45 protein-coding genes and 1 tRNA gene (1 of these 46 running past the window's edge) are annotated in these 57,671 nt (G+C 45.2%); 28 read left to right on the top strand and 18 right to left on the bottom strand.

All coding sequences use genetic code 11. The features are described from left to right. The 10 genes from ggt to JHD69_RS04560 form a co-directional block, all read left to right on the top strand. Positions 1-951, top strand: partial view of a gamma-glutamyltransferase gene (ggt, locus tag JHD69_RS04605; RefSeq protein WP_199137821.1) — the 3' portion only. 762 nt of this gene lie to the left of the window's left edge; 951 of the gene's 1,713 nt are visible here — the last part of the coding sequence; its start codon lies beyond the left edge, outside the window; the stop codon is at positions 949-951. Between the two features lie 112 nt (positions 952-1,063). Continuing rightward, positions 1,064-2,776 carry a DUF885 family protein gene (locus JHD69_RS04600; protein ID WP_199137819.1) on the top strand — a complete coding sequence of 571 codons (1,713 nt, stop codon included), beginning with the start codon at positions 1,064-1,066 and terminating at the stop codon, positions 2,774-2,776. Positions 2,777-3,003: 227 nt separating this feature from the next. Beyond that, on the top strand, positions 3,004-4,320 hold the full coding sequence (locus tag JHD69_RS04595) for a DUF6089 family protein (protein ID WP_199137817.1): 1,317 nt from the start codon (positions 3,004-3,006) through the stop codon (positions 4,318-4,320). A 200-nt stretch (positions 4,321-4,520) separates the two neighbouring features. Continuing rightward, on the top strand, positions 4,521-4,979 hold the full coding sequence (locus JHD69_RS04590; RefSeq protein WP_199137816.1) for a MarR family winged helix-turn-helix transcriptional regulator: 459 nt from the start codon (positions 4,521-4,523) through the stop codon (positions 4,977-4,979). Then, entirely contained in the window at positions 4,960-7,365 is a 2,406-nt protein-coding gene (locus JHD69_RS04585; RefSeq protein WP_199137815.1) for a 3-hydroxyacyl-CoA dehydrogenase/enoyl-CoA hydratase family protein, read from the top strand. The genes JHD69_RS04590 and JHD69_RS04585 overlap by 20 nt, the downstream gene beginning before the upstream one ends. A gap of 83 nt (positions 7,366-7,448) precedes the next feature. Then, on the top strand, positions 7,449-7,799 hold the full coding sequence (locus JHD69_RS04580; RefSeq protein WP_199137814.1) for a four helix bundle protein: 351 nt from the start codon (positions 7,449-7,451) through the stop codon (positions 7,797-7,799). 65 nt (positions 7,800-7,864) lie between these two features. Beyond that, positions 7,865-9,040 (top strand): acetyl-CoA C-acyltransferase, encoded by a 1,176-nt coding sequence (locus JHD69_RS04575; RefSeq protein ID WP_199137813.1) that lies wholly within the window; start codon positions 7,865-7,867, stop codon positions 9,038-9,040. Between the two features lie 121 nt (positions 9,041-9,161). After that, entirely contained in the window at positions 9,162-10,940 is a 1,779-nt protein-coding gene (locus JHD69_RS04570) for an acyl-CoA dehydrogenase family protein (RefSeq protein ID WP_199137812.1), read from the top strand. A 176-nt stretch (positions 10,941-11,116) separates the two neighbouring features. Further along, complete coding sequence (locus JHD69_RS04565; protein ID WP_199137811.1) at positions 11,117-11,587, top strand: FKBP-type peptidyl-prolyl cis-trans isomerase; 471 nt, start codon at positions 11,117-11,119, stop codon at positions 11,585-11,587. An 8-nt stretch (positions 11,588-11,595) separates the two neighbouring features. After that, positions 11,596-12,468, top strand: coding sequence for an FKBP-type peptidyl-prolyl cis-trans isomerase (locus tag JHD69_RS04560; protein WP_199137809.1), 873 nt, complete (start codon positions 11,596-11,598; stop codon positions 12,466-12,468). Between the two features lie 14 nt (positions 12,469-12,482). On the opposite strand, the gene JHD69_RS04555 is transcribed toward JHD69_RS04560, so the two are convergent. Beyond that, positions 12,483-13,796, bottom strand: a complete 1,314-nt coding sequence (locus tag JHD69_RS04555) for a cryptochrome/photolyase family protein (RefSeq protein ID WP_199137808.1) — start codon at positions 13,794-13,796, stop codon at positions 12,483-12,485. 17 nt (positions 13,797-13,813) lie between these two features. Further along, positions 13,814-14,725 (bottom strand): TIGR01777 family oxidoreductase, encoded by a 912-nt coding sequence (locus JHD69_RS04550; RefSeq protein WP_199137807.1) that lies wholly within the window; start codon positions 14,723-14,725, stop codon positions 13,814-13,816. A 285-nt stretch (positions 14,726-15,010) separates the two neighbouring features. Here JHD69_RS04550 and JHD69_RS04545 point away from each other — a divergent pair, with 285 nt between their 5' ends. The 4 genes from JHD69_RS04545 to JHD69_RS04530 all read left to right on the top strand — a co-directional run bounded on the left by JHD69_RS04545 (position 15,011) and on the right by JHD69_RS04530 (position 21,412). Continuing rightward, complete coding sequence (locus tag JHD69_RS04545) at positions 15,011-16,297, top strand: DASH family cryptochrome (RefSeq protein WP_199137806.1); 1,287 nt, start codon at positions 15,011-15,013, stop codon at positions 16,295-16,297. A gap of 110 nt (positions 16,298-16,407) precedes the next feature. Beyond that, the gene (locus tag JHD69_RS04540; protein WP_199137805.1) at positions 16,408-19,203 is read left to right on the top strand and encodes a 2-oxoglutarate dehydrogenase E1 component; all 2,796 of its coding nucleotides are present in this window, start codon (positions 16,408-16,410) and stop codon (positions 19,201-19,203) included. A gap of 155 nt (positions 19,204-19,358) precedes the next feature. Beyond that, a complete protein-coding gene (odhB, locus tag JHD69_RS04535) occupies positions 19,359-20,591 on the top strand; it encodes a 2-oxoglutarate dehydrogenase complex dihydrolipoyllysine-residue succinyltransferase (RefSeq protein WP_199137804.1) in 1,233 nt (410 codons plus the stop codon). Between the two features lie 128 nt (positions 20,592-20,719). After that, a complete protein-coding gene (locus JHD69_RS04530) occupies positions 20,720-21,412 on the top strand; it encodes a DUF2490 domain-containing protein (protein ID WP_199137803.1) in 693 nt (230 codons plus the stop codon). 171 nt (positions 21,413-21,583) lie between these two features. Here JHD69_RS04530 and map read toward each other — a convergent pair whose 3' ends face one another. After that, entirely contained in the window at positions 21,584-22,348 is a 765-nt protein-coding gene (map, locus tag JHD69_RS04525; protein WP_199137801.1) for a type I methionyl aminopeptidase, read from the bottom strand. Between the two features lie 227 nt (positions 22,349-22,575). On the opposite strand from map, the gene JHD69_RS04520 reads away from it, so the two are divergent. Then, entirely contained in the window at positions 22,576-23,466 is an 891-nt protein-coding gene (locus JHD69_RS04520) for a hypothetical protein (RefSeq protein ID WP_199137799.1), read from the top strand. 95 nt (positions 23,467-23,561) lie between these two features. On the opposite strand, the gene JHD69_RS04515 is transcribed toward JHD69_RS04520, so the two are convergent. The 5 genes from JHD69_RS04515 to JHD69_RS04495 form a co-directional block, all read right to left on the bottom strand. Next, complete coding sequence (locus tag JHD69_RS04515; protein ID WP_199137797.1) at positions 23,562-24,296, bottom strand: head GIN domain-containing protein; 735 nt, start codon at positions 24,294-24,296, stop codon at positions 23,562-23,564. A 191-nt stretch (positions 24,297-24,487) separates the two neighbouring features. Beyond that, positions 24,488-26,146: a M1 family metallopeptidase gene (locus JHD69_RS04510; protein WP_199137795.1), complete on the bottom strand. Its 1,659-nt coding sequence runs from the start codon at positions 26,144-26,146 to the stop codon at positions 24,488-24,490. Between the two features lie 10 nt (positions 26,147-26,156). Then, the gene (locus JHD69_RS04505; protein ID WP_199137793.1) at positions 26,157-28,028 is read right to left on the bottom strand and encodes a CocE/NonD family hydrolase; all 1,872 of its coding nucleotides are present in this window, start codon (positions 28,026-28,028) and stop codon (positions 26,157-26,159) included. 3 nt (positions 28,029-28,031) lie between these two features. After that, positions 28,032-29,906, bottom strand: a complete 1,875-nt coding sequence (locus tag JHD69_RS04500) for a CocE/NonD family hydrolase (RefSeq protein WP_199137791.1) — start codon at positions 29,904-29,906, stop codon at positions 28,032-28,034. Between the two features lie 119 nt (positions 29,907-30,025). Further along, complete coding sequence (locus tag JHD69_RS04495) at positions 30,026-30,250, bottom strand: DUF4287 domain-containing protein (RefSeq protein ID WP_199137789.1); 225 nt, start codon at positions 30,248-30,250, stop codon at positions 30,026-30,028. Between the two features lie 357 nt (positions 30,251-30,607). On the opposite strand from JHD69_RS04495, the gene lpdA reads away from it, so the two are divergent. The 3 genes from lpdA (at position 30,608) to JHD69_RS04480 (ending at position 35,059) form a co-directional block, all read left to right on the top strand. Further along, positions 30,608-32,014 (top strand): dihydrolipoyl dehydrogenase, encoded by a 1,407-nt coding sequence (gene lpdA / locus JHD69_RS04490; protein WP_199137787.1) that lies wholly within the window; start codon positions 30,608-30,610, stop codon positions 32,012-32,014. Between the two features lie 214 nt (positions 32,015-32,228). Continuing rightward, complete coding sequence (locus JHD69_RS04485) at positions 32,229-33,752, top strand: choice-of-anchor I family protein (RefSeq protein WP_199137785.1); 1,524 nt, start codon at positions 32,229-32,231, stop codon at positions 33,750-33,752. A gap of 119 nt (positions 33,753-33,871) precedes the next feature. Then, the gene (locus tag JHD69_RS04480; RefSeq protein WP_199137783.1) at positions 33,872-35,059 is read left to right on the top strand and encodes an MFS transporter; all 1,188 of its coding nucleotides are present in this window, start codon (positions 33,872-33,874) and stop codon (positions 35,057-35,059) included. Between the two features lie 109 nt (positions 35,060-35,168). On the opposite strand, the gene JHD69_RS04475 is transcribed toward JHD69_RS04480, so the two are convergent. The 9 genes from JHD69_RS04475 to JHD69_RS04435 form a co-directional block, all read right to left on the bottom strand. Next, the gene (locus JHD69_RS04475) at positions 35,169-35,564 is read right to left on the bottom strand and encodes a VOC family protein (RefSeq protein WP_199137781.1); all 396 of its coding nucleotides are present in this window, start codon (positions 35,562-35,564) and stop codon (positions 35,169-35,171) included. Positions 35,565-35,694: 130 nt separating this feature from the next. Beyond that, positions 35,695-39,150 (bottom strand): efflux RND transporter permease subunit, encoded by a 3,456-nt coding sequence (locus tag JHD69_RS04470; RefSeq protein ID WP_199137779.1) that lies wholly within the window; start codon positions 39,148-39,150, stop codon positions 35,695-35,697. 105 nt (positions 39,151-39,255) lie between these two features. Beyond that, a complete protein-coding gene (locus tag JHD69_RS04465; RefSeq protein ID WP_199137777.1) occupies positions 39,256-40,341 on the bottom strand; it encodes an efflux RND transporter periplasmic adaptor subunit in 1,086 nt (361 codons plus the stop codon). Between the two features lie 21 nt (positions 40,342-40,362). Then, positions 40,363-41,709, bottom strand: a complete 1,347-nt coding sequence (locus tag JHD69_RS04460; protein WP_199137776.1) for a TolC family protein — start codon at positions 41,707-41,709, stop codon at positions 40,363-40,365. A gap of 5 nt (positions 41,710-41,714) precedes the next feature. Further along, positions 41,715-42,335 (bottom strand): TetR/AcrR family transcriptional regulator, encoded by a 621-nt coding sequence (locus tag JHD69_RS04455; protein ID WP_199137775.1) that lies wholly within the window; start codon positions 42,333-42,335, stop codon positions 41,715-41,717. Positions 42,336-42,826: 491 nt separating this feature from the next. After that, positions 42,827-46,015, bottom strand: a complete 3,189-nt coding sequence (locus tag JHD69_RS04450; protein ID WP_199137774.1) for an efflux RND transporter permease subunit — start codon at positions 46,013-46,015, stop codon at positions 42,827-42,829. Positions 46,016-46,074: 59 nt separating this feature from the next. Next, complete coding sequence (locus JHD69_RS04445; RefSeq protein WP_199137773.1) at positions 46,075-47,142, bottom strand: efflux RND transporter periplasmic adaptor subunit; 1,068 nt, start codon at positions 47,140-47,142, stop codon at positions 46,075-46,077. A gap of 5 nt (positions 47,143-47,147) precedes the next feature. Then, positions 47,148-48,488, bottom strand: a complete 1,341-nt coding sequence (locus JHD69_RS04440) for a TolC family protein (RefSeq protein WP_199137772.1) — start codon at positions 48,486-48,488, stop codon at positions 47,148-47,150. A gap of 32 nt (positions 48,489-48,520) precedes the next feature. After that, a complete protein-coding gene (locus tag JHD69_RS04435; RefSeq protein ID WP_199137771.1) occupies positions 48,521-49,162 on the bottom strand; it encodes a TetR/AcrR family transcriptional regulator in 642 nt (213 codons plus the stop codon). Between the two features lie 356 nt (positions 49,163-49,518). On the opposite strand from JHD69_RS04435, the gene JHD69_RS04430 reads away from it, so the two are divergent. The 5 genes from JHD69_RS04430 to JHD69_RS04410 all read left to right on the top strand — a co-directional run bounded on the left by JHD69_RS04430 (position 49,519) and on the right by JHD69_RS04410 (position 52,899). After that, complete coding sequence (locus JHD69_RS04430) at positions 49,519-50,112, top strand: TMEM175 family protein (protein ID WP_199137770.1); 594 nt, start codon at positions 49,519-49,521, stop codon at positions 50,110-50,112. Between the two features lie 43 nt (positions 50,113-50,155). Continuing rightward, complete coding sequence (murB, locus tag JHD69_RS04425; protein WP_199137768.1) at positions 50,156-51,172, top strand: UDP-N-acetylmuramate dehydrogenase; 1,017 nt, start codon at positions 50,156-50,158, stop codon at positions 51,170-51,172. A gap of 156 nt (positions 51,173-51,328) precedes the next feature. Continuing rightward, positions 51,329-51,856, top strand: coding sequence for an RNA polymerase sigma factor (locus JHD69_RS04420; protein ID WP_199137766.1), 528 nt, complete (start codon positions 51,329-51,331; stop codon positions 51,854-51,856). A gap of 132 nt (positions 51,857-51,988) precedes the next feature. Then, positions 51,989-52,666 carry a lycopene cyclase domain-containing protein gene (locus JHD69_RS04415; RefSeq protein WP_199137764.1) on the top strand — a complete coding sequence of 226 codons (678 nt, stop codon included), beginning with the start codon at positions 51,989-51,991 and terminating at the stop codon, positions 52,664-52,666. Further along, positions 52,666-52,899, top strand: a complete 234-nt coding sequence (locus JHD69_RS04410; RefSeq protein WP_199137762.1) for a cytochrome b5 domain-containing protein — start codon at positions 52,666-52,668, stop codon at positions 52,897-52,899. Before JHD69_RS04415 ends, JHD69_RS04410 begins: the two co-directional genes overlap by 1 nt. Before the next feature lie 62 nt (positions 52,900-52,961). Here JHD69_RS04410 and JHD69_RS04405 read toward each other — a convergent pair whose 3' ends face one another. After that, a complete protein-coding gene (locus JHD69_RS04405) occupies positions 52,962-53,885 on the bottom strand; it encodes a PfkB family carbohydrate kinase (RefSeq protein WP_199137759.1) in 924 nt (307 codons plus the stop codon). A 143-nt stretch (positions 53,886-54,028) separates the two neighbouring features. Between JHD69_RS04405 and JHD69_RS04400 the strand changes: the two genes are divergently transcribed. The 5 genes from JHD69_RS04400 to JHD69_RS04380 all read left to right on the top strand — a co-directional run. Further along, a tRNA-Asn gene (locus JHD69_RS04400) sits at positions 54,029-54,102 on the top strand. Positions 54,103-54,434: 332 nt separating this feature from the next. Continuing rightward, positions 54,435-55,058, top strand: coding sequence for a Crp/Fnr family transcriptional regulator (locus JHD69_RS04395; protein WP_199137757.1), 624 nt, complete (start codon positions 54,435-54,437; stop codon positions 55,056-55,058). Positions 55,059-55,117: 59 nt separating this feature from the next. Continuing rightward, a complete protein-coding gene (locus JHD69_RS04390) occupies positions 55,118-55,909 on the top strand; it encodes a sulfite exporter TauE/SafE family protein (protein ID WP_199137755.1) in 792 nt (263 codons plus the stop codon). A 72-nt stretch (positions 55,910-55,981) separates the two neighbouring features. Further along, a complete protein-coding gene (locus tag JHD69_RS04385; RefSeq protein ID WP_199137752.1) occupies positions 55,982-57,370 on the top strand; it encodes an MBL fold metallo-hydrolase in 1,389 nt (462 codons plus the stop codon). A 1-nt stretch (position 57,371) separates the two neighbouring features. Beyond that, on the top strand, positions 57,372-57,671 hold a 300-nt coding region (locus tag JHD69_RS04380; protein WP_199137750.1), incomplete at its 3' end, for a rhodanese-like domain-containing protein.

The following is a 57,671-nucleotide window of genomic DNA, read 5'->3' as shown; positions in this document are numbered from 1 at the left end:
CAAGACCTCCAAAACTACCAGGCCGTGTGGCGCAAACCCATTGTGGGCAACTATAGAGGTTACGAAATTGTAACCATGCCACCCCCGTCAAGTGGAGGCATAGCCTTGGTACAGTTGCTCAAATCGGTTGAGCCTTATCCACTTGCCAAATGGGGCTTTAATGCCGATTCTACGGTTCAGTTAATGGTCGAAGCCGAGCGGAGAGTATATGCCGATCGCGCTTCTTACCTGGGCGATCCCGATTTTTATCCCGTGCCGCAAAAGAAATTAATGGAAGATGCCTACATCAGGCAACGCATGGGCACCTTCAATTGGCAACAAGCCGGCAACAGTGCCACTATCGGGGCAGGCGAAATTCCCCCTGCCGAGCACGAAGAAACTACCCATTTTTCTATTGTAGACAAAGAAGGCAATGCTGTTTCCATTACCACCACACTGAATGGTTCTTATGGGGCTGCGGTAGTGGTAAAAGGCGCAGGTTTTTTGCTGAACAACGAAATGGACGATTTTTCGGTAAAACCTGGTGCCCCGAATATGTACGGATTGGTTGGTGGCGAAGCCAATGCCATTGCACCGAACAAGCGTATGCTCAGCTCCATGACCCCTGCGATTCTGTCTAAAGATGGACAATTGTTCATGGTGGTAGGTACGCCAGGTGGTTCAACCATCATTACCTCGGTTTTCCAAACCATTTTAAACGTGGTCGACTTTAACAAATCGATGCAGGCTGCGGTAAGTGCCAAAAAATTTCATCACCAATGGTTGCCAGATGATATTTCGGTAGAAGAAAATGCCCTGGATAGCCTTACGATGGTTAAACTGCAGGCTAAAGGTTATAAGATTGTATATCGTGGGCCAATAGGGCGGGTGGATGCCATTCTGAGAACCAAATGGGGATTTTACCAAGGCGGTGCCGATCCGCGTGGCGACGACAAAGCCATTGGCTGGTAGGTTTTGCGCAACAACCATTGTTCCTTAAAGAAGTTACAAATCAAAGCCTTGGGCTATGGTAACTAATTTTGTTGCATTTATTATATTGCAGCCCATCAAACAATCTTGCCTCATGCGAAAACTAACTTCTTTATTGCTGTTTTTAGGATTAGCGTTACAACTGGCTCATGCCCAAAGCAACGAAGCCAGCCTCATCAGTCCGTTGATTAACCAATACCAGGCCGACGAAACCATGCTCAACCGCAAATACACGCTCAAGCGGTCGGTGGAGTATTTTAAACGCATGGAGCGCTTTTATGCTGCTTGGCGCCAAAAACTAAAATCCCTGCCTTTTAATAAGCTTACCGTAAACGAACGGGTAGATTATATCTTGCTTAAACGAGATATCAGGACTGATTCGGCTAGTTTGCAACAGAATTTTGCCGAATTTAACAGTACCATTTTTACTTTGCCTTTTGCCCAGACCCTTATCGATTTTGAGGCCAAGCGTCGTATAGGGCAGCAGCAAGACGGTAAAACCGTGCAACAACAATTTATCCGGCTCAAAGAAGCCATTCTGCAAACCACAAAGGCGGTAGAGCAAAAAGAACTGGCCGTTACGCCAGTACAGGCCGCCTGGGCCAAACAAACCGTTGAGCAATATTTGGCCGTATTTACGGAGGCCTACAAGTTTTATGATGGCTACGACCCCCAGTTTACCACCGCCACCAAAGGCGTTTATCCTGAAGTAACCGATGCCCTGAAAGCCTATGCCAATGTATTGGGCAAAATGGCCAAGCCTTCGGCTGTAAAAGACGATGGCAGCGGCATTATCGGCAATCCCATTGGCCGGGCGGCCTTGCTCAGCAATTTGAAGGACGAAATGATTGCCTACACGCCAGAGCAGATCGAAGCCATTGCCATGCGTGAATTTGCCTGGTGTGATGCCGAAATGCTAAAGGCTTCGCAACAAATGGGCTTTGGCAACGATTGGAAAAAAGCGTTGGAAAAGGTAAAAACCGATTATCCCGAGTTAGGCAAGCAACCCGAACTGGTTTACGAATTGGCCAACGAAGCCATTGATTTTGTAGAGAAAAATAAACTGATTGCTATTCCGGCTATGGCCAAGGAAGGCTGGCGCATGCGCATGTTGAGTCCGCAGGAACAATTATTCGCACCGTTTTTCTTGGGAGGCGAGTCGGTGTTGATTGCTTATCCTACTGAAGACATGAGCGAAGATGCCAAAATGATGACCCTGCGTGGCAACAACCGGCATTTTTCGAGAGCGGTTGTGTTTCACGAACTCATCCCGGGCCACAACCTGCAATATTACATGCAGAGCCGCTACAAACCTTACCGCAGGGTTTTTAGTACACCGTTCTGGACCGAAGGCTGGTCATTATATTGGGAAATGCTGCTTTGGGACCAAAACTTTCCGAAATCTCCAGAAGATAAAATCGGGATGCTCTTCTGGCGCATGCATCGTTGCGCCCGCATTATTTTCTCTATGAATTACCACCTGGGCAAATGGACGCCAAAACAATGTATCGACTTTTTGGTAGACCGTGTAGGTTTTGAGCGCGCCAATGCTGAGGCCGAGGTAAGACGCTCGTTTACGGGTGGCTATGGGCCGTTGTACCAAATTGGCTATATGCTAGGCGGCCTGCAATTTAGGGCATTGCACAAAGAATTGGTGGCCAGTGGGAAGATGACCAATATCCAATTCCACGAGCGTATTTTGCACGAAAACAACATGCCGGTTGAAATGGTGAGGGCCTTACTAACCAACCAGCAACTTCCCGAAAATTTCAGTACCCAGTGGAAGTTTGCGGGCAGCATCAAATAAGGCGTGCCAAATTGATAAAATTTGAGGCATAAATTCCGCTAAATATTAATTTTGTATAGCAAAGTGCACAGTTTATTTAACATTATTTAACAAATTTAATACAGGAGAAATAACGGCTAACTATCTGTTTAAAAGTATTTTAATTTGTTTTGTTGTTGGTTTTCGATCTTTGGTACAGCTATTGAACAAGAGCAGTAAACAAAAGAACGCTTATTAAAATCACAACTATGAATTCGAAACTTTTAAAATGTCTACCAGTTGCATTAGCTGGTTTATTTATCGGAACTGCAGCACAAGCCCAAGAACCTGCCAGCACCCCGTTGAGGAGCTGGTCTATTGGTGTAAATGCCGGTGTGCTTACTCCATTGTCTCCGCTTGGTGGCAAGAACGATTTCAGCAACAATAAATCAAGCTTCGGTTATGGCTTGTATATCAAAAAACAATTTACACCTTATTTCTCGTTACGTTTAGATGGAGTAAGAGGTAAGTTGAAAGGCGATAACTCGGAAGCTTATGACAGTGGCGTAATCAACAACAGCCCGGTAAAAGCATTCGATACCCAATTGGAATATTCTGGTAGCTTAAATGCGGTAGTGAATATGTTCAATATCGACATGTTCAAAAAAGAAGATGTTTTGCAGCTTTATGCTTCGGCAGGTGCAGGTTTGGCTGGTTATAAGCCAACCATCACTACTGCTTCGGGCACTTCGGCTTATGCAGGTGGCAAAACCATTAGCGAGCTGATTATTCCGGTAGGTTTAGGCGCCAAGTTCAGGCTTTCTGATGGGGTTAACCTTGATTTGGGCTGGACAATTAACTTTGTTGACGGCGATAACCTTGACGGCTATTACAGAAATGGCAACGACAAATACAACTATGGTTATGCCGGTTTAGAGTTTGCCTTGGGTAAAGGAAAACAATTGGCTTTCCACAACCCGGTTGCGGCTACTTACGACCAAGCAGTGGCTGCTAAAAATACAGCCAACGCCTTGAAGGCAGATTTGGATGCTCAAAAAGCTGAAAATGCCAAATTGCGTTCAGAAATGAACGACTTGTTGAAAGACAGCGATGGTGACGGTGTAGCCGATAAATTGGATAAATGTCCAGGTACACCTGCAGGAACGGTAGTTGATGGCTCAGGCTGTCCGATCAAAATCCCTGCACCTCAGGTAACCGAGAAAGTAATCGTTACTGAAGCTGACCGTAAAGTAGTAGCTGAAGCGATTAAAAACCTTGAATTCGATTTGGGCAAAGCTACTATCCGTGCTAAATCTTACGCGACCTTAAATAGAGTAGCTGCGCTATTGGTAGAGAAAAACTTTAGCCTGAAATTAGCCGGCCATACCGATATTACAGGTTCAAGAGAATTGAACATGCGTTTATCAAAAGATAGAGCTGAATCAGTAAAAGCCTATTTGGTATCGCAAGGTGCCAATGCCAGCAGAATTGAAGCTACTGGCTACGGTCCTGATCAGCCAATCGCAACCAACAAAACTGCAGCTGGTCGTCAGCAAAACAGAAGGGTAGAATTTACCTTGTATTAGGCTATTCATTCTTTGAAATACAAAAGCCTCCGATAAAATCGGAGGCTTTTTTTTTACTCTTTTTTATGGTTGACTGCAAACTAAAAATCAGTAACCGAAACCCGAATTTCAGGTCAAAGTCATTTCCAAAAATTATTTTAATATTCTACTTGCATCCTAAACTTTAATAGCTTAGATTTGTTATGCAAGCATAGTAATTAATGAAGCAACAGGAAACAGTAGATTATTTTTTAAAGATCGTTTGGCAAAACGTTTCGAACACCTATAACCAAATCGCCTCTGGTTTTGGGATTACCCAGGCCATTGGCTATGTGCTGATCAACATTCATGCCGAGGGTACTACCGTATCGGCATTGGCAGGCCTGCTCGGCGTAAAAGCCACCAGCCTGTCGCGCATGCTCAACAACATGGAAGAGCTGGGCCTAATATACAGAGAAATTGCGGCAGGCGACAAGCGTTCTGTCAAAGTTTTTCTAACCCCCTTTGGTGTAGAAAAAAGAAAGTTGGCCAGAAACGTAGTGGTGTCTTTTAACGAATACTTAAACGAAAAGCTCAGCGCCAAAGAAAAAGAACAACTGATTGCCACGCTCTCCAAAGTTAACCAATTAACCCTGGCTTATTCGCCCGTAAAAGATCATGATGAACAAAAAGATAAATAAGGTAGCCGTATTAGGCTCTGGCATTATGGGATCGCGCATTGCCTGTCATTTCGCCAATATTGGCGTAGAGGTATTGCTGCTGGATATTGCTCCGAAAGAACTGAATGCCGAAGAGCAGGCCAAAGGTCTGTCCCTGACCCATCCGGCAGTGAAGAACCGCATGGTAAACACGGCCTTGCAAACCGCGGTAAAAACCAACCCTTCGCCAATTTATTCGCAAAGTGTGTTGCAGAAAATAGCTACAGGCAACTTTGACGACGATATGCCGAAAATTGCCAACTGCGATTGGGTGATCGAAGTGGTTGTAGAAAACCTGGACATCAAGAAAAAAGTATTCGAGCAGGTAGAACAATTCCGCAAACCAGGTACTTTGATAACCTCCAATACTTCGGGCATCCCTATTCATTTAATGGCCGAAGGCAGGAGCGACGATTTCAAGGCAAATTTCTGCGGTACGCACTTTTTTAATCCACCACGTTATTTGAGGCTGCTCGAAATCATTCCTACGCCTTATACCAAGCCAGAACTGGTTGATTTCTTATTGCATTACGGCGATAAGTTTCTGGGCAAAACCACGGTGCTCTGTAAAGATACGCCGGCATTTATTGCCAACAGGGTTGGAGTTTACTCAATCATGGCCTTGTTGCACTTGGTGGAGAAGATGGGGCTGACCGTTGAGGAAGTGGATAAATTTACCGGTCCGGCTTTGGGCAGACCGAAATCGGCTACTTTCCGTACCACCGACGTTGTAGGGCTTGACACCATGATCAAGGTGGCCAAAGGCCTGTACGATAATTGCCCTGAGGATAAGGCTCATGATTTATTCCAGTTGCCGGCTTACGTGAAAAAGATGGAAGAAAACAACTGGCTAGGCGATAAAACCAAGCAGGGCTTCTACAAAAAGACTAAAAATGCCGAAGGCAAAACCGAAATATTGGCGCTCGACCTGAAAACGCTCGAGTATCGGCCGCAGGAGAAAGTAAAATCGGCCACCTTAGACCTTACCAAGAGTATCGAAAACGTGAAAGACCGCATGAAGGTTTTCGCAGCTGGCAAAGATAAGGCTGGCGAATTGTTCAGGGCTTCTTTTTTCGGACTGTTCGAATATGTGTCGGATCGTATTCCTGAAATTTCTGACGAATTATACCGCATAGACGATGCCATGCGTGCCGGTTTTGGTTGGGATTTAGGCCCATTCGAAGTTTGGGACGCTGTTGGTGTTACCGAAGCCATTGAAGGCATGAAAAAATACGGCCATCAACCTGCTGCATGGGTAGGCGAAATGCTGGAAGCTGGTCATACTTCGTTTTATAAAGTAGAAGACGGAATTAAGAAATATTACGACATCCCTTCAAAAAGCTATCAAGAAATTCCGGGTACGGCCGATTTTATCATTTTGGATAACCTCAGGGCCAGCAAGGTGCTCTGGAAAAACGCCGGTGCCTCTATCATTGATTTGGGAGATGGCATTTTAAATGTAGAATTTCATTCGAAAATGAATACCATTGGAGGCGACACGCTGTCGGCTATTAACAAGGCCATAGATATGGCCGAAAAGGATTACCGCGGGGTAGTGATAGGCAACGATGGGGCTAATTTCTCGGCAGGTGCCAACGTAGGTATGATCTTCATGATGGCTGTAGAGCAGGAATGGGAAGAATTGAATATGGCCATCAGGATGTTCCAAAATACATCAATGCGCATCCGTTATTCGTCAATTCCTGTAGTGGTGGCGCCACATAACCTGACTTTGGGCGGTGGCTGCGAGTTTAGTCTCCATGCCGACTTTGTGCAGCTCAATGCCGAAACTTACATGGGCTTGGTAGAGTTTGGGGTAGGCGTAATTCCGGGTGGTGGCGGTACCAAAGAGTTTGCGCTGCGGGCCTCTGACGAATATCATGCCGATCAGATTGTGCAAAACACGCTCAAAGACCGCTTCCTGACCATTGGTATGGCCAAAGTGTCGACCTCTGCGGTAGAAGCGGCAGAATTGGGTTACCTGCAAAAAGGCAAGTACGGCATCAGCATGAACAGAAGCCGCTTAATCGCCGATGCCAAAGCCAAGGCAATAGAATTGGCCGATGCAGGATACACCAAGCCGGTGCAGCGCAAAGACATCAAGGTATTAGGCAAACAAGGCCTGGGCATTGTGTATGCCGGAGCCAACAGCATGTATGCCGGCCATTATATCTCCGAACACGATAAAAAGATTTCGGAGAAACTGGGCTGGGTCATGTGCGGTGGAGACCTTTCATCGCCAACCGAAGTAAGCGAGCAATACTTGCTGGATTTGGAACGCGAAGCCTTCTTGTCACTCTGTGGCGAAAGAAAAACTTTGGAAAGAATACAGTCTATCGTAACCAAAGGGAAGCCGTTGAGGAATTAGGAAGGAGTAGTGCGTATTGAGACAAGCGTATTGAGACAAAATAGAAAATCAATCCCCAAATAATCGAATTAAATACTTATGGCATGCATAATATAAAAGATTTAAAAATTTGGAATAAGTCAATTGATTTGGCGGTGAGGATTTATCAAATTACTTCGGATTATCCCATTGATGAACGCTATGGTCTAATATCTCAATCAAGACGCAGTGCTGTTTCTATTCCTTCAAATATTTCCGAAGGAGCCGGGCGAAACACGAAAGGTGAGTTCAAACAGTTTTTAGGAGTTGCTAACGGCTCGTCATACGAGTTACAAACACAATTGGTAATTGCAGAAAAGCTCGGATTTGTAAATGAACAAATAGCGGGCGAGCTTTTGGACAACATCGATGAATTACAGAAAATGAATTATAAACTTCAAGGTGCTTTAAAATAATAAATTGTGTTAGGCGCGTATATCTCAATACCCGCTACGCAATACGCACTACTAGATACTATAAAATGGAAGCATACATAATAGCAGGACTAAGAACAGCCGTGGGCAAGGCCCCGAGGGGTGTATTCCGCTTTACAAGAGCTGATGATTTGGCGGCAGATGTGATCAGGGCATTGGTGGCCTCGGTTCCTAATTTGGATAAGGCAGAAATAGACGATGTAATCGTTGGCAATGCTACGCCAGAAGCCGAGCAGGGTTTAAACGTTGCCCGTATGATTAGCCTAATGGGGCTCGATACCGATAAGGTGCCTGGCGTTACCGTTAACCGCTACTGTGCATCTGGTTTAGAAACCATTGCTACGGCCGTGGCAAAAATCAAGGCCGGTATGGCCGATTGCATTGTGGCCGGTGGTGTAGAAATCATGTCGGGTATGCCATTTGGAGGCTGGAAACTGGTACCCAATGCAGCGGTTGCCAAAAATAATCCAGACTGGTACTGGGGCATGGGCTTAACAGCCGAAGCCGTGGCTAAAGAATATAATGTAAGCCGCGAAGACCAGGATGAGTTTTCCTATCGTTCGCATCTTAAAGCTGTAGAAGCCATCAAGAACGGCCACCTCAAAGACGGCATCTTGCCCATTACGGTAAACGAAACCTATTTGGATGGCAACCTGAAAAAACAGACCCGTTCTTATGTGGTGGATACCGATGAAGGGCCGCGCGCTGATACCACGCTTGAGCGTTTGGCCAAGCTGAAACCTGTTTTTGCGGCCGATGGCTGCATTACTGCGGGTAATTCTTCGCAAACTTCTGATGGAGCAGCTTTTGTACTGGTGGTTTCGGAAAAGAAAATGAAGGAATTGGGTGCAACGCCGATTGCCCGTTTGGTAAGTTATGGCATTGCTGGCGTACCGCCACGAATTATGGGCATTGGTCCCATCGAAGCTATTCCGAAAGCTTTAAAACAGGCGGGAATGAAGCAAGATGATATCGACCTGATTGAGTTGAATGAAGCTTTTGCTTCGCAGTCGTTGGCGGTGATCAGAACCTTGGGCTTGGATCCGCAAAAAATAAACGTAAATGGAGGCGCTATAGCTTTGGGCCATCCATTGGGTTGTACGGGAGCTAAACTTTCGGTGCAGCTCTTCAACGAACTCAAAAGGCAAAACAAAAGATACGGCATGGTAACCATGTGCGTAGGTACGGGCCAAGGCGCGGCAGGTATTTTTGAACTGTTGTAAGAAAATAGAATTGCGTAGTGCGTATTGAGATACTTCTCTCGTACTATTGGACAATAAAATAAAATAATTGTAAACATGGGCATACCGTCTCGGTACGCTATACTCAATACACAATACTAACATGGAAAAAACAATAAAAGGCGGTGAATTCCTAATTGCAACAACCCAATACCAGGATGTATTCATTCCTGAAGAATTTGATGAAGAGCAACAGATGATTGCGCAAACCTGCCGCGATTTTCTGGCGGCCGAAGTTAACCCCATATTAGACAGGATCGACAGCCAGGAAGAAGGCCTCATGCCGTCGCTGATGGACAAGGCTGGCGAACTCGGTATTTTGGGTGTGTCCATTCCGGAAGAATACGGCGGTTTCGGAAAAAATTTCAACACATCAATGCTGGTGGCCGATGTTTGCGGCGCAGGCCATTCGTTTGCCGTGGCGCTATCGGCCCATACGGGTATCGGCACCTTGCCTATTCTTTACTATGGCAATGAAGCCCAAAAAGCCAAATACATTCCCAAATTGGGAACTGGCGAGTGGAAGGCCTCTTACTGCTTAACCGAACCCAATTCGGGCTCTGATGCCAACTCGGGCAAAACCAAAGCCAAATTATCGGCCGATGGCAAGCACTACATCATCAACGGACAAAAAATGTGGATTACCAATGGTGGTTTTGCAGACATCTTCATCGTTTTTGCCAAAATAGATGACGATAAGAACCTAACTGCATTTATTGTAGAGAAGGAATTTGGCGGCATAACCATGAACCCCGAAGAACACAAGATGGGTATCAAAGGTTCGTCGACCCGCCAGGTATTCTTTAACGACTGTCCGGTACCGGTAGAGAATATGCTGTCGGAAAGGGAAAATGGTTTTAAGATTGCCGTAAACATCCTGAACATTGGCCGGATCAAGTTGGCCGCTGCCGCGATTGGTGGCTCTAAAGAAGTGGTGAACCAGGCCGTTAACTATGCAAACGAACGTGTGCAATTCGACAGGCCTATCTCCAAATATGGAGCAATCCGTTATAAACTGGCCGAAATGGCCACCAAAATCTATGCGGTAGAATCGGCAAACTACAGGGCCGGACAAAACATAGACGATGCTTACGATGCCTTGGTTGCGGGTGGCATGGAGGCAGGAAAAGCCAAACTCAAATCAACAGAACAGTTTGCAGTAGAGTGCGCCATTTTGAAAGTATGGGGCTCTGAAGTACTGGATTATGTAACCGACGAAGGTGTACAGATTTATGGTGGCATGGGCTTCTCGGCCGATGCACCGATGGACAGGTCGTATCGCGATGCACGTATCAACCGTATTTTTGAAGGTACCAACGAAATTAATCGTTTGCTCACCGTTGACATGATGCTGAAAAGGGCGATGAAGGGCGAACTGGACCTGATGACACCGGCAACTGCCGTGGCCAACGAGCTGCTGTCTATCCCCGATTTTGGAGAAGAAGACACCACCTTGTTCGCTGCAGAAAAGAAAATTATCCAGAACCTGAAAAAAGCAACTTTGATGGTGGCTGGCGCTGCGGTGCAAAAGTTGATGATGAGCCTTTCAAAAGAGCAGGAAATTTTAATGAATATCGCCGACATGGCCAGCTATGTGTACGTAGCGGAATCGGCTATGCTCAGGACGGAGAAATTAGTTAGCCTACGTGGCGAAGAAGCCTGCAAGGGTCAGTTAGATATGATGCGCATCTATTTTGTAGAAGCGGTTGACGGCGTGCAGAAAGCAGGCAAGGAAGCGCTTTGGGCTTTTGCCGAAGGCGACGAACTGCGCATGATGCTGGTTGGTTTGCGCAGGTTTACCAAAATGGAGCCGTTTAACGTAAAACAAGCCCGTCAAAACGTAGCATTGCAACTGATCGAAGCCAACAAATACTGTTTTTAAGGTTGAAGGTAAAAAAGTAGAAGGTTTAGGGTTATTTCATCCTAAATCTTTTTATTTTGAACAAGCCCTGCGCTTTCCATCTTTCAGCCTTTTGCCTTTAACCCTCCACTGCTGGCAAGTGTTAAAATTGGTTAAAAATTGCGCCATAGGCAATAAAAGCTTATTTTTGTGCAATTATGTTTAAAACCAGGTTATTTTTAGGTTTCTTTTTAATCGTAGCAACCTTTGCATCTTGTAAAAAAGACAGTTACAATGCAGAGAAACAAGCAAAGATAGACGACGGCCTCATTGCAGATTTCATAGCTAAAAACGGTATTGCCGCCATCAAACACAGTTCGGGAATCTATTACCAGATTATTACCCCGGGAAGCGGAGACGTGAGTTTTAACTCTTCAACCGCGGTAGTGGTTAACTACGAAGGAAGATTGCTGAACGGAAATGTTTTCGACAAATCCTCAAGCGCAGTAACTTTTGTTTTGGGCAGACTGATCCAAGGTTGGCAAATCGGCATTCCACTGATCCAAAAGGGGGGCAGAATCAGGTTGATCGTGCCTTCTACCTTGGCCTATAAAAACCAATCGCCAGGTCCGGGTATTCCCGAAAATGCGGTTTTAGACTTTACCATCGACTTAATCAGCGCACAATAAATATGCTCATGCGTAAAAAACTTATCTTTCCGGCAATCGCTTTATTAGGCCTCTTGCTGCTGTTCAATTCTTGTAAAAAAGAATATGAAACCATCCAAAGTATTGACGAGGCCAAAATTCAGGCTTATATCAAACAGAATAACCTTACCATGACCAAAGATCCGGCTGGATTTTATTATCAGGTACTTAATCAGGGAACTGGTGCGCCTTTGTTGAACAAGGATTCGGTTTTTTACAGCTTGGCTATTAAGTCTCTGAGCGGAACAAGCTATTATAACACCGCAACTTATAGCACTGAGGGCACTTATTTGGGCTATCTTAGTCCGGAAGCCTACCGCATTGCCCTAACCGGTGTTAACCGGGGTGGCAAGGTAAGGGTGATATTGCCTTCTTATTTGGCCTATGGCAAAAATGGCACCGCAACGGTTCCGTCTAATGAAGTCATCTTGTCTGAGATTACAGTATCGCCTTATGGCAAAATATGGGAAATCGATGATCAAAACATCAATAACTTCCTGACGGCGAAAGGCCTGACGGCTGTTAAAAATCCATCAAGGGTTTACACCATCATGAATTTTGTAGGTACTGGCGATGCCATTTCGAGCACGGCTTCAACCATTACCGTTAATTATACAGGCAGGTTGCTCAATGGAACCATCTTCGACCAAAATAATGGTTTAACATCGCAACTCAACCTCCTTATCCCTGGTTGGCAAAAAACCTTGGTTGGCTTAAAGCAAGGCACCAAGATCAGATTTTTTGTGCCTTCTGATTTGGCTTACGGGGCGACAGGAAGCAGAAACCAAACTACGGGAAGTTATATTGTACCGCCAAACTCCGCCCTCGATTTCGATATCGAGATTACGGGGGTAACAAATTAATAGAAAGCCAGTTTTTAACTGGCTTTTTCGTTGAGGGCCAATTTGTAGGCTTTTAAGGCACGATCTCTGGCCAGCTCGTGTTTAACAACAGGCACAGGTGCCAAAGCCGATCGGTATTCGGGTGCCCATCGGTACACATATTCTAGTTTTGGGTCGAATTTTTTGAGCTGCAACTCGGGATTAAAAACCCTGAAATAAGGGGCGGCATCATTGCCAGAACCACAGGCCCATTGCCAGCCACCTACATTGCTGGCCTGGTCGTAGTCTAACAGCTTTTCGGCAAAATAGGCTTCGCCCCAACGCCAGTCTATCAATAAGTGCTTGCACAGGAAACTGGCCACCACCATCCGTACGCGGTTGTGCATAAATCCGGTTTCGTTGAGCTGGCGCATACCTGCATCTACCAAGGGATAGCCCGTTTTGCCTGCGCACCAAGCCTTGAATTCGGTTTCGTTGTTGCGCCATTTGATATGGTCGTAGGCCGGTTTAAAAGAATGGTTCGCCGTATGTGGGAAATGCCACAAAATCATCATGTAAAATTCGCGCCAGGCCAGTTCAGAGAGCCATTTGTGTGCTTGCTGTGCCAATGCTTCCTGTGCGACGGCCCTAATACTCAATGTGCCAAAACGTAGGTGCAGGCCAATGTGGGTAGTGGCGTTTAAGGCTGGAAAATCGCGCGATTGATCGTAACCGGCCAGCTTGTTTTCGAAGTGGACGGAAGGAAATGCTTGGCCACTTGCTTCAAATCCGAGTTCGGATAAGGCTGGAAAAGGCAAAGGTTCGGTTTTGGCTAGCTTATCGAAATATTTTGCAGTGGGATAGGGCTTCAGGTAAAACCGATCCAGTTTCTGCAACCATTGCTTGTAGTAAGGCGTAAAAACGGTATAAGGCTTCCCATCGGCCTTAACCACTTCCGATTTCTCAAAAATAACCTGATCCTTATAGCTAAAAAAGCCAATTCCTTCGCTACGCAGGTATTCGGCCAGACCGTTATCGCGTTGCGTGGCATAAGGCTCGTAGTCGGTATTGGTATAAACAGCCTTTACGTTGAATTTTTTTATGATTTCGGGCCAAACCTGTTCTACTTTTCCGTGTTTAACCAATAGGGCAGAGCCTTGTTGCTCCAATTTGGCTTTGAGTTTCGCCAAAGTCTGGTAAATGAAATCGACCCTTGCATCGGCTTTGTTGGAGAGCTGCGAAAGGATATGCTGATCGAATATAAAAAGGCAAAGTACCGGATGGCCGCTTTTGAGCGCATGATAGAGCGCAGCCTGATCTTCTAGGCGCAGGTCTCTTCTGAGCCAGCAGATGCTAATTGCTGTTGTCATGATTATGGTTTTTGAAGCTATTTTGTTGCATAGATTTCATTCAGGGCACTATCTAGGTTAAGGTAAGCAAATTTATAGCCGGCATCGAGCAGTTTTTGGGCAGAGGTATTGCTGCTCATCAGGGGCATGATGCTCATTTCGCCGAGCACTGCCTTGAGCACAAAGGCAGGTACACGAATAGGCCAAACGGGTCGGCCCAATTGCTGGGCAATGCTTTTGGTAAATAGCTTATTGGTAACCGGAACGGGCGAACAGCCGTTGTAGGCTCCCGCCATTTCATTGTCGTTTACGGCTTTGGCAAAGATATTGGCCATGTCGTCCAGGTGTATCCAGGGCATCCATTGCTTGCCGCTGCCCAGAGGCGCGCCTACAAAATACCTGACGGGTTTTTCCATGGTGGCCAGTGCGCCATCTTCCCTGCTTAACACGAGGCCAACCCTTATTTTAACTACCCTAAGTCCCATGGCTATGCCTTCGTTTACGGCTTCTTCCCAAAGTAAACAACAGTTGGCCAAAAAGCCGGTACCCGGCTCGCTGTTTTCAGTCAGGATTTCTTCGCCCCTGTCGCCGTAATAGCCAATGGCTGATGCCGAAATGAAGCTGCTTACAGGTGCATTGGCTGCTTTGATGCTTTGGTAAAGCAACTGTGTTGATTGTACCCGGCTGTCTATCACTTCCTGCTTGTATTCGGCAGTCCATTTTTTGTCGGCAATTCCTGCTCCGGCTAGGTGTACAATCGTGTCAATCCCTTCAAAAGCCATAAGATCAATGGTTTGCTGCTTCACGTCCCAAAGAAAAACCTGGGCACCTTTTATGTCGTGCAGCTTTCTCGAAAGTATAGAAACCCGGTGGCCCTGTTGCAACAAAAGCGGCACCAGTTTGCGCCCCACCAGTCCAGTAGCGCCGGTAATCAAAATGTTCTTTGCCATATCCTTTAAACCTTGCTTTTCGGAGATTTGTTTTTTCGGAAGCCAAGATAGCAATATTTGGTTCATGAGCTGGTTAGTTATTATGGATTGTCCTATTGCGTTGGCCAAGATGAATTGAAAAGAGCAAACCTAAAACCACGGATTCCAAGCCCCAGGCCGACGGCTATGGGCTAGCGACTTACGACTTGCCCAAGGAGTGTTATCGGTATGTAAAAAATAGGATGTTTGACCATCTAATTGCGATAAATTGTGCAATTTGCAACTCGATATAAAATGGCTTCGGATATGAGCAAAAAGATTTTGGTTTGGTTTAGGAATGATCTACGCATGCACGACAACGAAATGCTTGTAGAAGCCATTGCCAAATCAGAAGAAATCATGCCTGTTTACTGTTTCGACCCCCGCCATTTCGAGCCTACCCGCTACCATAGCATCAAAACTGGCGCCGTTCGTGCCCGCTTTTTGCTGGAAAGCGTACAAGCCTTACGTCAATCATTTCAACAATTTGGTGGTGATATCCTCATTTTGCAGGGAAAACCCGAAGAATTGTTGCCTCAACTGGTTGCCGAACATCATATTACCGAAGTTTACCACCACAGGGAAGTAGCCAGCGAAGAGACGGCTGTTTCGGTTGCCGTAGAAGACCTGTTGTGGAAGCTCAGGGTCAACCTGAAGCATTTTATCGGTCATACGCTTTACAACAAGGAAGATTTGCCTTTCCCGATCAAGGATATTCCCGACGTTTTTACCCAATTTAAGAAGAAAACGGAGCGCGATGCCTTGGTAAAGCCCTGTTTTCCAACGCCGGCGCATATTGTTTTTGCCCAGCTCGACGATTGGGGCAACATGCCCGTGTTAAGCGATCTGGTTTTGCATGAAGACCTGCAGGATTTGTCGGCGGTTGCAGAGTTTAAGGGCGGAGAAGCTGCCGCATTTAAACACCTGTACGATTTTTTGCATGCCGGCGAAGATATGGCACTGGCTAATGCTTCGCTCAAAAAGAACGAAGTGGTTTCCAGGCTTTCGCCCTGGTTGGCGCTAGGCTGCCTTTCGCCAAGGGAAGTGTATTGGAAAATGAAGGAAGCAGAAGCCAATTATGGTTTGAAACCTTACTTCAATCAGGTGGTATTGGGTTTGTTGTGGCGCGATTACTACCGTTTCATGTTCAAGAAATATGGTAATACCTTTTTTAAGCCAGAGGGATTTAAAAAAGATGCCCAGGTGATTTCGCTTTCGGATAGCGAGTTGCTGCACTCCTGGAAAACCGCCAGTACCGGCCATCCCTTGGTTGATGCCATCATGCACGAACTGAACCAAACTGGCTACATCAATAATGCCTCGCGCTTGCTGGTGGCTACCTACCTGGTTTATGAACTGAAGGTGAATTGGGTAATGGGCGCCGCTTACCTCGAAGAAAAGCTGATCGACTATTGCCCGGCCAGCAATTGGGGCAATTGGGCAAATCTGGCCGGCGTGGGCAACGACCAGCGCCTTACCGGCAGTTTCGACTTCGAAAAGCAGCTAAAGGCTTTTGATCCTAAAAGTACTTATGTACAGGCAGTTAGGGCCTAGCCCGGCGAGTGCCTCAAAAAAGCGTTTTTATTTGATTTTATTGTTAAGTTTATTGTCATTATTAGCAGGTAAAATCCTAATTTTGCAATACTTATCGTAACAAATACACAATGGATAATCTATCTTATCTTAATGGCGCCAATGCCGAATATGTCGAGTCGTTATACCAGAGCTATATCGCAGACCCGAATTCGGTAGAGTTTGGCTGGCAGAAATTTTTTGAAGGCTTTGATTTTGGAAGAGGCTCAGGTGCCACCCATGTAAGTGCCGAAACCCCCGAACATTTTTTAAAGGAAATCAACGTTTTAAACCTCATTAACGGCTACCGTCAGCGTGGACACTTGTTTACCAAGACCAATCCGGTAAGGGAAAGACGTAAGCACCTGCCAACTTTGGCCATAGAGAATTTTGGCTTAACTCCGGCAGATTTAGACACGGTTTTTAACTCAAGCATCGAGTTGGGCATCGGCCCAGCCAAGTTGAGCGATATCGTGGCCTTTTTAGAGCAGACATATTGCCGTTCTATTGGTGCCGAATACAAATATGTTCGTACGCCAGAAATACTGAAGTGGATAGAGACCAAGATGGAAACCGAGCGCAATACGCCAAAGCTTTCTATCGACGAGAAAAAACGTGTACTTAAAAAACTAAACGAAGCCGTTATTTTCGAGAACTTTTTAGGTACCAAATTCCTGGGCCAAAAACGCTTCTCGCTAGAAGGTGCAGAGGCACTTATTCCGGCTTTGGATTCTGTAATTGAAAAAGGCGCCGATTTAGGCATCGAGGAGTTTGTAATTGGTATGGCGCACCGCGGTCGTTTGAACGTGTTGGCCAATATCATGCAAAAAACCTATAAAGATATTTTTGCCGAGTTTGAAGGCAAAGGCTATAGCGCCGATTCGCCATTTGGTGGCGACGTGAAATACCACTTGGGCTATTCGACCGACGTGAGTACCAACAGTGGCAAAAGCGTTCACTTGAGTTTGTGTCCAAATCCTTCGCACCTGGAAACCGTAAATGGTGTGGTAGAAGGGATGTCGCGTTCCAAAATCGATTTCAAATATGCCGGCGATAACAGTCGCCTGGCTCCGATATTGATCCATGGCGATGCTTCTGTTGCGGGCCAGGGCATTGTGTACGAAGTGATTCAGATGGCAGGTTTAGAAGGCTACAAAACCGGAGGAACCATCCACTTGGTGATCAATAACCAAATCGGTTTTACCACCAACTATAAAGATGCCCGTTCAAGTACCTATTGTACCGATATTGCCAAAGTAACGCTGTCGCCGGTATTCCACGTGAATGGCGACGATGTAGAAGCGTTGGTTTATGCCATCAATTTGGCCATGGAGTATCGTCAGAAATACAGAAACGACGTATTCATCGATATTTTATGCTACCGCAGGTTTGGTCACAACGAAGCCGATGAGCCTAAATTCACCCAGCCGTTGCTGTACAAAGCTATCGAGAACCACGCCAACCCACGCGATATCTATGTGGCCCAACTAATTAAGGAAGGTAGCTTGGAAGCTGGAGCGGCCAAAGAATTAGAAAAAGAGTTTAAAGGCCTGTTGCAGGAACGCCTAAACGAAGCCAAAGAAATTACTTCTACCTACCATGATGTGAAGTTTGGTGGGGCTTGGGCCGACATGCGTTTGGCTACGGCAAAGGATTTCGATGTTTCGCCAGATACTTCGGTTAAGAAAAACACTTTGCTGGAAGTAGCGAAGCGGATTTCTACCTTGCCGAAAGATAAAAAGTTCTTCAAAAAAATCGAGAAATTGTTTGAAGAGCGTTTAAAAATGGCGACCACTACCCATGTGTTCGACTGGGCAATGGGCGAGCAATTGGCTTATGGTACTTTGTTAACCGAAGGCAAAAGAGTTCGTTTAAGTGGTCAGGATGTGAAAAGAGGAACCTTCTCTCACCGTCATGCCGTATTAACCCTAGAAGATTCGGAAGAGGAATATACACCGCTTTCAAACATTTCGGATCAACAAGCCGAATTTGATATCTACAACTCGCACTTGTCTGAGTATGGCGTATTGGGTTTTGAATATGGTTATGCCATGGCCAACCCTAATGCCTTAACCATTTGGGAAGCCCAGTTTGGCGATTTCTTTAATGGTGCGCAGATTGTGGTTGATCAATATGTGGCCAGTGCCGAAACCAAATGGCAACGTGAGAATGGTTTGGTCATGTTGTTGCCACATGGCTACGAAGGCCAAGGCCCAGAGCACTCATCAGCACGTATCGAGCGTTTTATGGAGCTTTGTGCCGATTACAACATGCAGGTAACCAACTGTACTACCCCAGCCAACTTCTTCCACGCCTTGCGCCGTCAGTTTAAGCGCGATTTCCGTAAGCCATTGGTGGTATTCAGCCCTAAGAGCTTGTTGCGCCACCCGCTTTGTGTAAGTCCGTTGGCCGATTTTACCAATGGCAAGTTCAGAGAGGTGATTGACGATGAAAACGTAAAACCAGCAGGGGTAAAACGTGTGGTTTTTTGCAGTGGCAAAATCTACTACGACTTGTTGGAGGCTCAAAAAGCCAATGGCAAAGGCGATGTAGCCTTGGTGCGCGTAGAGCAGCTTTACCCAACGCCGGTTGAGCAAATGGAAGCCGTTTACAAACGCTACAAAAATGCCAAAGAAGTATTCTGGGTGCAAGAAGAACCAGAAAACATGGGCGCTTGGCCATATTTGCTGCGCAGGTTACGTAAAACAGCCTTGAACCATATTGATGTAATTTCGAGAAAAGAAAGCAGCAGTACGGCTACAGGTTATGCCAAACAGCACACCAACCAACAGGCCTACATCGTTTCTACCGCCTTCGATGTTCCGGTAACCGAGAAAGTAAAAGAAATCGTAGCGAAGGCTTCTAAAAAATTAGTAAACATAGACTAGTGTTTAGCGTTAAGCGTTGCGCATTTTTAAACGCACGACGCCTATCGCCAAACGCCAAACAAAAATAGTAAACATAGACAAGCGCTTAGCGACAAGCGTAAAGCGTTCACCAGACGCTTAAACACCAATCGCCAATCGCCAAACAAAAAAATATCATGGGTTTAGAAATCAAAGTTCCGCCGGTAGGCGAGTCGATCACAGAAGTAGTTTTATCACGCTGGGTTAAAAATGATGGCGATTTTGTTGAAATGGACGAAATCATTGCCGAATTAGAATCGGATAAGGCCACGTTTGAACTTACTGCCGAAAAAGCAGGAACTTTAAAAATCATAGCTAGCGAAGGCGATACCTTGCCAATTGGTGCGATAGTTTGTTCAATTGAAGAAGGCGGTGCCCCTGCAGCAAAGCCAGCGGCAGCAAGCGAGCAACCAAAAGCTGAGGCTCCGGTTGCAGATAAAGCAAGTGCGCCTGTTGCCGAAAAATCAGGCGAGAGCTATGCTACAGGAACACCATCTCCTGCTGCAGGTAAAATTTTGGCCGAAAAAGGCGTTGATCCTGCATCGGTTAAAGGTACTGGCGTTGATGGCCGTATCACTAAAGACGATGCGAATAAAGCAGAAGCTGGCAAAGCTCCTGTTAAGCAGGCAACAGTTACGGTAACGGCACCTGCCCCTCAGGTTGCAGGTTCAAGAAACGAGCGCAGGGAAAAAATGTCGCCATTGCGCAAAACTGTAGCTAAACGTTTGGTTGCTGTGAAAAACGAAACGGCCATGTTAACCACTTTTAACGAGGTGAATATGAAACCGATTATGGATTTGAGAGCCAAATACAAAGACCAGTTTAAAGAAAAACACGGTGTTGGCCTAGGCTTTATGAGCTTCTTTACCAAAGCGGTTTGCGAGGCTGCGAAAGACTTCCCGGCAGTAAATGCACGTATCGAGGGTGAAGAAATCGTTTACAATGATTTTGTTGACGTATCTATCGCCGTATCTGCTCCGAAAGGCTTGGTTGTACCGGTAATCAGAAATGCAGAAAGCATGAGCCTGGCGCAAATCGAAAAAACCGTAATCGAATTGGCTACCAAAGCCAGGGATAGCAAATTGAGCATCGAAGAAATGACCGGCGGTACCTTTACCATTACCAACGGCGGTGTTTTCGGCTCGATGATGTCTACACCCATTATCAACGCGCCACAATCGGCCATTTTAGGTATGCACAACATCATTGAGCGTCCTATTGCCGAAAACAAGGAGGTGGTTATCCGTCCGATGATGTACGTAGCGCTTTCTTACGACCACCGTATTATCGATGGCCGCGAATCGGTAGGCTTCTTGGTACGCGTTAAGCAGCTGTTAGAAGATCCAGCAAGATTGTTATTAGGCGTATAGCCGATCTATAAATTTTACAAAGCCTTAATGCAATGCATTAGGGCTTTTTTATGAAGATACACCACGATTGCAATACTCAATAAGGGGAGCGGAGCAATCGTTTTTTACACCGGAAAACAAATACACAGATGAAAAAACTATTATTCGTTGCGCTGTTCGGCGCTTTAGGCTTTAGCCAGTTGTCAGCACAAACCGTACAGCAAAATACGGGCTGGTTTGCCTTGTTCAATGCTACCAAATTCAACAGCAAATGGGGCTTGGCACTCGATATCCAGGTTCGTTCGGCCGACGATTGGGCTTATGTAAGAAACACTTTGTTCAGGCCTGGGTTGACTTATTACGTCAACGACAGAAACAACGTAACTGCTGGCTATGCCCTGATTACGACCGATAATAAAGTGAATACTTTGCTAGAGCATCGCATTTGGCAACAATATATCCTGACGCATAAAATCAGCTCGGTTTTTGCGATGCACCGTTTCAGGCTAGAGCAACGTTTTATCGAAACCAATGGCCCTGACGATACCTTTTCACAACGCTTCCGCTATTTCTTCAGGTTCATCCAGCCTTTACAAAAGCAGGAAGGCGGCTTTAGCAAAGGTGCTTTCGTAGCTTTGCAGAACGAAATTTTCTTTAACCTGCAAAACAAAGACAAGCTGAATGGAAGCTTTTTTGATCAGAACCGTGCCTATTTGGCGGCTGGCTACCGTTTCTCGAAAAAATTTGATGCCGAGATAGGCTATTTGAACCAAACACAAAAAGCCGCGAGTAATACCGTTATGAATAATGTGATACAATTGGCTTTGTATACGAGATTTTAGCCTCATAACAGGCATGGCCTAGTCCTTTTGTGCAAACAAAAGGACCAAAAATTGCCGACTGCGCCCAGCGCTACAAGGTTAGTGCTTAGTCAAATTAATGCTACAGCACTGGCCAAGGTCGGTTGTTTTGTTGAACGATGGGTAGTGGGGCTATCGCGTATTTAAGAAGAACTAATTCCAAATCTCGTTCATCGCTGTTAAGATGATGGGTTTCGAATCGGTTACGATAATGGTATGTTCGTGTTGGGCCACGTAGCCGCCTTTGTTGCCTACCAAGGTCCAGCCATCGGCTAGGGTGTTAGCGATGGTTGATTGGGTAGAAATAAAGGTTTCGACAGCTACTACGCTGTTCTTCTTGAAGCGGTTCAAGTTATAGCGATCCCTAAAATTGGCAATCTCGCTGGGCGATTCGTGCAGGCTTCGGCCAATGCCATGGCCCGTCAGGTTTTTGATAACGGTATAGCCTGATTTTCGGGCTTCGGTCTCGATCAGAAAACCCAGGTCAGCTATTTTTAACCCCCCTTTAATATTGGCGATGGCCTTACTTAAAATCTGTTTAGAGGCATTGACCAAATGTTGGTGGCCATGAATATCCTGACCAAGCACGAAAGAACCGCCATTGTCTGACCAAAAGCCATTTAATTCTGCCGAAACATCAATGTTCACCAAATCCCCCTCCTGCAAAATCTTTTTGGCACTTGGAATGCCGTGGGCCACTTCATTATTCACGCTGATGCAGGTAAAACCCGGAAAGCCGTAGGTAAGGAAAGGCGCAGAATTGGCACCCATCTTTTGCAAGATTTGGCCACCGAATTGGTCTAAATGCAAGGTACTCATGCCTGGTTTGGCATAATTGCGCATTTCTTTGAGGGTAAGTGCCACAGCTTCACTTACTTTTTTCATCCCTGATAGTTCGTCTTCGGTGGTAATCGACATGGCTTAGTACATTTTGATGCGATACAAATTTAGCGGATTAGACAAATTTAAAAGCGCAAAAAAATGCAAGACCCAAAAGATGACGGTAATTCGACACCAACAGGCCTGTTTTAACATCTTAATGTAAAAACATGTTTTTAGCATTTTATGGGGGTTTTTGGAGAATTTCATTGCGTATTTTTGGCCGTCTTAAAAAACAAATTAGTGCTACTATAGCACTGCACACCATGAAAAGATTACCCATTTTATTAATAACCTTGTTTTTCGGAAGAAAAATAAGTGCACAAGAGATTATGCCGCAACCTGCTCCGGTAGCCAAAATTGGCAAAAGCATTTTCGCTAACGAAATTAAAAGAAACTTTTCCCGCAAAGGCAACTGGTTTTTCCATTGGGGCTATAACTTCTCCTGGTATGATGAAAGCGATATCCATTTTAAAGGCCCGGGTTATGATTTTACGCTGAAAGACGTGAAGGCGCACGACCGCCCCAAACGCTTGTCGCTAGAGTATTTGGATCCAACTTTGATTACCACGCCACAATTCAACTTCCGTTTTGGCTATTTTATCAAGGATAACTACAGTATTTCTATCGGTTGGGATCACATGAAATATGTAATGGATATTCCGCAAACGGTAAATGTTGAGGGCTATATCAATTCGACCATTTCTAATCCGGCTATTCCTACAGGCGCCTATGCAGGTACCTACAACAACACACCGCTGCAGGTAAAAGATAATATGCTGACTTTTGAGCATACCGACGGGTTTAATTATATCAGTACCGAGATTGAGCGTTATGACGACCTTTGGGTAGCGCCGTCGCGAGAAACTTCGCTGACCTTTGAAACCGGTTTAGGCGTAGGCATGATGATACCAAGAAGTGATGTGCATTTATTTGGCGTAGGCAAAAACAACTTTTGGAACATTGCCGGCTATGGCATTTCGGCCAAGGCGGGTATCAAGTTTTATATCACCAAGGGATTTTACGTGCAAAATACAACCAAAGTGGGTTTTACCGATCTTTCACGTATTCACACTACCGGCAGGAATGATATAGACCGAGCCAGCCAAACCATCAGGTATGCCGAGAATTTAACGGTTTTGGGCTATCAATTTTAAGGCACAACCCCTTAATCTATTTAACGATAGGTCATAAAAAAGCTCCTTTGGTATTTTCCAAAGGAGCTTTGCTTTTGTTGTGTGTTAAAAGCGCCTTATATTTTTCTTACGCGGCCGGAGCCTGATACTCTTTTTTGTACCGAAGGATCGCCCGAATAGTTTACACTGCCCGAACCGCTGATTACGGCATTGATTTCTTTTTCGGCATTGACGTTTACATTGCCCGATCCGCTAACCGTTGTAGACAATGTGCCTACCGAAAAGCCTTTTCTGCTGAACGAACCTGAACCGCTTACTACGATACTGGCATCATCGGCGCTACCGGTAAAGTTGAGCGAGCCCGAACCGCTGATTACGCCGTTGAACTTGTTGACCTGGGCGCTGGCGCTGATGCTGCCCGACCCGCTTAAAACCGACGAGAGAGAAGCGCCTTTGATGGTGCCGTTCACGCTCATTTTGCCCGAACCAGACATGGTTAAGCTTTTTAAGCTTTTGGCTTTTATGTAGGCCGTTACTTTTCTGTTGTCGTACTTTCGCGACCAGTTATTCCAGCTGTTTTCTGGCCTGATGGTTAATACGTTGTTTTTAACTTCAACAATCAAAGACGCAATAGCATCGGCATCGCCTTCAAATCTGATGCCTTCGCTGTCGCCTAATTGGATGATCACATCGATAGGGCCACCGGCGGCAACGCCATTATAGTTTTTTACTTCTTCCTGTTTTTTGGTTTTGTAACCAATAACAATAGGGTAAATATGCGCCAAAACCGGCTGCAGGTTCAAGCAGGCCACAGCTGCCATGAAACTTAACGAAACGAATAATTTTTTCATGTGTGAATAGGTTGTTTTATGATAAGACGTGGAACTTTTTTGAAAAGTTGCATGGCCTGAGGAAAAAATTAGCTCAACCTATAATATGATTGGCTGATTAGAGAGTTAGCCTGTTGAAGATGTGGACAACTCAAATCGTAAAAAAGCCAACCTGAATTAACAGATTGGCTCTTTAATTTTAGCAGGCTAAATTATTCGCCCTTTTTCACTTTTACATAAAAGTTGGGCTCGGCTTTAAAGGTGTCCATGTTTACCGAACTGTCTATTTTGGTGGTTTTCCAATCGTTGGTTGGGTAGATAAAGGTATAATCGTCGGCTTTGAGCGAAACCTTTACCGGCATATCAAATCCTTTCACGTCGGTAATCCAGCGGTAAGACAATACGCCATTGTTGATTTTGTATTCCAATACCGGAATGTTGGTATACCTAAGGTATTGGTCAAAAACCTTTTGCAGTTTTAAGCCGCTCTGCTTGCTGATGTAGTTTTCTACGTCGGCCGTGGTTACGGTTTTGTGGTAAAAAGTCGAGTTCAAGCCTCTTAAAATCGACCTGAATTTCTCGTCGTCGTTGATCAATTGGCGAATGGTATGGATCAAGTTGGCACCTTTGGGATACATGTCGCCATCGCCTTCCTTGTTTACGTTGTAAGGCCCAATAATTGGGGTACGGTTGCCAATGCTTCTGCGCAAGCCGATGGCATAAGCGTCGCCGGCTTTTTTGCCTTGGGTCGATTCGGTAAATAAGGCTTCCGAGTAGCTGGTAAAGCCCTCATGCACCCACATATCGGCAATATCTTTGGTGGTAATGTTGTTGGCAAACCATTCATGGCCGCTTTCATGTACCGTAATGTAATCCCATTTCAAGCCTAAGCCTGTGCCTGACAAATCCCTGCCCAAATAGCCTTTTTTAAACTGATTGCCATAAGCCACAGCGCTTTGGTGCTCCATGCCCAGGTGTGGCGCCTGCACCAGCTTGTAGCCGTCTTTATACCATGGATAAGGACCAAACCAGTGCTCGAACGATTCGAGCATTGGCTTTACGTCGGCATCCCAGTGCGGTCGCGCCACGGCACTGTCTTCTTTAAGCGACCAATAATCGATGGTTAACGGGCCTTTTTCGCCATTGTAGGTATCTGTCCAGTGGGCATATTTGCCAATGTAAAAAGTTACGGTGTAGTTGTTGATGGGATTGGCCACGAACCAGTTGTGCTGCCTATAGCCATCGGGCTGATCAACAACGCTGCGCAAGCGGCCGTTCGAAATTTCGTCTAGATCCTTTGGCACGGAAATGCTGATCAACATGCTGTCTACCTCGTCGCTTTGATGGTCTTTGTTAGGCCACCAAACGCTGGCACCCAAACCTTGACAGGCTACCGAAACAAAAGGATTGCCGGCTTTGTCTTTCTTAAAGATGAACCCGCCATCCCAAGGCGGATTGCGCGCAACCTTTGGATTGCCATTATAGAATACTGTGAAACGGTCTTTTGCGCCTTTTTTTATGGTTTTGGGGAAAGTTACAAATACGGCTCCAAATTCGCGGGTATAGGGAAGTTCGGCACCTTTGTAAACAATTTTGTCAATTTTAAGGTTTTCGAACAGATCGAACTGCAATTTGTTAAAATCCTGCGTAGCAGTAAAAGCAAATTCATTGCTGCCGCTTACCGATTTTTCCTCAAGATTGATTTTCACATCCAGGTGATAGTAATTGATGTCGTAACAAGTACGCAGGGGTGTAAGCATACCCCTTAGCGTATCGGCCCGGGTATAGTCTTTCTTATTAGCCATTAACTGGGCATTCGCTGTAATGCTGAACAGCAGCAAGGAAAGGGCCGCTAAAAGTATTCGTTTCATTATATGGAGATTATGGTTTTAAAACATTTAGGGTAATAAAAGAACTGTTAAAAGTATCGTGGTAAATTTTGTGTGTTGCTTTTTGGAAATCCTTCGGTTCTGCCTGATAGATATCCATAAATCGCTGTGGATTTCTATCGGCCAATGGGAACCAGGAGTTTTGGATCTGGATCATGATGCGATGGCCTTTTTTAAAGGTATGGGCTACATCGGGCAAGGGATAGTTAACCTTGGTAATGGCTCCGGGTACAAAAGGTTCGGGCTTTTCGAAGCTGTTGCGGTATTTGCCACGCATAATTTCGCCCCTAACCAGCATTTCGTAGCCACCCATGATGATGTTTTGGGGATTTGGACTTGGATTAGGCGCATCTTCCGGGTAAACGTCAATCAATTTAACTACATAATCGGCATCGGTTCCGGTGGTAGAAACCACCAAATTGGCCAGCACAGGCCCTGTAACGGTTAGGTCTTCTGTTAAAACATCGGTTTGATAGGTTTTTACGTCTGGCCTGCGTGCGGCAAAGCGCTGGTCGTCTATCATGTATTCGCGGGTACGCTTGGCCTGTATGCCGTCTTGGTAAGGCACCGGATTGTTCGGATCGCTCACGTATTCGTCCCAGCTGTCAGTACGGCCAACTTTCTCGAAAGCCAATTTGCCGTTGGGATGCAGGTACAAATTTTTACTTTCGGTAGCAACTGGTGGCCAGGTATCGAATTTTTTCCATTGGTTGCTGCCCGTTACAAAAATATTGGCTTCACCGGCTTTAAAGCTGCCTTCGTTTTTGAGGTAGTATTTAAAAAAGGGCAATTCAAAGTTTTCTTGATAATAAGTGCTGGTGGGCTGGCCAAACTGGATGTCGCCAAAGCTGCTGCCTGTGCTGCGTACCCAGCCACCGTGAAACCATGGGCCTGCCACCAGGATGTTGTTGGCGCCCGGATTTTGTTTTTCGATGGCTTTGTAGGTCGCAAAAGTGCCATAGGCATCTTCGGCATCAAAAAAGCCACCAACCACCATTACTGCAGGTTTTACGTTGGTTAAATGCGGTAAAATCAACCTTGCTTTCCAAAAGGTATCAAGGTTGGGGTGCTTGAACAGGTTGTTCCAAAATCTGATGCTGTCGGCAAAGTATTTTTCTTTCAGGTTTTTAACGCTTCCGGCTTCCAGGTAAAAACGGTAATTATCCTGGATAGGAAATTTAAAGCCTTTAGGGCCTTTGTCTGGGGTAATGGGTTTCGGGCGAGGCACGCCAAAATTGCTCATAAAGCTAAAGGCATCCATCAAAAACAGCACGCCACGATGGTGGAAATCGTCGCCCATAAACCAATCGGTTACCGGTGCCTGTGGCGAAACCGCCTTTAGGGCCGGATGGGCATTGGGCAACGAGGTGGTAGAGTAGAAGCCCGGGTATGAGATGCCATAAATACCAGCATTGCCGTTGTTGTTGGCAATGTTTTTAACTAACCAGTCGATGGTATCGTAAGTGTCGGTACTTTCGTCGATATCGTTTTTGCCTTTTTTGTTGGTTTGTGGCCTGATGTCTTCAAAATTCCCTTCGCTCATCCAACGGCCACGCACATCCTGATAAACAAAGATAAAGCCTTCGCGCATCATGCCTGGAAAATTGCCCAGGCTGGTTTTGTACTTGTCTTGGCCATAAGGGGCAACGGTATAGGGCGTGCGGTTGAGCAAAAAGGGATATTTTTGGCTTTGGTCTTTCGGAATGTAGATGGCCGTAAACAGTTTCACGCCATCGCGCATCGGAATTTGGCGTTCTATTTTGGTATAGTGGCTGCGTACGTAGGCCGAATCGCTTTCTTGCGCCCAAGTGGTTGTCGTAAAACAGGTTAGGACCAGTAATAAGAGTGATTTAAGGTTTCTCATGGTTTATTTGATCACGTCAACTTCGATAAAACTATCGTTAAATACGGTTTGGGTAGCCTTGATGTAGTCGGCTTGTGTGGCTTTGTACGGGTTGGCTACAAATTTTTGAGGATTGCGCGCAAACAACGGGAAAGCTGTGCTTTGTACCTGGATCATAATGCGGTGGCCTTTTTTAAAGGTGTGCAATACGTCTTGCAAACGGAAATTGACATCGGTTTTTTTGCCTGACACCAAGGGTTCTGGTTTCTCGAAACTGTTGCGGAAACGGGCCGGCATGATTTCAGAGCGGACCATTTGCCAATAATTGCTCAGGGTGATGTTCTTGTTCGGCATGTAAGGATTGTTGGGCTCGTCAGCCGGATATACATCGATCAGTTTGACAAAGAAATCGGCATCGCTGCCCGTGGTTGCAATTTTAAGGTGCGACATGATTTCGCCACCCAAGGTAATGTCTTCGGTCAGCACATCGGTTTGGAAAACCAGTACATCGGTACGGCGACCTGCAAAGCGCTGGTCTTCGCTCATGTAATTGTGTGGCGTAAAGCCGGTCGAGGTAGTTATGTCTTCGGTATACGGAACCGGTTTCATGGGGTCGCTCACATAAGAAACAGAACCGGCAGTTTTGGCCTGCGAGAAAGTCAATTTGCCATCAGCACCCAAAAACAGCTTTTGCTTGGTGGCTTTGGCAGCTGGCCATTGATCAAATTTGTTCCATTGTTTGAGGCCGGTATCGAACATGTAAGCTTCAGGCAGGTTCGAGTTTTTGTCGCCATTGCCTTTCAAAAAGTGGCTGAAGAATTTCGATTCGATTTCCTTTTGGTAAAATGTAGCAATGCTATCGCCAAAATAAACGTTGCTGTGCATGGTGTGGCCGGTTTCGCTCGACCAGCGTCCGTGGCCAAATGGTCCCATTACGATGGTATTGTAAGCATTTGGGTTTTTCTTTTCGATGGTTTTGTAAATGTTCAACGGTCCCGAAAGATCTTCGGCGTCGAACCAGCCGCCTACGGTCATCACTGCAGTTTTAAGGTTGGGCTGGTAGTGTTTCAACAAGCCTCTTTTTTGCCAGAACTCGTCGTAGCTAGGGTGGTTAACCGTTTCTTGCCAGAAAAAATTGTCTTTGTAATACTTGTCGGCATTGCTTAGTGGGCCCAAGTCGAGGCCAAATTGGTAGCCGTCTCTGGTACCCGTCCTGATCATTTGGTTGTTGTACCAAGCGGTAGTTGTGGTATCTTTTTTCTGAACGCCAAACACTGGGAAGGTAAAGAAATAGCTTTGCAGGAAAGCGCCGTTGTGGTGAAAGTCGTCGAAAAAGAAATCGGAAATTGGTGCTTGCGGCGAAGAGGCCTTAAGGGCCGGATGGTTGCTCAAAATACCGGCCGCGGTATAAAACCCAGGATAGGAAATACCCCATTGGCCTACGTTGCCATTGTTGTTGGCTACATTTTTGATCAGCCAATCGATGGTGTCGTAGGTATCTGAGCCTTCATCAACATCGGTTTTGGCTTTTTTGTTGTCGATAACCGGGGTCATATTGGTAAAAGTACCTTCGCTTTTGTAGCGGCCACGCACGTCTTGGTATACGAAAATGTAGCCTTCTTTCATCATGGTAGTCGAAGGACCCAAACGGTTGGGATATTTGTCGGCACCATAAGGCGCAACGCTATAGCAGGTGCGTTGCATCATGATGGGGTATTTTTGCTGCGCCGAGGCATTTTTAGGGACATAAATAGATGTAAAAAGCTTGACCCCATCGCGCATGGTAATGTAAGTGTCGGTTTTGGTATAATTGTCTTTAACGTAGGTGTTTTGGGCTGCGACTTGAGCAGATGCCAGGGCAAAACTCAGTAGGGCTACAATCAGTTTTAGGCGGTTCATGATGAAGAAATTAGTTATGAACCATAAATATAAAAAAAGCCGGTTTCAAAAACCTAAGTATTTAAAGAAGTTACACTTTTAAGCTATGATTGATCGCTCATGGATAGGTGCAAATGTACCTATTGGCTGTTCTCGTCTTTGATTCCCTTGAGCAGGGCATAGATGGCCATGGCGTGGCCGTGTCCCAGACCGAAATCAGCCTTGAGCCAATTGGTAATTTCGGTTGCTTTGACCTGGAGTTCGCCTTTAACAGTAAAGCCTTTGGTTTCGGCCATTTGCCTGAAATCGGCAGGGGTTTTGCCCGTTTGTACCTTAATGGTGTTTAAATAAGCTTGAAATGACATAATGCTGGTTTTTGGTTAAACAAAGTTGAACAGAATTGTTGGGTTTGATGTGGGGGAGAAATGACAAAACTGGGGTGTGATTGCCGGTTTGTAGTTACCAGTTTTCAGTTTCAAGTTTACAGTTAACAATCCCAGCAATTAAACCATGTAGCAATCGAACAATCCCACTATGGACTATGGACTATGGACTATGGACTATGGACTATGGACTATGGACTATGGACTATGGACTATGGACTATGGACTATGGACTATGGACTATGGACTATCAACCAGAATAGTGTAACATTCGAAAAATCAAGCCCCAAACATTCAAACCTATTCCTTAACTTTGTTTCACAAAAAAAGATCTTTACTATGCAATACGATGTAGTTGTTATTGGCTCGGGACCGGGCGGTTATGTAGGTGCCATCCGTTGTGCACAATTAGGCTTAAAAACGGCCGTAGTTGAAAAATATAAAACTTATGGCGGCACCTGCCTCAATGTGGGCTGTATTCCATCAAAAGCCTTATTGGATTCTTCTGAGCATTACCACAATGCAGCACATACGTTCACTACGCATGGCATCAACCTTAAAGATTTAAAGGTAGACATGAAGCAGATGATTGCCCGCAAAGACGATGTGGTTTTGCAGAACACTGCGGGTATTACCTACCTTTTCAAAAAGAACAAAATCGATGCCTTTGAAGGCGTAGGTTCTTTTGTAGATAAAAACACCATTTTGGTAACCAAAGCTGATGGTACTACCGAAACCCTGAACGCCAAAAATGTAATTATTGCTACTGGCTCTAAGCCAACAGCCTTGCCGTTTTTGCCTATCGACAAAAAACGCATCATTACTTCAACCGAAGCCTTGAACATTAAAGAAGTGCCCAAAAGCATGGTGGTTATTGGCGGCGGCGTAATTGGTTTGGAATTGGGTTCGGTGTATGCGCGCCTGGGAACAAAAGTTTCTGTGGTTGAGTTTATGCCATCTATCATCAGCACCATGGACGCTGGTTTAGGCAAAGAATTGCAACGTGTACTGAAGAAAACCCTGGGCATGGAGTTTTACATGGGCCACAAAGTAACCGGTGCCACTACCAAAGGCAAAACTGTTACCGTAACTGCCGATAACCCGAAAGGCGAAGCCATTAAACTGGAAGCCGACTATTGTATCGTTGCCGTTGGCCGTACGGCTTATAGCGAAGGTTTAGGCTTGGATAAGATCGGTATTACTGTTGAAGAAAGAGGCAAAAAAATTCCAGTAAATGAGCATTTGGAGACTTCGGTGCCGGGGGTTTATGCCATTGGCGACGTGATTAAAGGTGCCATGTTGGCCCACAAAGCCGAAGACGAAGGCATTTACGTAGCCGAAACCATTGCCGGACAAAAACCGCACATCAACTATAACTTAATTCCGGGTGTGGTTTATACCTGGCCAGAAGTGGCTTCTGTAGGTTATACCGAAGAGCAGTTGAAAGAGCAGGGCGTAAAATACAAAACCGGTTCCTTCCCTTTCAAAGCAAGTGGCAGGGCCAAGGCCAGCATGGATACCGATGGCTTTATCAAAGTATTGGCCGATGAGGCAACCGATGAAGTTTTGGGCGTACACATGATTGGTCCGCGTGCGGCCGACATGATTGCCGAAGCCGTAGTAGCGATGGAGTTCCGTGCCTCGGCCGAAGATATTGCCAGGATCTGCCATGCACACCCAACCTATACCGAAGCCTTAAAAGAAGCCGCTTTGGCCGCAACTGCTAACAGAGCGATCCATATTTAGTCTGGGGTAGGAAGCCCTGAACTTGAAGATGTTTTTTCAAAGTCCCGTAGTATTTTGCTACGGGACTTTTTGTTTTAAACTCGGTTGTTTGTGGCTCACAGCCTACCCATGTTTTTTGTTTTTGATGAGTTTATGATTTGTTAACACAATGATAATGAGTGTTGAACATTTCTGTGCAGCCGGCTAAATATTTTTGCCGTAAAACAGATAAGACATGAACTCAAGAAAATTATTTAATGCATTGTTAATTGTGGCCATGGCATTGGCGTCTTGTAAAAAAGACAAAAAAACCGATGAACCTATTCCGGAGCCCATTGTTGCAGAAAATCCGGCAAGCTTTAAGGAGATTGCCTCTATTGATTTGGGCGGAGCCACTGCAGCCGAAATCTCGGCCTACGACCCAAGTACCAAAAAACTATTCGTGGTGAGCAACGATGGTGGCACCAAAGTAGAAGTGGTCGATTTAAGTGCCTATCCTGCGGTAAGTAAAGTCAAAACCATTACCTTTCCCAATAATGCAGGCATCAACAGCGTAGCAGTTTCCAATGGTTTGTTGGCTGTAGCTTTAGATGGGGCCGACAAGCAGGGCAATGGCGATGTGGTCATCATTAAAACATCAACCCTAGAAGAACTGAAAAAGATCACCGTTGGTGCCATGCCCGACATGGTAACTTTTAGTCCTGATGGCAATTACATTTTAACGGCCAACGAAGGCGAGCCGAACGATACTTATACTGTTGATCCGGTAGGTTCGATTTCCATTATTAACGTCAAAGATAACTATTCGGTTAAGACCATGGATTTTTCAGGCTTCGAAAGCCAAAAGGCAACTCTGGTGGCCAACGGATTCAGGATTTACGGGCTGAACGCATCCTTTGCCAAAGATATTGAACCAGAATACATTGCAGTAGCAGCCGATAGTAAAAAAGCCTACGTAACCCTACAGGAGAACAATGGCGTAGCCGAAATCGACATAATTGCAGGAGCGATTACCAAAATTATGCCTTTGGGTACAAGAGACATCAGCCTGGCCGAAAATCCTTTTGACGTAAGCGATAAGGATGGCAAAAAAGAATTGAAAAACTGGCCAATCAAAGCATTTTACCTGCCAGATGCCATTGCGCATTTCACCGTCAACAATACCAGCTATCTGGCCTTGGCCAACGAAGGCGATACCCGTGCCTACAGTGCTTTTAATGAAGAAGCCAGGGTGAAAGACCTGACACTGGATCCAACCAAGTTTCCAACGGCATCAGTACTGAAGCAGGATGCTAATTTGGGTCGCCTAACCGTAACCAAGCTCTTTGGCGACACCGATGGCGATGGTGATTACGACGAATTATATGCTACCGGTGGCAGAAGCCTGAGCATTATCAATGCCTCAACCGGACAATTGGTAGCCAATATTGGCAAGGATTTAGAGCAACGCGTAATTGATGCCGGCAAATACGACGACGACCGCTCGGACAATAAAGGCGTAGAGGTTGAAGGTGTTGTTGTGGCACAGGTAAACGGGCAGACTTTGGCCTTTATCGGTATGGAGAGGGTAGACCAGATTGCCATTTACGATATCGGCAATCCAGCCGCGCCTAAATTTGTGCAGTTGTTCTCAACCGGCGATGCTCCAGAAGGCATTTTGTTTGTGAAAGCCAAAGACAGCCCTAACGGCAGGAGCTTGTTAATTGTATCGAATGAAGATGACGGAACGGTTAAATTCTTTCAGCCAGATAAATTATAGCTCAAAGGCTAAAGTCATTTCAAAATCAAAAGCCGGTAGATTTGCCGGCTTTTTTTATGCTTTTCTCGGCTAATTTGAAGAAATTTGCGAGCTCTATTTCCACCCAAAAAAAATCAAGCATGTCAGCAAGTGCCGAGCCCATCCTCGCCTCCGATGCAATAGTTCATCCTTATAGCAGGAAAAAAGTGCGATTGGCGGTTTCGCTTTTCTATTTTGGCCAAGGCCTTTGCTTTGCTTCCTGGGCCAGCCGTATTCCCGACCTCAAATCGGCCCTGCAGCTTTCTGATGCGCAACTGGGCAGTATTTTGTTGGCCTTGCCCTTGGGCCAGTTGCTTACCATGCCGGTATCTGGTCGTTTAACCACCGTTTTTGGCAGCAAGCGCATGCTTACCATTGGTGCGCCTTTGTATGCCTTGGCGCTAACCAACTTGGCTTTGGCCAATACAGGTTGGCAATTGGCACTGATGCTGTTTATATTCGGCATTACCGGAAATCTTTGCAATATAGCTTTGAATACGCAGGGTGTAGCCGGAGAGAGCTATTATGGCAAGCCTATCATGACCTCTTTTCATGGCGCTTGGAGTGTTGGTGGCTTTTCGGGAGCTTTGGTAGGTCTGCTCATGACGAGCCTGCATGCTTCACCCTATTTGCATTTCTGCATGATCGCTGTTTTGGCCTTTGTGCACATCGGCATCAACTATAGGTATCTGCTGGAAGCCAAGAAACCTGTGCAACAGGAAAAACCGAAATTATTTACCCGGCCACAAGGCGTATTGATACAATTGGGCATTATTGGCTTTTGCAGCATGGCTACAGAGGGAGCCATGTTCGATTGGAGCGGTGTTTATTTTAAGGAGATTGTAAAGGCACCGCACGCCTTGGTTATTTTGGGCTATACCTCTTTCATGATCATGATGGCTACCGGCCGTTTTTTGGGCGATAAGGTTATTGCTGCCTATGGCCGGAAAAGGTTGCTGCAGGTAAGTGGCGTTGTTATTTCGAGTGGGATGTTGCTATCGGTTGTTTTTCCCTATCTTATTCCGGCCACCATTGGTTTTATGATGGTAGGTGTTGGCGTGTCGGGCATTGTACCCATGGTTTACAGTATTGCCGGTAACAATACCAAAGTCGCGCCTGGCATTGCCTTGGCCATGGTTTCGGGCGTAAGTTATTTTGGCTTCCTCATGGGGCCTCCGCTAATCGGCTATATTTCGGCACTTTCGAGTTTGAGGTATTCTTATGCGGTAATCGGGTGCTTCGGTATCTGCATCAGCCTGATTGTGGCCAAGGTAAAGGCCATTCGATAACATACATTGACGAAGCATGAATCCTTTCACCATGGCAAAGTGGAGGGCCATGCCGTTTAAAAACTTCGCAAGTATAGGTCCTTTTAGAAAAGAAACGGTTAGGTGATGGTTAAGCTGATGCAGGTACGCTATGCAAGCCAATTCTATTGCCTTCGGTATCAATAATCACCGCCATAAAACCATATTCCGGACTAATTTCTGTTTTCGGAACGACAATCTTGCCACCGGCCGCTTCTACTTTGTCTAAGGCCTGTTGTACGTCTGGATTTCCGTTAAGATAGATCAGTACGCCGTCTGTTGACGAGATGCTGTAAAAATCGCCACGGTCAACAATAGCCCCACCAATGTCGTTCATCATGTCTGCTACCGGAAACAGGCGCATTTTCATGCCTTCCATATCCATTGGGATCAATTCGATGCCCATAATGGTTTCGTAAAATTTGGTCGCCCTGTCTAAATCCGAAGCTGGTATTTCGAACCAACTAATTGCACTTTTATAGTTCATTTTTGTGGTTTTTGGTTATACGAATATACTAAAGTTCTTGTTTAGCCAACTTGATGAAAAGGTTAAATTTAATTGAAAAGCCCTTTAATCTTTTCAGACTAAAGGGCTTATTGTTATTGAATGGGGAGTTTTAGTGTGCGGCTAAATCGCTTGCCTCATCAGTTGCCTCATGGTTGGCCTCTGTCACCGGTTTTTTCTTGAACCAGCCTTTAATGGCCCTCGAGTTTTTATCCATCACGATATACATGCAAGGAACCAAAATGAGGGTGAGGAATGTAGCGAAGCTCAGCCCGAAAATCATGGTCCACGACAATGGCCCCCAGAAAGCTACGTTATCGCCGCCGAAATAAATGTGCGGGTTCAGCTCGGTAAACAACTTCACAAAGTCGATATTTAAGCCAACCGCCAGCGGAATTAGGCCCAGCATGGTAGCTGTTGCCGTTAACAATACCGGGGTCATACGCGTACGACCGGCCTCTATGACGGCGTCTTTTACGCTCATGCCCTGGCTCACCATCAACTCGGTAAATTCTACCAGCAAAATACCGTTCCTTACAACGATGCCAATTAAAGCCACAATACCCAGCATCGACATCATCACTGAGAACGGCATGTTGAAGAGGATGCAGCCCCCCAATACGCCGATCAAGCTGAACAATACCTCGACCAAGATAATGATGGGCTTACTGATGGAGTTGAATTGGGTTACCAAAATGATCAAAATCGTGCCTATGGCAATTAAAAATGCTTTTAACAAGAAGCCCATCGTTTCGGCCTGTTCCTCCTGGTCGCCGGCCATTCTGATTTCAACGCCCCTTGGTGCCTTAAACTGGGCCACTTCCTGGGCTACGTTGGCTACCACCTGGTTAGGGTTGGCATCGCTCAATACGTTTGACGATAGGATGATGATCCTTTTTTGTTGCTTGCGCTTAATGCCGCCGTAAGTATTCACATAGTCGATATTGGTGAAAGAAGAAATCGGCACCTGCCTGATCTGTCCACCCATCGCCATATCGCGATAGGTCATTTTCATGTTGCGGAGCACCTCAAGGTTGTTTTTCTGGTCGTCTTTGGCACGCACGTTGATTTCATAATCCTCTTTTTCATCTCTGAATTTGGAAATTTCACGTCCATATAGAGCCGCACGCAAGTCAAGTGCAATTTGGCCCGTATAAATGCCTTCACGATTAGCCCTTTCCCTGTCGATGTCAAAAATGACTTCAGGCTTGTTGTTCTGGAAATCCGATCTCAACTCCTCTACACCGGCAATCTGTTTGTTCACCAGGTATTTTTTCAGTCTTTCTGAAGTGTTTACAATCGAATCCAGGTTGTCGCCGGTAATTTCGATACTGATTGGCTTAGCTGTTGGCGGACCGCCCTGCTCTTGGGCAACCGATATTTGGGCACCAGGAATACCCTTAACGGCTTCCCTTATTTTGTCGAGGTAGGTAGCCGTATTGACGCCGTTACGCTTGCCAAATTCGACAAAAGCAACGGTTACTTTTCCTTTGTTCGGGTATTCGCCCTGGTCTTCGTCCTGCGGATCGGTTACGCCTACGGTTACGTTCGAAATGATAGAAGTTACTACGGGATCTATCTTGCCGTTTTTGCTCAATACCTTGGTTACTTTTTGTTCTACGTTTCGCACCACTTCATTGGTATAAGCTTGGTCGGTACCCACAGGCATGCCTACGTATACATACACAAAGTTCGGGTCGGCCGAAGGGAAGAAGATGATTTTTTGCCGGCCGGTGCCTACCAGGGTAACAAAAACAAACAGGGTTAAAAAGAACAAGCCGAAAGTACCCCAGATTAATTTTTTAGGATGCTCCACTGCCCAATGCAATACTTTAACATATCGGTTTTGGAAGCCAGGCCAAATCTTGTTCTGAAATGTTTTAACCGCATTGGTTAAGAAGAAATGGTTAAGCAGGTACAGCAAGGCGAGGAAAACCACAAAATTGCCCAAGCCGATATTGATCAAATAACCTGCTATGGCAATAATGCCCATGATCAAGAGGTTTTTCCTGGTTTTTTGATCAAAATGTGGTTTTTTATTGGCCGAATGGTCATCATGCGCCATAAAATCGACTGCAAATACCGGGTTGATGATATAAGCTACAATCAGCGAGGCAAATAGGGTAACAATGAGCGTAACCGGTAAAAAGAACATAAACTTGCCGATAATTCCTGGCCAGAACAGCAAGGGAAAGAACGGAGCCAATGTGGTTAGGGTACCCGAAAATACAGGCACGAAAACCTCGCCGGCTGCGGTTTTGGCCGCTTTAACAATTGGTACCTTGCCGTTATCGAAAATACGGTGGGTGTTCTCGATTACCACAATGGCATCATCTACCACAATGCCCAATCCCAGTAGGAAAGAGAAGAGTACGATCATGTTCATGGTAAAGCTGAAACCAAACAAGCCACCCAAAAACGGCATCGACAAGAAGGCGATGAACATGGAAAGCGGAACCGATAAAGCCACGAACAAGGCATTGGTTACCCCCATAAAGAACATGAGGATGATGGTTACCAAGATAAAGCCGATGATAATCGTGTTGATCAAGTCGTGCAAGGTTACACGAGTTTGGTCGGATTGGTCGCCGGTAATTTTGATTTCCAGGCTTTTGGGTAAGGAGTGGGCCTTCATATCGGCAATAATCTGATTGATTTTGTCAGAAGCCTCAATGAGGTTTTGTCCCGAACGTTTCTTCACGTTCAGCGTAATTACGTTTTTGCCATACAGGCGCGCATAACTGTTTTGCTCCTTAAAGGCATCTTTTACTTCGGCGATGTCTCTGAGGTAAACAGCAGCCCCGGTAGGGGTTTTAATGACCAGATTGGCAATCTGCTCTGCGTTTTTAAACTCTTTTTTGATGTTCAGCGTACGGCGCAGGCCATCCATTTTTACGGTACCTCCAGAGGCGTTCACGTTTTCGCCACCTACCGCATTGGCGATGTCTGTAAAGGTAATTTGCGCGGCTGCCATTTTGTTCATGTCAACCGTAATCTGGATTTCCGGATCCAAAGCCCCAACAATATCAACACCCGAAATTTCTGGCAAGGCCTCGATACGGTCTTGGATGTCGTCGGCATATTCCTTCAGTTTCTTCAAGTCAAAATTGCCCGAAATGTTCAGGTACATGATCGGCAAATCAGACAGGTTGATGTCTTGCACCACAGGATCGTCGGGCAAGTCGTTGGGCAAGTCTGTTTTGGCCTTGTCAACCGCATCTTTTACGCGTTGCTTGGCATCTTTGATATCCACATCTGTGCCAAATTCGGCCGTGATGATCGAGAAATCCTGGTAAGAGTTGGAGGTGATTTTCTTCAGTCCCTGCGTACCCTTGATTTCTTTTTCCAATTGCTTGGTTACTAAGGTTTCCATGTTCTCTGGCGAAGTACCAGGGTAGGTGGTTTGTATAAAGATTTTCGGGATGATTACTTCCGGAAAATTTTCTTTTGGCGTAGAGTTATAGGCAAACAAACCCGCAATCGAAATCATGATGGTGATGATATAAATTGCCGTTTTATTGTCGATGGCCCAACTCGAAGGTTTAAACTCTTTGTTAACGTCTTTCATTTGTTTAGGGTTTAATTTTGAATGATTGAGTTTTGAATGATTGAATGCCCGCGGATCAGTCGCCACATTCCAATTCACTCATTGAATCACTCATTCATTTTCTAATTAATATTTAACCGGATCGCCCTCGTTCAGGTCTTCCACCCCAGTTACTACGATTTTATCGCCAGCCTTGAGGCCCGAAAGCACTTCGGTTTTGCCGTCTATGGTCCTGCCAATGCTGATGTTGGTACGTTGGGCTTTTCCGTTAACCACAGCCATTACATATTTTCCGTTTTCGGCATTTTGGATGGCATTTACCGGAACGATGATGGCATTAGGATTTGAGTAGTCGACCACCTTTAATACCGAAATCATATTGGCGCGGTATTTTTTGTTCGATGGGAGGTTAACCTCGATGTTGAAGCTGCGCGAAGCCTGGTCAACCACCTTAGAGGCGAATGATACCTTGGTGGTTAAACTGTCTTGCAAATCAGGGAAGATTACCCTTACATTATCGCCCTGGCCAATTTTGCCCAAATAGGCTTCGGCAACCTGTGCCTTGGCTTTTAAGGTGTTGGCATTGACAATCCTGATGGCTTGCATGCCCGGAGCGGCCGCCTGGCCTACTTTCAGGTCCATCTGCTCTACGCTGCCCGAAATGGGCGACTTGATTTTAAATTGCCCCTGTTGGGTACGCAACACGTTCATTTGGCGTTCTAAGCCTTCTTTTTGGCTTTTCGCATTGAGGTATTGTACTTCGGTGCCAATTTTTTGGTCCCAAAGATTTTTTTGGCGATTGTACAAATTGTTGGCCAAATCTAACTGTGTTTGCAGTTGGGCAATGTTTTGGCGCAACACATTGTCGTCTATCTGAGCCAATACCTGGCCTTTGCTTACGGTTTGGCCAATCTTAACATAAACGGCAGTTACAATGCCCTGCATTTCGGGATTGACCTCTACGTTTTGCTCGGCATCAACTTTGCCCTGTATTTCTATATAGTTGTAAAAAGGGGCCGATTTCACGTCGTAAACCGTTACGTCTTTGGTGGCCAACGAATCTTTGCCACCTACTTCTTTTTCCAATTTGGCAATTTGGCCATCAAGCTCTGCGCGTTTTTGCTTGAGCTCGGCTAGTTCTGCTTTTTTGTCTTTTGGCTTGGAGCAGGCGGCCAAAATGGCAATTACTGAAATGAATAATACTCTTTTCATTATGTGATGGTTTTGTAAGGTTTAATAATTGATGTTTCCTAGGGCCTTATCCAGATTTACCTTGTTGATGAGCATATCGTATAAAGCATTGATATAGTTGTTTTGGGCTTCTTTAAGCGAGGTTTCGGCGGTGGTTACCTCCAGGTTGGAGCCTACGCCTTGTTCATACTTGATTTTGGTTACACGCAATACCTCTTGGGCTAGGGCCATATTCCTTTTTTGGTTTTGAAGCGATTTTTGGCCGTTCACGAAGTTGGTCTGCGCTTGCGAAACTTCCAGATTGATCGAATTCGCCAGGTTGTTGATGTTGTTCTGGGTTTTAAGTACCTCCAGTTTTGCATTTCTAACGTCGTAAAGTTTTTGGCCACCAGAAATGATCGGAATAGAAAGCTTCAGGCCGATTACCGATGTAGGGAAGTTCTTGTCGTACAAATCAGCAAACCTGTCGTTTTGGAAACTTAGCGAATAGCTGCCGAATGCCGATAAACTAGGCAAAAATGCGCTTTTGTATCTTTTTACATCCAACTCGTTCAGTTTGAGCTGCGTTTGCAGGATCGAATATTCAATCCTTTTGTGATAGGCACTGCTATCGCTTAAAACAGGTACTTGATCTACATTGATCTCACCAATTTTATCCTTGAGCGTTAGGTTGCTGTTTACGGTTAATCCCATCTGAAATTTCAGCAGGTTAAGGTTTAAGGCCAGCATCCTCACTACATTTTCCCTTTCGGTTTGCGCATTATTGTAAAGTACGCTCAGCCTGTCGGCATCGATCTTTTCGGCAAAACCATTTTTGAACATGGCCTCGGTATCGTTGAGCGATTTTTTTAAGCTGGCTATGTTGGCATCTAGCAATGTTAGCTGCTCGCCGCTTACCAAAACAGAATAATAGGCTTTGGTAACCGCAACGGCGGTTTCAATTCGGGTCCGCGCACTGTTTTTGGTGCTGAGCTCTTTATAGGTTTTCGATGCCCTTAACCCTACCAGGTAGGTGCCGTCAAAAAGCAGCTGACTGGCATTAATGCCTGCTGTTGAGTTGTACTTTACGCCAAATTGCACTGGAATAAAAGTTCCGGGAGCCGCATCCTTGTCAAAAAAGATGGCGGGTACTAAACTGGTGGCCACTTTGAGGAAGTCGTTAAAATCGGCGCTTGCGCTTACCTGGGGCAGGCCAATGCCAAAGGTCTTTTTAACGGTATTTGCCGCGATTTGCTCGTCTATTTTGGCATTTTTTACATCAGCCTGATGGGTTAATGCAAAGGAGATGGCCTCCTGCAGACTGAAGCTTGCCGTGGTATCTTTTTGCTGGGCTTGGGCTGGGATGATCCAACTCAGACAAAAAAGTAAAATGTAAAGTTGTGGTTTCATATCATTTACGCTTGTATGGGTTTTTTCTGTTGGTAAAAATGAATAAGTTCTACGCCTTTTGGGTTGCATACGCCAAAAAGGTAGTGTTCGGTTATGGCAATCATCACTTGGGCAAGGCTGTATTTGTTCATGGTGTAATTGTCGTGCTGGTTAAAAAGCAGGTCTATTTGTGTGAGGCGCATCTGCGTAAGGATGTCTACGTTGATTTCGCTCCGGTACAAACCTTCTTTTCTGCCACGTTCTAAATTATGGGCTATGGCCATTGTCAATGTTTTTTCCTTAAACTGCCTAAAGATCAGCCAGGCTTTGGGGTGATATTTTTGCAGGTCGTAAAAGAGCTTGGGGTTCATGTTCGACAAGAGTTCGTTAATGTTGCTCATAGCGAAAAATATTTCGTGAACTGCATTTTCCGAATTTTTGGCTCCGTCTTTAACCACGCAATCCTGAGTGCCTATTTTTTCGCTGATCAGAATGTTCACCAGCTCGTCTTTGTCGCTAAAATGTTGATAAATGGTTTTTTTGGACATGCCCAAATGCTTGGCGATATCGTCCATGGTTACGCTTTTAAAGCCAAATTGGCAAAAAAGTTTATCCGATTCCTTAATTATGTATTCTTTGATTTCCAATCTGTACCCTTTCTTGAAAATTACATAATCAAAACTATGGAAACTTTTTTTAAACTAAAAGTTTCCATTGAAAAACATTTTATCTCCAGTATAGTTCCCTGTCTTCAGCTGCTCTTCCTTTACAGCACAAAAGAAGTTATTAGTCAATAATTAAATATGGCCTAGTCGGCAAATGGCGGTTTTGGGTAGGTGAATGGAGGTAAGGGATGGGGTGTGGGAAGGAGGGGGTATCTTTTTGGCGTGATAACCAATGCGCAAATTCGTTGGTGGAGAACACCAGTATGGGCTACGATATTAACCAGCACCAGCCACATCAGAAATGAAGTGGCTTTTGTTGGTATGCTTTGCCCACAAGTTAGATGCATAGAAACCGTTGGTGAAGCATACCAATCTGAATGATGAAGAATATCAGGCGAAGCTTAGCCACATAAAAAAAGGAGCCGAATTCTCGGCTCCTTTCAAAACTAAAAGTATATAATTTGGGGAGTGTATTAATGATCCAAGTCGTACTCGTGTACGTCTTTATGGTCGTAAGGCTCTACCATCAGCTCCTCAATAGATTTGCCTTTTTTGTTGAAACCCAGTTTATCTAGCATCATATCGAAAATCAGGTAAACTACCGGTACAACAATCAGGGTCAAGAAGAGCGAACTGGTCAAGCCGCCTACAATAACCCAGGCCAAACCATTTTTCCATTCGGCACCGGCACCACTGGCCAATGCAATTGGAAGCATACCGAAAATCATGGCGATGGTCGTCATCAAAATCGGCCTTAAACGGGCGTGGTTGGCTAGTACCAAGGCCTCGATGGTCGATTTGCCTTCGGCTTTCATGTGGTTGGTAAAATCGACCAGGATAATCGCGTTTTTCGCCACCAAACCCATGAGCATGATCAGACCTAAAATGGTGAAGATACCGATCGAGTTGTTGGTCAAGGCTAGGGCCAAGAAGGCACCGATAAAGGCCAACGGCAACGAGAACATCACTACCAACGGATAGATAAAGCTATCGTAAAGCGCCACCATAATCAGGTATACCAAAATAACCGAGGCCAATAAGGCAATGCCCAGGGTACCAAATCCTTCCGACTGGTTTTCTTGGTCGCCGGCCCAGGTATAGCTCACGCCAACTGGCGCTTTCAGCTTGCCGTTTTTCTGTAATTCTTCCAGTTTCTTTTGGAAATCGGCTACTACAGTTCCGGTAGGCCTACCAATAGATTGCGCTTTTACCGATACCGAAGTTGATTTGTTTAAACGCTCCAGCTGACTTGGTCCGGATCCTTCGGTAATGGTGGCAAACTGCGAAAGCTTAATCTGCTGTCCGGCGCCGTTTACAAAAATCAGGTTGCGCACGTCGTCTACGCTTTTGCGGTTGAAATCCTGGTATTGGATGTTGATGTCGTACTCGTACTCGCCTTTTCTGAACTTGCCATCGGTGTTGCCGCTAAATGCAGTCTGCATGGTTCCTCCTACGGTTTGCAGGGTTAGGCCCAAGGCCGACATTTTATCGCGGTCTACTTTGACGTTGATTTCTGGTGTTCCTTTTTCTACCGATAATTTAATCTCGGTCGCACCCGGAATGCCCGCCAGTACTTTTTGGGCACCTTCGGCATATTTCAAGGCACTATCCAAATCAGAGCCCATAACCACCAGCTGGATAGGTGCATTTTCGGCGATACCCAAAATACTGATCGGAACGGTTTTTACTTTGGCGCCCACCAGTTCTTTGGCTAAGGCACGGCTCATTTTGGTGGCAAAAATATCAGATGATACCCCTTTGCGCTGGTCGCGTTCAACCAATTTTACGTTAATCTCCGATTTATAAGCCGTTGCCTGCGTGCCACCGAAATCGCCACTTGATTGGCCAACCGTTGTAATAAGTTGGGTAATTTCAGGCTGTTTCTGCAAGAAGGCTTCGGCTCTTTGGGTGTAAAAGTTGGTTTGCTCTAACGAAGCATCTTTGGGCAATTCGATCTGTACCAGGAATTCGCCCTTGTCTGATTTAGGGAAGAACTCGCTTCCGATAAATCCGGCTCCGGCTAAATACATGGCGCCAACAAATAGGATAACTACCGCAAAAATAGTACGTCTTTTATGGTTTAGCGACCAGGTTAGGATAGAAGTAACCCAATGCGTGAATTTTTTGAGCTGTTTTTCGAACCATAAAATGAAACGGCCGAACATATTTTTGCCTTCGATACGCTCCAATTTACCGAACCTCGAGAAAAGCAAAGGCACAATGGTAAACGAAGCCACCAACGATAGCAAGGTGGCAATAATTACCACGATACAGAACTGGCGCAAAATGTTAGATACCAAGCCGGTACTTACCGCAATAGGGAAGAATACCACTACGATTACGAAGGTAATGGAAACTACCGTAAAGCCGATTTCCCTCGTGGCATCTGAGGCTGCCCTCACTTTGTTTTTGCCCATTTCCATGTGGCGTTGGATGTTTTCCAGTACCACAATGGCATCATCCACCAAGATACCTACCACCAGGGAAAGACCCAAAAGCGACATCAGGTTGAGGGTAAAGCCAAAGAGGCTGATACCAATAAACGTAGCAATTAGGGAAGCCGGAATAGACACCATAACAATAACTGCGTTTCTGATGCTGTGCAAGAAGAAAAGCATCACGAAAGCCACCAGCACTACCGCCAGCATCAAATCGTGAATTACCGCATCTGCCGATTCGAGGGTAAAGATCGAACTGTCGTTTACGATCTTAATATCCAGATTATCGGCTTTGTATTCGGTTTTCAGCTTTTCGATAATGGCATGTACGCCTTTACTTACTTCTACCGCGTTGGCATCACTTTGTTTGATGATTTGGATCGCGATAGCCCCTTTACGGTTGATACGGGCCAGTTTCTCGGTTTCCTTTTGGGCATCCTGCACGTCGGCAACATCGCCAAGGCGGATTTGCGTACCGCTTTTGGTGGTGGTTAGCACCAAGTTGCGCATTTCGTCAATGCTTTGGTATTTTCCCGATAAACGGATCAATACATCTTGGTTCTGTGTTTTTACGCTTCCGGTAGGGAAATCGAGGTTCGACGATAAAATCATCTGTTGCACCTGAGGCACCGAAAGGCCATAGCCTTGGAGCTTGTTGGCATCTAAGGCTACTTGTATTTCGCGCTCAGAGCCACCAATCAGGTTTACCTGGGCAATACCATTTACCCTCGAAATTACCGGGGCAATCCGTTTGTCGATCAGATCGTAAAAGGTAATATCGTCCATGTTGGCAGAGGCAGACATGGTGATTACCGGTAGATCGTCGAGCGAGAACTTGCTTAGCGAAGGCGTTTTTACATCTTCGGGCAAATTGGCCAGAATGGCATTTACCTTACGTTGCGCATCGTTCAGGGCCACGTCTATATTAGCCTTGTCGGTTAGGGTAATGGTTACCGTCGACAAGCTTTCGAACGATACTGCGTTTATTTTTTTGATGTTCTCCATCGATGATACCGCATCCTCGATTTTCTTGGTTACGGTATTTTCTACTTCGTTTGGCGAAGCGCCGGGGTAGATGGTAGAAATGGATACTACGTTGTTGGAGAATTTTGGCAATAGCTCATAGCCCAACGAAAAGTAGCTCAATAGCCCCAGGAGGGTAAGTGCGGTAAAAACCACAATCACCAGCGAGGGCCTTTTTATGGATATGTCTGTAATCTTCATTTTGTTTTAATAATGCATACGTTTAGTGGCGCAAGCGATTTGTAAATGCAATTTTTAGCTTATTTAACAATGCTTACCGCAGTGCCGTCGGCCAAGTTGATCTGTCCGCTGGTAATTACGGTTTCGCCTGCAGCCAAGCCATCCAAAATCTCCACGTTATCTCCCAAAATCCGGCCGCTTACCACATTGCGTACCTTGGCGGTATTGCTGGCTTTGTCTAACACAAAAACCTGGTTGCTGCTTACGCTGCCCACGAACGAGGTACGTGGAATAAGGATGCTAGGAGCTTGTTGCGGGAAGTTGAAAACAGCTGTGCCGTACATGCCGGCCTTTAAGCTGTTTTTGGTGTTGTTGGCCACTTCGATTTCGATCGGGAAGTTCAAGGTTGCATCGGCTTTAGGCGCGATGAAAGTAATCTTGCCGCTGAATTTCTCAGTTGGGAAAATATTTGATTTGATATCGATGCGGTCGCCTAATTTAAGGTTGGCTACTTGTGCTTCGTTTACGTTTACTTTCAGTTTGAGTTTTGAAACGTCAACCAATTCGAACAACTGGGTACCTTGAGCGGTTACAAAAGCACCTACTTCAATATATTTTTTGTTAACGATACCGTTGATTGGCGATTTGATGCTGGCATCGTTCAGTCTTCTTTTCGAAGCCTGCAAGCGCAACTGTGCATTCCTGGTAGCCAATTTGGCTTGGTCAAGCTGTTGTTGGGTTACACCACCGGTTTGATACGAACTTTGGTACCTGGCTTCGTCTTTCAACGCGTTTTGGTAGGCCGCTTCGGCTGTTTCCCTGTCGGTATTGATAATTTCGGCATCAATGCGGGCCAAAACCTGTCCTTTGCTTACGCGATCGCCTTCTTTGACGTAAATGGCGCTTACGCGACCAGCATTTTCAGAAAGGAAGTTCAATTCTTGGTTGGCGGCAAAGTTTCCGTTTGCATTAAAATCAAGGTCTACCACCTTTTTTTCTACAGTTGCCACGCGAACAGCTACCGCGCCGCCACCTTCGGCAATGAAGGCAGTTTTGGCGTCGTTCTTCTTTTTGTTGTTCTTAAGAACCAGGGCTATTGCCGCAAGTGCGGCAGCAATGACAACGATTATGATTATTACTCTTTTCATTTCTGTTATTGGACTAGCGATTTAATATTTCCGTTTGATTTGATTAATTGTATTTCGGCAATTTTATAATTTAATAATGCCTGTGTATAGCTGTTTTGGGCCTGGGTTAACGAGTTTTCTGTTTCCAGCAAATCGGTTAGCGAAGCCAGTCCGTTGTTATAGTTGTTCTGTGTGCTTTTGTAGATTTCCTGGGCCAGCTCGGCATTTTTGCGTTGCGCATTGATGGTAGCCAGGTTGTCGCGCAATTGGATTTTGGCATTTTCGTAGGCCAGGTTTAACGCGTTGGTGGTGTTGGTTCTGTCCTCCTTGGCCTTTTTGATGGCTACATCGGCCTGACGGACCTTAGAACGGGTTAGGAAGCCGTTAAAAATAGGTACCCTTAGTGTTAGTCCCACAGCCGAAGAGCCAAAACCAATAGCCGAACTGCTCGAGTTTAAAAAGTCGAAACTTTTGCTCTGGCTAGAATAGGTATAGTTGCCTGTTAAAGCCAATGTAGGATAATATTCTGATACATAAGCTTTCCTTTGCAAAGACAAAAGCTTGTCCTGATTGTCCAAAAGCTTAATTTCTGTACGGTTAGACAAGTCTACGGCATCTGCTAGCTGTGGCAAGGTACTTACCTGCGTAAGCTCGGTTGCCGGTAGGATGATTGCTGTGGCAACCGGCATGCCCATCGCGTATTTCAACTGGTTTTCCAATTGGGTAATCCCGTTAATCACCTGCTCTCTTTGGGTATTGAGGTTGGTGAGGTTTACCTTGATGCGGTCTACATCGATTTTTTTGGCCAAGCCGTTTTTATACTGAACGTTAACGATGTTTTCGACTACCTTCACATTTTTGATGTTGTTGTCAATCACTTCCAGTTGTTGCCTGGTTACCAATACCTGATAGTAGTTGTTGGCTACCAGTTCGATCAGCTGTTCTTCGGTTAATTGAGCAGTTAAGTTGTAGTATTCCTCGCTCGATTTCGCCGCCTGCAAGCCTGTGAAAACCTGTTGGTTAAACAGTTGTTGCGAGAGCTGAACGCCTGCCGACGAATTCCATTTCTGTCCGAACTTAAGCGTTTGCAACTGGCCACCAAAATCGACAACCTGTTGCCCGATAATGGGGTTGTAGGTTAAGCCGGCGGTGCCTGTAAGCTGAGGCAGGGCTTGTGCCCTTACTTCTTCCACCTTGTAGCGTCCGCCTTCAATATCCAATCGTGCCTTGCGCATGTTGCTGTTGTGCTGCAAAGCAAAGGTTAAGGCATCCTTTAGGGTAAGCTGCTGCTGCGCGTTTACCAATTGTGGCAAAACTGCGCCTGCGAGCAGGAGTAGGATGAGTTTTGCCTTTTTTATTCTAAGCATGTTATAATTGTTTTATTTTGGGTTTAATGAATTTAAATTTTAGTGGCGGCTGCCGGAACCTCCGTCTTGAGTTTGAGCTTGCTGGCATAAATGTGCCCTAAGCCAGTTAAAGAGCATACGCCATATAAAAAATGTTCGGTAAGCTCTACCATAATCTGGGCAAGGTTGTATTTGTTCATGGTATATTGGTCATGCTGACTAAAAATAAGGTCAACCTGGTCAAGGCGCAGCTGCGTGAGGATATCGGTATTGATATCGTCGCGGTAAAGCCCTTCCTTGATGCCACGCTCCAGGTTTTTGTAAATCGTTTCGCGTAGAGTCTTTTCTTTGAACTCCCTAAATATCATCCAGGCTTTGGGATGGTATTTTTGCAGGTCGTAGAAAAGCTTGGGGTTCATATTGGCCAGCATCTCATTGGTACTGTTAATGGCGAAAAAAATCTCGTCAATAGCATTTTCCGAATTTTGGGCAGTGTCTTTTGCCATGCAATCCTGCGTACTGATCTTCTCGCTGATCAGAATAGTTACCAGTTCGTCCTTGTCGCTAAAATGGCGATAGATCGTTTTTTTAGACATGCCCAAATGTTTGGCAATATCGTCCATGGTTACACTTTTAAAGCCAAATTGGCAAAAAAGCTTGTCTGCTTCTGCAATGATGTATTCTCTAACTTCCAACTTTCACCTTTCAAATAATGGCGCAAAACTATGGAAACTTTTTTTAATTCCAAAGTTTCCTTATTAAAATTTTTATTTCCTCGATGAGGGTCAAGTCTGTATTTAATTCCATGAAGCAAAAAAAGGCAATTGCCAAACATTGGTCTAGCTTTTTTCGGTGAACGGAGGATTTGGACAGGTGAAAAGAGGAGTTCGTTAGGTTCGGTGCTAGCGGGTTCGGCCTTGACGGCTTCTCCCTAAGTGTTGGCGGCCGCAATTCAGGCTCGCCTTCCTGTTAAAAAAACAACCGAACCGCAAGCCGAACCGGTTTTTTGCTTTAAGCTTTTTCTTATCTTCGAAACTATAAAAAAAGCAAGATGAAAAAAGGAAGAACAGAAGCGTTTAGCGATGGCGTAATTGCCATTATCATTACCATTATGGTGTTGGAACTCAAGGTGCCCCATGAGAAAAGCGAACTGAAAGACTTGGTGCCCTTGTTGCCTGTTTTTTTAAGTTACGTACTCAGTTTTATTTATGTGGGTATTTATTGGAACAACCACCATCATATGTTTACGGCCGTAAACCGGGTAAACGGAGCGGTGCTTTGGGCCAACCTACATCTGCTTTTTTGGCTGAGCATGATTCCCTTTGCCACCGCATGGATGGGCGAAAACCATTTCGCTGCCGCGCCGGTTGCCGTTTACGGCGGCGTTTTGTTGATGAATTCTATCGCTTATTTTATACTGATGTCGGTACTGGTGAAGCACCATGGTAACGAATCGTTGTTGGCCAAAGCCGTAGGCAGCGATTTGAAAGGCAAGCTCTCTACGGCCTGTTATATTTTAGCGATCCCGTTGGCGTATGTTTCGACCTGGATTTCAGGTGGCCTTTTTGTACTCGTAGCCCTGATTTGGCTTATTCCAGATCGCAGGATCGAAAATGTGGTACGCGAAGTGGAAGACGAAGTTTAACGCGTCGGCCTTTTTGTATACCTTTGCTGTCTAATCTAAAACCATGTCCATTTTTCAAGAAAACGTATCCTTAAAGTCGTACAATACTTTTGGCATCGAGGTAAAGGCCCGCTACTTTGTGGCCGTTGCCAGCGAAGACGAGCTGCGGGCTGTATTTGCCGATCCTCTGGCTAAAACACAAAGGCTTTTGGTGATGGGTGGCGGCAGCAACATGCTGTTTACGCACGATTTTGATGGATTAGTAGTTAAAATGGATATTCAGGGCATTAGCCATGAGATAGCAGGTGGCCAAGTAAGCGTAAGTGCCGGCGGAGGCGTAGTATGGAATGATTTGGTTAACTATTGCGTAAGCCATGGTTTTGCCGGATTGGAGAATCTCAGCCTGATTCCGGGCACGGTAGGGGCGTCGCCTATCCAGAATATCGGGGCTTATGGCGTAGAGCTGAAAGATGTTTTTGCGTGGTGCAGTGCCTTCGAAATCGCAACCGGCCAAATCAAAACCTTTGGTTATGCCGATTGTGCGTTTGGCTATCGCGATAGCATCTTCAAAAATGAGCTTAAAGGCCAGTTCATCATTACTAAAGTAGGCTTTAACCTGAGCCAAACTGCACAGTTGCACACACATTATGGCGCCATTAATGCCGAATTGGAAAAAAGAAATATCGTTGATCCGAGCATCGCCGATGTTTCGGCGGTGGTTTCTCACATCAGGGTAAGCAAGCTCCCCGATCCCAAAACGATTGGCAACGCGGGTAGTTTCTTTAAAAACCCGGTAATTGAACCCGAGCAATTTAAGCAACTTGTCCAAAAATTCCCCGAAGTGGTGCATTATCCGGTAGCCGAGGGCAAAATCAAGTTGGCTGCGGGCTGGCTCATCGAGCAATGCGGCTTTAAAGGTATGGTAGTGGGGCGTACCGGTACCTGGAAAAACCAGGCCTTGGTTTTGGTAAACCATGGCGGGGCCAGCGGACAGGAAGTGTATGATTTTTCAGAACAAATCATTCAGGCTGTACAGGCCAAGTTTGGCGTGGCGCTGGAGCGCGAGGTAAATATTTTGTGACAAGGCTGTTTCTGTTTCATTAGGTAAGTTTTTTTAAAAAATTAGATCGAGGTCATTTTTTTGGTATCATAGTTGTACGACAAAGGTCGATATAAACAGTTGGCGAACCACTCTCCAAAGCTTCTGTTTCTTTTTAAAACTTAAAACCTAAAAACTATGACACAGCTTCAATTTAACCACCAATTGCATGATTATTCTGGCTCATTACAGTCATTTGCTTTAAATTTTACAAAAGATATCGAAGATGCTAATGATTTGGTGCAGGATACGCTGCTTAAAGCGGTTACTTATTACAGCAAATTTAAAGAGGGAACTAATTTAAAAGGGTGGTTGTTTACCATTATGCGCAATACGTTTATCAACAACTACAGGCGCATGGTAAAAACGAATACCCTGATTACGCAAAGCGAAGACATTTCTTCGGCTAACCTGCATTACAGCGCAACCCGAAATGCCGTGGAGAGCAAATTTGTGTTGGGCGATATCCACAAGGCCTTGGCCACCTTGCAACCCGAGTACTACGTGCCTTTCATCAAATACTTCGAAGGCTATAAATACCATGAAATTGCCGAAGAGCTGGACATTCCTATTGGTACGGTAAAAACCCGTATCCATGTGGCCAGGGGCATTTTAAAGAAATACCTGAAAACATATGCCAAAGACATGGCTGCAACAGAGGTCTAAATACCTATCAAAACACGAAAAGGCTCCAATATTTGGGGCCTTTTTTTGTTAAACCTGTTGCCACAGAAAAAAGATATGTGTTAAACGCGGGCAAAATCCTACTTTTGGCTATCGGAAATTAAACCCATTTGCATGAAGAACCTGTTTCTATGTCTTGATATTTTTCTTTTTCTAGCTCCTTGGACGTTCTGTCTGGATAGCAAGGCATTTAGGCTCAAAAAACTGAACAACGCTGCTGTTCCGGCAGTGGTGGCCGGTATTGTTTTTTCGGCAATCGGAGTTATTTTCAATATTTTTGGCATCTGGCAATTTAACGCTGAGTTTGTGGTCGGTGTCTACTATCGGGGCGTTCCGCTAGAGTTTTTTCTTTTCTGTTTCGGCTTTAGTTTTTTGGGCATCAATGTTTACCAATACCTCAATGCCCGGTTCCCTAAAAACAACCTGCAGCAGTTTAGCCTAACCGTAAGCAACCTGGTACTGGGGCTTTGTATAGCTTTTGGCTTTTTTGGCCACAGTCATTGGTATACAATCGTGGTTTTTGCGCTCTTGTTTGTCTTGTTGCTCTATGTCGAATACCTCAACAAAATCAGGTTTATGTATCGTTTTTACCGGGCCTATCTGGTTTGTTTGCTGCCTTTTTATATCTGCTTTGGCATTATGGGCAAATTGCCCATCCTGTTATATAATAGCAAGGAAACCTTGGGTATCAATATGGTTGATATTCCGCTGGAAAGCCATTTTTATATCATGGCCATGCTTTTGTTGGGCGTATATTTATTGGAGTTTTTTGGCAAAAGGGTCGCCAAATAATGGAGTTGCCAACTTATACCAGATCGCAGCTTGCCTTACGCAATGGCCAGGATAAGCCCCAGATTTGGGTCGCCTATAAGGGTTTGATTTACGATGTGGGCGAAAGTCGGCTGTGGAAAAACGGCAAGCACTATGAACATTGGGCTGGGCAGGACCTGACCGCCGAATTGGCCGACGCACCACATACAGAAACTGTTTTTGAGAAATTTACTGTGGTGGGCACGTTGAAGTGAAAAAAGTTGAAAGTGCAAAGTTGAAAGCTGACCATTAGACCAACTTTCAACTCTTAACTTCATTACTCCTGAATAATCTCGAAACTGCTTAGGTTGACAAACTGTTGCAGGCGTTCGGCAATGGCTTTTTTGTCGAGCTCCAATAAGCGTTCGATGCCGAATTTTTCTACGCAGAAAGAAGCAAGGGCCGAACCGTAAATCAAGGCATTTTTCATATTGTTGAAGTTTACGGTGCCTACTTGGGCCAGGTAGCCGATAAAGCCTCCGGCAAAAGTGTCGCCGGCACCGGTTGGATCAAATACATCGGCCAGTGGCAGGGCAGGAGCCGAGAAGATCTTGTCTTCGTGGAACAATAATGCGCCGTGCTCACCTTTTTTGATGATGAGGTATTTTGGGCCCATGGTCAGGATTTTATTGGCGGCTTTTACCAAAGAGTATTCACCTGATAATTGGCGGGCTTCAGAATCGTTAATGGTCAATACGTCGATCATTTTAATGGTCTCCAAAAGATCATCCATCATAATGTCCATCCAAAAGTTCATGGTATCTAATACAATTAGTTTCGGGCGGTTTTTTAAGCGCTTGATTACAGTTTGTTGGATTTGCGGCGTTAAGTTGCCCAGCATCAAATACTCACAGTCCTGATAACTGTCGGGGATGATCGGGTCGAAATTTTCCAGCACGTTCAGTTCGGTAACCAAGGTGTCGCGGCTGTTCATGTCGTTGTGGTATTTGCCGCTCCAAAAGAAGGATTTTTCGCCTTCCTTAACCTGTAGGCCTTCGGTATCAACACCATGTTGGTTCAGGATATTGATATTGTCTTGTCCGAAATCATCACCAACAACGGCTACAATTTTGGTCTTGTTATAGAAGTAAGAAGCAGCTAAACTGGCATAAGTAGCCGCGCCACCTACAATTTTATCTGTTTTTCCGAAAGGGGTCTCCAGGGCATCGAAAGCCACAGTACCTATGATTATCAGGCTCATATCTGTTAAGTTGTAATTTTTTTAAAATTTTTTCACTGCAAATATTGCATAAATAATTTAAAAGCCCTAATATTGCATTCCCAAAACGAACAGGGGTATATGTTCAAAGCATATGCAACAAGGCGTTTTTGGATAACCGGTACTCCCGAATAGCTCAGCCGGTTAGAGCATCTGACTGTTAATCAGAGGGTCGCTGGTTCGAGCCCAGCTTCGGGAGCTGAAAGCCTCTAGCGAAATCGTTAGAGGCTTTTCTGTTTTTTGATGTTTTTTTAAAAACATGTTGATCAGCTCTTCGCGCAGATTTTTGGTTCGAGCCAATGTCCGCACATCATACGGTGTAAAGCCTCCAAAAATTTCAAAGCCGCTTTAGTTTAAATACCTGCTCTAAAAAGAAATAAATGAAGTCAATATACTTTTTTGCTTACTCTTCAGGAAGAATTATGCCTTTGGCTTGGTTTGGATGAACGATGGCGTAATAGTTTGTTGCTACTAGATCATTAGAGAAATATGTAATCTCCCTTGCATTATAAATTCCTACATTTACTACATATGGAAAATCTTGAACAAATTGAAGAGTTTAAGTCGTCGCCTGAACTAATTGCTAAATTGTATCAGAATAGCATCCTGAAAAAATATAAGGCTGGCGGTATTATTCTGAACGAAAATGCCTACATCCGAGCCATTCCTATTGTAATCAAAGGAAGTATGAAAGTCATACGAACGGAAGAAGACGGCAGAGAGATTTTATTGTATTATATCAAAGCTGGCGAAAGCTGCATCATGTCGTTTTTAGGCGGTATGCACAACGAAACCAGCAAGGTAAAAGCCGAAGTAGAAGAAGATGCCGAGATTTTGTTTCTTCCGATAGATAAGGTTTCTCTTTTTATCAAAGAATATCCACAATGGCTAGACTATATTTTCCGCTTGTACCATAAACGTTTTGAAGAACTCTTGGAAATTGTAAATGCCATTGCCTTTAAGAAAGTGGATGAAAGGTTGCTAAACCTGCTGCATAAGAAAGCTGAATTAATCCATAACAAGACCATTACCATTACACACGAACAGTTGGCAAACGAATTGGGTACCGCACGAGTGGTCATTTCTCGCCTATTGAAACAATTGGAAGACCATGGTGTAGTGCAGTTAGGCAGAAATAAAATTATCCTTGTGTAACTAAAGTAACCGTAGCCGGATTTGATTTGAGCTAGCTTTGAAATTATCAAATCAGGGCAATGGAAATTACAGGCTATTCGGCTTCAATACTTATCGGCATTTCACTCGGACTAATTGGCGGCGGTGGCAGTATTTTAACGGTGCCTGTATTGGTTTACCTGTTTAGCGTCGATACCGTTTTGGCGACTACCTACTCGCTTTTTGTAGTGGGCTCTACCAGTTTAGTGGGCTCTGCATCCTATTTTAAAAAAGGATTTATAGCTGGTAAAACCGCGCTGTTTTTTGGTATCCCCTCAATAATCGCTGTTTTTTTAACCCGTCACTACATTCTTCCTGCCATTCCTGAACATGTAATGAATGTTGGAGATCTTGGAATTAGCAGATCTGTTTTGCTCATGGTATTTTTCGCGTTGCTCATGGTTTTCGCCTCCTACAGCATGATCAGGAAGGGCAGGGAAAAGAGCGATGCAATGACTAAACCTGCCAACACGGCCTGGATAATTGGGCAAGGTGTGATTGTTGGTATGGTTACCGGACTTATTGGTGCAGGTGGCGGTTTTCTAATCATTCCTGCATTGGTTAACCTTTTAAAATTGCCCATAAAAACGGCAATTGGCACTTCCTTGATTATCATTGCCGTAAACTCATTAATAGGCTTTAGTTTTTCATTGGGCCATTATCCAATAGATTGGCAATTTCTGCTTGCCGTAACCTTGTTTGCGACGGTAGGGATTTTTATTGGGGCGTATTTATCAACTAAGATAGATGGCAAAAAATTAAAGCCTGCATTCGGCTGGTTTGTGCTGGTAATGGGTATTTATATCCTAATTAAAGAAACGATATTGAAATAATCCCGCTTATGTAACCAAAGTAGCTGTACAGAAAAATTGAGCGTAGCACCTTTGTAAATAAAATCTAACATTATGTTTTTTCAACACGTATATGATAAGAGCTTAGCCCAAGCAAGCTTTCTAATTGGTTGCCAAGCTAAAGGCGAGGCCATTGTAATTGATGCACAACGTGATATGGATGTGTATCTTGAAATTGCGGCACAAAACAATCTTAAAATTACGCACATTACCGAAACCCATATCCATGCCGATTTCCTGACAGGATCAAGAGAGTTGGCCGCGGTAACTGGTGCCCAACTCTACTTATCGGACGAAGGCGGTTCAGATTGGCAATATCAATTCGATCACATCGGATTAAAACATGGCGATCAAATTCAGGTGGGCAACCTCACATTCGAGGTGTTGCATACACCTGGGCATACGCCAGAAAGTATCAGTTTTTTATTGACCGATCATCCAGCGACTACCGAACCTGTAATGATTTTTACCGGAGATTTTGTTTTTGTTGGAGATATTGGTCGCCCTGATTTATTGGAAAAAGCAGCGGGGTTAATTGGCACGCAGGAAAAGGGTGCAAAGCAAATGTACGAATCTATTCGGCGTTTTGCCGAGCTGCCCGCATTTGTGCAGGTTTGGCCCGGCCACGGTGCAGGTTCTGCTTGTGGTAAGGCTTTGGGCGCTGTGCCAAGCTCAACCGTAGGATATGAAAAAATAAGAAATTGGGCCTTCCAATACCCAAATGACGAGAAGGGATTTGTAGACTATTTATTGGCCGGACAACCTGAGCCTCCAAAATACTTTGCCATGATGAAGTACTTGAACAAGGTAAGCCGTCCGCTTTTGGTCGAAATACCGAAGCACCCCGAACTAAGTTCAGCACAATTTTTACAGGCGTATAAGGATGGGATCAAAGTTATCGACACACGTAACAAAGTAGATTTTGCCAAAGGTTTTATTCCTGGCAGTATCAACATCCAGCATAATAACAGCCTATCCACCTGGGCAGGGTGGTTCTTAAATTACCAAGAGCAATTTATCTTGGTTGCCAAAGCTGATGAAATGGAGGAAATTACCAGAAAACTCATGAGAATTGGCCTAGACAATAGCTATGGCTTCGTGAATGGTGTTGGAGGTTTAGACCTTGAGCTACAAACTGCCGATGTAATTGACTTGGAAACATTTAGAGCCTATGTAGGCCTGGATAATGTGCAAATTGTGGATGTACGTGGTTTAACCGAATATAATGAGGGCCATATTGAGGGCGCAGTACATGCATTTGTGGGTACGCTACAAGATAATTTGGATAAAATTAGCAGGGATAAACAAGTAATTATCCATTGCCAAAGTGGCGACAGGTCTGCAATTGCCTACTCTATTTTGAAGAGAAACGGCTTTGATATGGTCAAGAACTATTCGGGCGGTATGAAGGAATGGGTTGCAAACGAAGGTAAAACAATATAAAATGGGACTTTTTTCATTGCTGTTTGGTACTCCAGACAACACCATATTAGCTGAAACAATTAATAACGGAGCATTTTTGGTAGATGTTCGTAGTCCTGAAGAGTTTGCTTCGGGCAGTGTAAAAGGTGCGGTGAACATCCCTTTGGATAGTTTGCAACCTGTCTCTTATACACATCTAAAAGGTGGGGGGGGGGGGGGGGGGGGGGGGGGGGGGGGGGGGGGGGGGGGGGGGGGGGGGGGGGGGGGGGGGGGGGGGGGGGGGGGGGGGGGGGGGGGGGGGGGGGGGGGGGGGGGGGGGGGG

This window comes from Pedobacter sp. ASV12 (genome assembly GCF_016429155.1).
Taxonomy (GTDB): domain Bacteria; phylum Bacteroidota; class Bacteroidia; order Sphingobacteriales; family Sphingobacteriaceae; genus Pedobacter.
Note: the sequence above shows the minus strand (reverse complement) of the source record. Positions and strands in the feature narration are given on the sequence as shown.

Bases quoted from the DNA above. Each gene is read 5' to 3' on its own strand.
- JHD69_RS04470 (WP_199137779.1), bottom strand. From the start codon at position 39,150: ATGAAAGACGTTAACAAAGAGTTTAAACCTTCGAGTTGGGCCATCGAC.
- JHD69_RS04555 (WP_199137808.1), bottom strand. From the start codon at position 13,796: ATGACAACAGCAATTAGCATCTGCTGGCTCAGAAGAGACCTGCGCCTA.
- JHD69_RS04570 (WP_199137812.1), top strand. From the start codon at position 9,162: ATGGAAAAAACAATAAAAGGCGGTGAATTCCTAATTGCAACAACCCAA.
- JHD69_RS04520 (WP_199137799.1), top strand. From the start codon at position 22,576: ATGAAAAGATTACCCATTTTATTAATAACCTTGTTTTTCGGAAGAAAA.
- JHD69_RS04590 (WP_199137816.1), top strand. From the start codon at position 4,521: ATGAAGCAACAGGAAACAGTAGATTATTTTTTAAAGATCGTTTGGCAA.
- JHD69_RS04430 (WP_199137770.1), top strand. From the start codon at position 49,519: ATGAAAAAAGGAAGAACAGAAGCGTTTAGCGATGGCGTAATTGCCATT.
- JHD69_RS04515 (WP_199137797.1), bottom strand. From the start codon at position 24,296: ATGAAAAAATTATTCGTTTCGTTAAGTTTCATGGCAGCTGTGGCCTGC.
- JHD69_RS04580 (WP_199137814.1), top strand. From the start codon at position 7,449: ATGCATAATATAAAAGATTTAAAAATTTGGAATAAGTCAATTGATTTG.
- JHD69_RS04385 (WP_199137752.1), top strand. From the start codon at position 55,982: ATGTTTTTTCAACACGTATATGATAAGAGCTTAGCCCAAGCAAGCTTT.
- JHD69_RS04495 (WP_199137789.1), bottom strand. From the start codon at position 30,250: ATGTCATTTCAAGCTTATTTAAACACCATTAAGGTACAAACGGGCAAA.
- JHD69_RS04510 (WP_199137795.1), bottom strand. From the start codon at position 26,146: ATGAAACGAATACTTTTAGCGGCCCTTTCCTTGCTGCTGTTCAGCATT.
- JHD69_RS04565 (WP_199137811.1), top strand. From the start codon at position 11,117: ATGTTTAAAACCAGGTTATTTTTAGGTTTCTTTTTAATCGTAGCAACC.
- JHD69_RS04480 (WP_199137783.1), top strand. From the start codon at position 33,872: ATGTCAGCAAGTGCCGAGCCCATCCTCGCCTCCGATGCAATAGTTCAT.
- JHD69_RS04540 (WP_199137805.1), top strand. From the start codon at position 16,408: ATGGATAATCTATCTTATCTTAATGGCGCCAATGCCGAATATGTCGAG.
- JHD69_RS04440 (WP_199137772.1), bottom strand. From the start codon at position 48,488: ATGCTTAGAATAAAAAAGGCAAAACTCATCCTACTCCTGCTCGCAGGC.
- JHD69_RS04410 (WP_199137762.1), top strand. From the start codon at position 52,666: ATGGAGTTGCCAACTTATACCAGATCGCAGCTTGCCTTACGCAATGGC.
- JHD69_RS04420 (WP_199137766.1), top strand. From the start codon at position 51,329: ATGACACAGCTTCAATTTAACCACCAATTGCATGATTATTCTGGCTCA.
- JHD69_RS04600 (WP_199137819.1), top strand. From the start codon at position 1,064: ATGCGAAAACTAACTTCTTTATTGCTGTTTTTAGGATTAGCGTTACAA.
- JHD69_RS04585 (WP_199137815.1), top strand. From the start codon at position 4,960: ATGAACAAAAAGATAAATAAGGTAGCCGTATTAGGCTCTGGCATTATG.
- JHD69_RS04405 (WP_199137759.1), bottom strand. From the start codon at position 53,885: ATGAGCCTGATAATCATAGGTACTGTGGCTTTCGATGCCCTGGAGACC.
- JHD69_RS04390 (WP_199137755.1), top strand. From the start codon at position 55,118: ATGGAAATTACAGGCTATTCGGCTTCAATACTTATCGGCATTTCACTC.
- JHD69_RS04560 (WP_199137809.1), top strand. From the start codon at position 11,596: ATGCGTAAAAAACTTATCTTTCCGGCAATCGCTTTATTAGGCCTCTTG.
- JHD69_RS04475 (WP_199137781.1), bottom strand. From the start codon at position 35,564: ATGAACTATAAAAGTGCAATTAGTTGGTTCGAAATACCAGCTTCGGAT.
- JHD69_RS04485 (WP_199137785.1), top strand. From the start codon at position 32,229: ATGAACTCAAGAAAATTATTTAATGCATTGTTAATTGTGGCCATGGCA.
- map (WP_199137801.1), bottom strand. From the start codon at position 22,348: ATGTCGATTACCACCGAAGACGAACTATCAGGGATGAAAAAAGTAAGT.
- JHD69_RS04505 (WP_199137793.1), bottom strand. From the start codon at position 28,028: ATGAGAAACCTTAAATCACTCTTATTACTGGTCCTAACCTGTTTTACG.
- lpdA (WP_199137787.1), top strand. From the start codon at position 30,608: ATGCAATACGATGTAGTTGTTATTGGCTCGGGACCGGGCGGTTATGTA.
- JHD69_RS04395 (WP_199137757.1), top strand. From the start codon at position 54,435: ATGGAAAATCTTGAACAAATTGAAGAGTTTAAGTCGTCGCCTGAACTA.
- JHD69_RS04450 (WP_199137774.1), bottom strand. From the start codon at position 46,015: ATGAAGATTACAGACATATCCATAAAAAGGCCCTCGCTGGTGATTGTG.
- JHD69_RS04530 (WP_199137803.1), top strand. From the start codon at position 20,720: ATGAAAAAACTATTATTCGTTGCGCTGTTCGGCGCTTTAGGCTTTAGC.
- murB (WP_199137768.1), top strand. From the start codon at position 50,156: ATGTCCATTTTTCAAGAAAACGTATCCTTAAAGTCGTACAATACTTTT.
- JHD69_RS04415 (WP_199137764.1), top strand. From the start codon at position 51,989: ATGAAGAACCTGTTTCTATGTCTTGATATTTTTCTTTTTCTAGCTCCT.
- JHD69_RS04575 (WP_199137813.1), top strand. From the start codon at position 7,865: ATGGAAGCATACATAATAGCAGGACTAAGAACAGCCGTGGGCAAGGCC.
- JHD69_RS04445 (WP_199137773.1), bottom strand. From the start codon at position 47,142: ATGAAAAGAGTAATAATCATAATCGTTGTCATTGCTGCCGCACTTGCG.
- JHD69_RS04595 (WP_199137817.1), top strand. From the start codon at position 3,004: ATGAATTCGAAACTTTTAAAATGTCTACCAGTTGCATTAGCTGGTTTA.
- odhB (WP_199137804.1), top strand. From the start codon at position 19,359: ATGGGTTTAGAAATCAAAGTTCCGCCGGTAGGCGAGTCGATCACAGAA.
- JHD69_RS04465 (WP_199137777.1), bottom strand. From the start codon at position 40,341: ATGAAAAGAGTATTATTCATTTCAGTAATTGCCATTTTGGCCGCCTGC.
- JHD69_RS04500 (WP_199137791.1), bottom strand. From the start codon at position 29,906: ATGAACCGCCTAAAACTGATTGTAGCCCTACTGAGTTTTGCCCTGGCA.
- JHD69_RS04550 (WP_199137807.1), bottom strand. From the start codon at position 14,725: ATGGCAAAGAACATTTTGATTACCGGCGCTACTGGACTGGTGGGGCGC.
- JHD69_RS04460 (WP_199137776.1), bottom strand. From the start codon at position 41,709: ATGAAACCACAACTTTACATTTTACTTTTTTGTCTGAGTTGGATCATC.
- JHD69_RS04545 (WP_199137806.1), top strand. From the start codon at position 15,011: ATGAGCAAAAAGATTTTGGTTTGGTTTAGGAATGATCTACGCATGCAC.